54 protein-coding genes and 1 tRNA gene (2 of these 55 cut by a window edge) are annotated in these 57,671 nt (G+C 49.7%); 22 read left to right on the top strand and 33 right to left on the bottom strand.

The window, feature by feature from the left end; translation table 11 throughout:
• The 3 genes from lsrB to lsrG form a co-directional block, all read left to right on the top strand.
• Positions 1-643 carry the 3' portion of an autoinducer 2 ABC transporter substrate-binding protein LsrB gene (lsrB, locus tag U868_RS0116250; protein WP_015422696.1) on the top strand. The gene continues 374 nt to the left of window position 1, outside the view, so only the last 643 of its 1,017 coding nucleotides appear in the window; its start codon lies off the left edge, out of view; its stop codon occupies positions 641-643.
• A gap of 66 nt (positions 644-709) precedes the next feature.
• Positions 710-1,591 carry a 3-hydroxy-5-phosphonooxypentane-2,4-dione thiolase gene (lsrF, locus tag U868_RS0116245; RefSeq protein WP_025154211.1) on the top strand — a complete coding sequence of 294 codons (882 nt, stop codon included), beginning with the start codon at positions 710-712 and terminating at the stop codon, positions 1,589-1,591.
• A gap of 3 nt (positions 1,592-1,594) precedes the next feature.
• A complete protein-coding gene (gene lsrG, locus U868_RS0116240) occupies positions 1,595-1,894 on the top strand; it encodes a (4S)-4-hydroxy-5-phosphonooxypentane-2,3-dione isomerase (RefSeq protein WP_025154210.1) in 300 nt (99 codons plus the stop codon).
• Between the two features lie 186 nt (positions 1,895-2,080).
• Here the strand turns inward: lsrG and U868_RS0116235 are convergent, their stop codons facing one another.
• Entirely contained in the window at positions 2,081-2,371 is a 291-nt protein-coding gene (locus U868_RS0116235; RefSeq protein ID WP_025154209.1) for a hypothetical protein, read from the bottom strand.
• An 8-nt stretch (positions 2,372-2,379) separates the two neighbouring features.
• Positions 2,380-4,623 (bottom strand): colicin-like bacteriocin tRNase domain-containing protein, encoded by a 2,244-nt coding sequence (locus tag U868_RS26000; protein WP_275886626.1) that lies wholly within the window; start codon positions 4,621-4,623, stop codon positions 2,380-2,382.
• A 507-nt stretch (positions 4,624-5,130) separates the two neighbouring features.
• Here U868_RS26000 and U868_RS0116220 point away from each other — a divergent pair.
• Complete coding sequence (locus U868_RS0116220) at positions 5,131-5,985, top strand: hypothetical protein (protein ID WP_025154206.1); 855 nt, start codon at positions 5,131-5,133, stop codon at positions 5,983-5,985.
• A 21-nt stretch (positions 5,986-6,006) separates the two neighbouring features.
• Here U868_RS0116220 and U868_RS0116215 read toward each other — a convergent pair whose 3' ends face one another.
• The 7 genes from U868_RS0116215 to zwf all read right to left on the bottom strand — a co-directional run bounded on the left by U868_RS0116215 (position 6,007) and on the right by zwf (position 12,584).
• Positions 6,007-6,621, bottom strand: coding sequence for a sulfite oxidase heme-binding subunit YedZ (locus U868_RS0116215; RefSeq protein WP_029991235.1), 615 nt, complete (start codon positions 6,619-6,621; stop codon positions 6,007-6,009).
• Positions 6,621-7,625 (bottom strand): protein-methionine-sulfoxide reductase catalytic subunit MsrP, encoded by a 1,005-nt coding sequence (msrP, locus tag U868_RS0116210; RefSeq protein WP_025154204.1) that lies wholly within the window; start codon positions 7,623-7,625, stop codon positions 6,621-6,623. Before msrP ends, U868_RS0116215 begins: the two co-directional genes overlap by 1 nt.
• A gap of 96 nt (positions 7,626-7,721) precedes the next feature.
• A complete protein-coding gene (locus tag U868_RS0116205; protein WP_036411984.1) occupies positions 7,722-9,098 on the bottom strand; it encodes an ATP-binding protein in 1,377 nt (458 codons plus the stop codon).
• Positions 9,095-9,763 (bottom strand): heavy metal response regulator transcription factor, encoded by a 669-nt coding sequence (locus U868_RS0116200; RefSeq protein WP_025154202.1) that lies wholly within the window; start codon positions 9,761-9,763, stop codon positions 9,095-9,097. Before U868_RS0116200 ends, U868_RS0116205 begins: the two co-directional genes overlap by 4 nt.
• A 113-nt stretch (positions 9,764-9,876) precedes the next feature.
• Positions 9,877-10,209: a multidrug/spermidine efflux SMR transporter subunit MdtI gene (mdtI, locus tag U868_RS0116195; protein ID WP_004237484.1), complete on the bottom strand. Its 333-nt coding sequence runs from the start codon at positions 10,207-10,209 to the stop codon at positions 9,877-9,879.
• A gap of 1 nt (position 10,210) precedes the next feature.
• Positions 10,211-10,600: a multidrug/spermidine efflux SMR transporter subunit MdtJ gene (gene mdtJ, locus U868_RS0116190; protein WP_025154201.1), complete on the bottom strand. Its 390-nt coding sequence runs from the start codon at positions 10,598-10,600 to the stop codon at positions 10,211-10,213.
• Positions 10,601-11,108: 508 nt separating this feature from the next.
• Complete coding sequence (gene zwf / locus U868_RS0116185; RefSeq protein ID WP_025154200.1) at positions 11,109-12,584, bottom strand: glucose-6-phosphate dehydrogenase; 1,476 nt, start codon at positions 12,582-12,584, stop codon at positions 11,109-11,111.
• Between the two features lie 330 nt (positions 12,585-12,914).
• Here zwf and U868_RS0116180 point away from each other — a divergent pair, with 330 nt between their 5' ends.
• Complete coding sequence (locus U868_RS0116180) at positions 12,915-13,763, top strand: MurR/RpiR family transcriptional regulator (protein WP_025154199.1); 849 nt, start codon at positions 12,915-12,917, stop codon at positions 13,761-13,763.
• A 252-nt stretch (positions 13,764-14,015) separates the two neighbouring features.
• Positions 14,016-15,458 carry a pyruvate kinase gene (pyk, locus tag U868_RS0116170; RefSeq protein WP_025154198.1) on the top strand — a complete coding sequence of 481 codons (1,443 nt, stop codon included), beginning with the start codon at positions 14,016-14,018 and terminating at the stop codon, positions 15,456-15,458.
• 109 nt (positions 15,459-15,567) lie between these two features.
• Here pyk and U868_RS0116165 read toward each other — a convergent pair whose 3' ends face one another.
• The 4 genes from U868_RS0116165 to znuA all read right to left on the bottom strand — a co-directional run bounded on the left by U868_RS0116165 (position 15,568) and on the right by znuA (position 23,504).
• A complete protein-coding gene (locus U868_RS0116165; RefSeq protein ID WP_240182732.1) occupies positions 15,568-19,503 on the bottom strand; it encodes a hypothetical protein in 3,936 nt (1,311 codons plus the stop codon).
• Between the two features lie 554 nt (positions 19,504-20,057).
• A complete protein-coding gene (lpxM, locus tag U868_RS0116160) occupies positions 20,058-21,038 on the bottom strand; it encodes a lauroyl-Kdo(2)-lipid IV(A) myristoyltransferase (protein ID WP_025154196.1) in 981 nt (326 codons plus the stop codon).
• Positions 21,039-21,196: 158 nt separating this feature from the next.
• A complete protein-coding gene (gene mepM, locus U868_RS0116155) occupies positions 21,197-22,567 on the bottom strand; it encodes a murein DD-endopeptidase MepM (RefSeq protein ID WP_025154195.1) in 1,371 nt (456 codons plus the stop codon).
• Positions 22,568-22,589: 22 nt separating this feature from the next.
• Positions 22,590-23,504 (bottom strand): zinc ABC transporter substrate-binding protein ZnuA, encoded by a 915-nt coding sequence (gene znuA, locus U868_RS0116150; protein ID WP_025154194.1) that lies wholly within the window; start codon positions 23,502-23,504, stop codon positions 22,590-22,592.
• A gap of 76 nt (positions 23,505-23,580) precedes the next feature.
• Between znuA and znuC the strand changes: the two genes are divergently transcribed.
• The gene (gene znuC / locus U868_RS0116145) at positions 23,581-24,390 is read left to right on the top strand and encodes a zinc ABC transporter ATP-binding protein ZnuC (RefSeq protein ID WP_025154193.1); all 810 of its coding nucleotides are present in this window, start codon (positions 23,581-23,583) and stop codon (positions 24,388-24,390) included.
• Positions 24,383-25,168, top strand: coding sequence for a zinc ABC transporter permease subunit ZnuB (gene znuB / locus U868_RS0116140; RefSeq protein ID WP_025154192.1), 786 nt, complete (start codon positions 24,383-24,385; stop codon positions 25,166-25,168). Before znuC ends, znuB begins: the two co-directional genes overlap by 8 nt.
• A gap of 63 nt (positions 25,169-25,231) precedes the next feature.
• Here the strand turns inward: znuB and U868_RS0116135 are convergent, their stop codons facing one another.
• The 7 genes from U868_RS0116135 to aspS all read right to left on the bottom strand — a co-directional run bounded on the left by U868_RS0116135 (position 25,232) and on the right by aspS (position 31,579).
• Positions 25,232-25,984: a glutamine amidotransferase-related protein gene (locus tag U868_RS0116135; protein WP_025154191.1), complete on the bottom strand. Its 753-nt coding sequence runs from the start codon at positions 25,982-25,984 to the stop codon at positions 25,232-25,234.
• Positions 25,985-26,180: 196 nt separating this feature from the next.
• On the bottom strand, positions 26,181-27,191 hold the full coding sequence (ruvB, locus tag U868_RS0116130; protein ID WP_004237292.1) for a Holliday junction branch migration DNA helicase RuvB: 1,011 nt from the start codon (positions 27,189-27,191) through the stop codon (positions 26,181-26,183).
• A gap of 37 nt (positions 27,192-27,228) precedes the next feature.
• Entirely contained in the window at positions 27,229-27,843 is a 615-nt protein-coding gene (gene ruvA / locus U868_RS0116125; RefSeq protein ID WP_025154190.1) for a Holliday junction branch migration protein RuvA, read from the bottom strand.
• A 99-nt stretch (positions 27,844-27,942) separates the two neighbouring features.
• Positions 27,943-28,467 (bottom strand): crossover junction endodeoxyribonuclease RuvC, encoded by a 525-nt coding sequence (gene ruvC / locus U868_RS0116120; protein WP_025154189.1) that lies wholly within the window; start codon positions 28,465-28,467, stop codon positions 27,943-27,945.
• Between the two features lie 89 nt (positions 28,468-28,556).
• Entirely contained in the window at positions 28,557-29,300 is a 744-nt protein-coding gene (locus tag U868_RS0116115) for a YebC/PmpR family DNA-binding transcriptional regulator (RefSeq protein WP_025154188.1), read from the bottom strand.
• 51 nt (positions 29,301-29,351) lie between these two features.
• On the bottom strand, positions 29,352-29,804 hold the full coding sequence (gene nudB, locus U868_RS0116110; RefSeq protein ID WP_025154187.1) for a dihydroneopterin triphosphate diphosphatase: 453 nt from the start codon (positions 29,802-29,804) through the stop codon (positions 29,352-29,354).
• Between the two features lie 5 nt (positions 29,805-29,809).
• Positions 29,810-31,579 carry an aspartate--tRNA ligase gene (aspS, locus tag U868_RS0116105; protein ID WP_025154186.1) on the bottom strand — a complete coding sequence of 590 codons (1,770 nt, stop codon included), beginning with the start codon at positions 31,577-31,579 and terminating at the stop codon, positions 29,810-29,812.
• Between the two features lie 257 nt (positions 31,580-31,836).
• Between aspS and U868_RS0116100 the strand changes: the two genes are divergently transcribed.
• From U868_RS0116100 to cmoB, 3 genes are all read left to right on the top strand, one after another.
• Positions 31,837-32,235 (top strand): MAPEG family protein, encoded by a 399-nt coding sequence (locus tag U868_RS0116100; RefSeq protein WP_025154185.1) that lies wholly within the window; start codon positions 31,837-31,839, stop codon positions 32,233-32,235.
• A gap of 84 nt (positions 32,236-32,319) precedes the next feature.
• Positions 32,320-33,084, top strand: a complete 765-nt coding sequence (gene cmoA, locus U868_RS0116095) for a carboxy-S-adenosyl-L-methionine synthase CmoA (RefSeq protein WP_025154184.1) — start codon at positions 32,320-32,322, stop codon at positions 33,082-33,084.
• Positions 33,077-34,051, top strand: coding sequence for a tRNA 5-methoxyuridine(34)/uridine 5-oxyacetic acid(34) synthase CmoB (cmoB, locus tag U868_RS0116090; RefSeq protein ID WP_025154183.1), 975 nt, complete (start codon positions 33,077-33,079; stop codon positions 34,049-34,051). The genes cmoA and cmoB overlap by 8 nt, the downstream gene beginning before the upstream one ends.
• 55 nt (positions 34,052-34,106) lie before the next feature.
• On the opposite strand, the gene cutC is transcribed toward cmoB, so the two are convergent.
• Positions 34,107-34,859, bottom strand: a complete 753-nt coding sequence (gene cutC, locus U868_RS0116085) for a copper homeostasis protein CutC (protein ID WP_025154182.1) — start codon at positions 34,857-34,859, stop codon at positions 34,107-34,109.
• A gap of 161 nt (positions 34,860-35,020) precedes the next feature.
• Positions 35,021-35,575 (bottom strand): VOC family protein, encoded by a 555-nt coding sequence (locus tag U868_RS0116080; protein WP_025154181.1) that lies wholly within the window; start codon positions 35,573-35,575, stop codon positions 35,021-35,023.
• Between the two features lie 168 nt (positions 35,576-35,743).
• Between U868_RS0116080 and argS the strand changes: the two genes are divergently transcribed.
• Positions 35,744-37,474 carry an arginine--tRNA ligase gene (gene argS, locus U868_RS0116075; RefSeq protein ID WP_025154180.1) on the top strand — a complete coding sequence of 577 codons (1,731 nt, stop codon included), beginning with the start codon at positions 35,744-35,746 and terminating at the stop codon, positions 37,472-37,474.
• 73 nt (positions 37,475-37,547) lie between these two features.
• Here argS and U868_RS0116070 read toward each other — a convergent pair whose 3' ends face one another.
• Positions 37,548-38,423: a leucine-rich repeat domain-containing protein gene (locus U868_RS0116070; protein ID WP_025154179.1), complete on the bottom strand. Its 876-nt coding sequence runs from the start codon at positions 38,421-38,423 to the stop codon at positions 37,548-37,550.
• A gap of 166 nt (positions 38,424-38,589) precedes the next feature.
• Here U868_RS0116070 and U868_RS24145 point away from each other — a divergent pair, with 166 nt between their 5' ends.
• Positions 38,590-39,309, top strand: a complete 720-nt coding sequence (locus tag U868_RS24145) for a hypothetical protein (protein ID WP_025154178.1) — start codon at positions 38,590-38,592, stop codon at positions 39,307-39,309.
• 58 nt (positions 39,310-39,367) lie between these two features.
• On the opposite strand, the gene murJ is transcribed toward U868_RS24145, so the two are convergent.
• Both murJ and rimJ read right to left on the bottom strand, forming a co-directional pair.
• Complete coding sequence (gene murJ, locus U868_RS0116060) at positions 39,368-40,903, bottom strand: murein biosynthesis integral membrane protein MurJ (RefSeq protein ID WP_025154177.1); 1,536 nt, start codon at positions 40,901-40,903, stop codon at positions 39,368-39,370.
• A 74-nt stretch (positions 40,904-40,977) separates the two neighbouring features.
• On the bottom strand, positions 40,978-41,562 hold the full coding sequence (rimJ, locus tag U868_RS0116055; protein ID WP_025154176.1) for a ribosomal protein S5-alanine N-acetyltransferase: 585 nt from the start codon (positions 41,560-41,562) through the stop codon (positions 40,978-40,980).
• Positions 41,563-41,729: 167 nt separating this feature from the next.
• Between rimJ and mdtH the strand changes: the two genes are divergently transcribed.
• The 3 genes from mdtH to U868_RS0116040 all read left to right on the top strand — a co-directional run bounded on the left by mdtH (position 41,730) and on the right by U868_RS0116040 (position 45,237).
• The gene (mdtH, locus tag U868_RS0116050) at positions 41,730-42,929 is read left to right on the top strand and encodes a multidrug efflux MFS transporter MdtH (protein ID WP_025154175.1); all 1,200 of its coding nucleotides are present in this window, start codon (positions 41,730-41,732) and stop codon (positions 42,927-42,929) included.
• Between the two features lie 64 nt (positions 42,930-42,993).
• Positions 42,994-43,551, top strand: coding sequence for a lipoprotein (locus U868_RS0116045; protein ID WP_025154174.1), 558 nt, complete (start codon positions 42,994-42,996; stop codon positions 43,549-43,551).
• A 372-nt stretch (positions 43,552-43,923) separates the two neighbouring features.
• Entirely contained in the window at positions 43,924-45,237 is a 1,314-nt protein-coding gene (locus U868_RS0116040; RefSeq protein ID WP_025154173.1) for a CitMHS family transporter, read from the top strand.
• A gap of 64 nt (positions 45,238-45,301) precedes the next feature.
• On the opposite strand, the gene U868_RS0116035 is transcribed toward U868_RS0116040, so the two are convergent.
• Together U868_RS0116035 and ghrA are read right to left on the bottom strand one after the other, a co-directional pair.
• A complete protein-coding gene (locus U868_RS0116035; RefSeq protein ID WP_025154172.1) occupies positions 45,302-45,862 on the bottom strand; it encodes a TorD/DmsD family molecular chaperone in 561 nt (186 codons plus the stop codon).
• A gap of 63 nt (positions 45,863-45,925) precedes the next feature.
• Positions 45,926-46,867, bottom strand: coding sequence for a glyoxylate/hydroxypyruvate reductase GhrA (gene ghrA / locus U868_RS0116030; protein WP_025154171.1), 942 nt, complete (start codon positions 46,865-46,867; stop codon positions 45,926-45,928).
• A 336-nt stretch (positions 46,868-47,203) separates the two neighbouring features.
• On the opposite strand from ghrA, the gene U868_RS0116020 reads away from it, so the two are divergent.
• The 3 genes from U868_RS0116020 (at position 47,204) to U868_RS0116010 (ending at position 49,814) form a co-directional block, all read left to right on the top strand.
• Positions 47,204-47,293: transfer RNA gene (locus U868_RS0116020), tRNA-Ser, on the top strand.
• A gap of 268 nt (positions 47,294-47,561) precedes the next feature.
• Positions 47,562-49,286, top strand: a complete 1,725-nt coding sequence (gene dauA, locus U868_RS0116015) for a C4-dicarboxylic acid transporter DauA (protein ID WP_025154169.1) — start codon at positions 47,562-47,564, stop codon at positions 49,284-49,286.
• A gap of 78 nt (positions 49,287-49,364) precedes the next feature.
• Positions 49,365-49,814 carry a methyltransferase family protein gene (locus U868_RS0116010; protein ID WP_025154168.1) on the top strand — a complete coding sequence of 150 codons (450 nt, stop codon included), beginning with the start codon at positions 49,365-49,367 and terminating at the stop codon, positions 49,812-49,814.
• 7 nt (positions 49,815-49,821) lie between these two features.
• Here the strand turns inward: U868_RS0116010 and U868_RS0116005 are convergent, their stop codons facing one another.
• The 6 genes from U868_RS0116005 to hemA form a co-directional block, all read right to left on the bottom strand.
• Positions 49,822-50,724: a TIGR01212 family radical SAM protein gene (locus U868_RS0116005; protein WP_025154167.1), complete on the bottom strand. Its 903-nt coding sequence runs from the start codon at positions 50,722-50,724 to the stop codon at positions 49,822-49,824.
• 6 nt (positions 50,725-50,730) lie between these two features.
• A complete protein-coding gene (kdsA, locus tag U868_RS0116000; RefSeq protein ID WP_004237321.1) occupies positions 50,731-51,582 on the bottom strand; it encodes a 3-deoxy-8-phosphooctulonate synthase in 852 nt (283 codons plus the stop codon).
• Between the two features lie 66 nt (positions 51,583-51,648).
• Positions 51,649-52,455: an invasion regulator SirB1 gene (gene sirB1 / locus U868_RS0115995; protein ID WP_025154166.1), complete on the bottom strand. Its 807-nt coding sequence runs from the start codon at positions 52,453-52,455 to the stop codon at positions 51,649-51,651.
• Positions 52,452-53,288 (bottom strand): peptide chain release factor N(5)-glutamine methyltransferase, encoded by an 837-nt coding sequence (gene prmC / locus U868_RS0115990; RefSeq protein WP_025154165.1) that lies wholly within the window; start codon positions 53,286-53,288, stop codon positions 52,452-52,454. The genes sirB1 and prmC overlap by 4 nt, the downstream gene beginning before the upstream one ends.
• Entirely contained in the window at positions 53,288-54,370 is a 1,083-nt protein-coding gene (gene prfA / locus U868_RS0115985; protein ID WP_025154164.1) for a peptide chain release factor 1, read from the bottom strand. Before prfA ends, prmC begins: the two co-directional genes overlap by 1 nt.
• Positions 54,371-54,405: 35 nt before the next feature.
• Positions 54,406-55,668: a glutamyl-tRNA reductase gene (gene hemA / locus U868_RS0115980; protein WP_025154163.1), complete on the bottom strand. Its 1,263-nt coding sequence runs from the start codon at positions 55,666-55,668 to the stop codon at positions 54,406-54,408.
• A gap of 280 nt (positions 55,669-55,948) precedes the next feature.
• Between hemA and lolB the strand changes: the two genes are divergently transcribed.
• The 3 genes from lolB to prs form a co-directional block, all read left to right on the top strand.
• Entirely contained in the window at positions 55,949-56,578 is a 630-nt protein-coding gene (gene lolB / locus U868_RS0115975) for a lipoprotein insertase outer membrane protein LolB (RefSeq protein ID WP_025154162.1), read from the top strand.
• Complete coding sequence (ispE, locus tag U868_RS0115970; RefSeq protein WP_025154161.1) at positions 56,563-57,438, top strand: 4-(cytidine 5'-diphospho)-2-C-methyl-D-erythritol kinase; 876 nt, start codon at positions 56,563-56,565, stop codon at positions 57,436-57,438. Before lolB ends, ispE begins: the two co-directional genes overlap by 16 nt.
• A gap of 76 nt (positions 57,439-57,514) precedes the next feature.
• On the top strand, positions 57,515-57,671 hold the beginning of the coding sequence (gene prs / locus U868_RS0115965; protein WP_004239474.1) for a ribose-phosphate diphosphokinase. 791 nt of this gene lie beyond the right edge of the window; only the first 157 of its 948 coding nucleotides appear in the window; it begins with the start codon at positions 57,515-57,517; its stop codon lies off the right edge, out of view.

Here is a 57,671-nt window from a genome sequence, read left to right as displayed (position 1 = left end):
TATCGACCAGGGCACACCGAAACAGCTCGGCGGCATCCTGGTGGATATGGCAGCGGATCAGGTGAAGAAAGAGAAAGCTAAAGTCGCCTTCTTCTATTCCAGCCCGACCGTCACTGACCAGAACCAGTGGGTCAAAGAAGCGAAAGCAAAAATTGAAGCCGAGCATCCGGGCTGGGAAGTCGTTACCACCCAGTATGGTTATAACGATGCCACCAAATCCTTACAGACTGCCGAAGGTATTCTTAATGCCTGGAGTGACCTGGATGTGATTATCGCGCCGGATGCCAACGCCCTGCCGGCTGCGGCTCAGGCCAAAGAGAATCTGAAACGCAACGATGTGGCGGTTGTCGGGTTCAGTACCCCGAACGTGATGCGCCCGTATGTGGAGCGCGGCACCGTTAACCAGTTCGCGTTATGGGATGTGGTCAAACAGGGCGAGATTTCTGTCGCCGTGGCTGATGCACTGATGAAGAAAGGCGAGCTGAATGTCGGCGATAAGATCACTGTCGCCGGTGTCGGTGAAGTTGAAGTCTCCCCGAACAGTGTTCAGGGCTATGACTACGAAGCAAAAGGCAACGGGATTGTGGTACTGCCTGAGCGCGTGATCTTCACCAAAGAGAACATTAACAACTATGATTTCTGATGTAGTTGCTGATTTAACCAAATGACGCGGACACCCTCCGCGTCAGTTTAACCAGGGGAGAATTCCATGGCTGATTTAGATGATATCCGTGACGGCAAAGACTTCGGGCTTAATACGCCGCAAAAAAACACCCTTTATACCCTCAAAGGCTGCGGTTCGCTGGACTGGGGGATGCAATCGCGTCTGGCCCGTATTTTTAATCCGCAGGACAATAAAACGGTCATGCTGGCTTTTGACCACGGCTATTTCCAGGGGCCGACCACCGGCCTTGAGCGGATTGACATTAATATCGCCCCGCTCTTTGAACATACCGATGTCCTGATGTGTACGCGCGGAATACTGCGCGCACAGGTGCCGGTCGCGACCAACAAACCGGTGGTGCTGCGGGCATCCGGCGCTAACTCCATCCTGACCGAACTCTCCAACGAAGCGGTTGCGGTAGCAATGGATGATGCGGTTCGCCTGAATGTGGCGGCGGTTGCGGCCCAGGTCTATATCGGTACCGAACATGAACATCAGTCCATCAAAAACATCATCAGTATGGTGGATGCGGGCATGCGTGTCGGTATGCCGGTAATGGCAGTGACCGGGGTGGGTAAAGATATGGCGCGTGATCAGCGTTATTTTTCGCTCGCCAGCCGTATTGCTGCGGAAATGGGTGCCAATATCATCAAAACCTACTTTGTTGAGGAAGGTTTTGAGCGTATCACCGCCGGTTGTCCGGTGCCGATTGTTATTGCGGGCGGTAAAAAACTGCCGGAAAACGAAGCACTCGATATGTGTTTCCGCGCTATTGACCAGGGCGCATCCGGGGTGGATATGGGCCGGAATATCTTCCAGTCCGAAGACCCGGTTGCCATGATGAAAGCGATCCGTGCCGTTGTGCATGGCGGTGAAAGTGCAGCACAGGCTTATCAGCTGTTCCTGAGCGAAAAGAACAAGGGGTAAATTTTGAACGTAACATTAGTGGAAATTAATGTGAAACCCGGCAAAGTGGACGAGTTTATTGCCGTTTTCCGTGAAAACCATCTGGGATCAGTAAAAGAGCCCGGTAACCTGCGTTTTGATGTGTTACAGGATCCGGAAGTGGAAACCCGCTTTTATATCTATGAAGCCTATGCCGATGATGCGGCCGTGGCGGCACATAAGAAAACCGCGCACTATTTACAGTGTGTGGAAAAGCTGGAAGACCTGATGACCGGCCCGCGTAAGAAAACAGTCTTTATCGGGCTGATGCCGGAAGTGAAATAAGCATATCTTGTTTGATCTGTTAAGTGACCGCATAATGGCGGTCACTTTTTTGTATTGATTATTCATTATTTCATTATTATGGATGATTATTTATCTTATTTTCTTTTATCTTCTCCGGAAAATCGGATTAATAAAATATAATACGCATGCTCACAATTGCATTCAAAAATAATACATATATGTTTTTTAATCTATCTCATATTTCCCTTCTGACATAAAACCAGGCTTGACCCATTTGGGTCCTTTCATATAAAGGCCGCCTTTCTCTCCTCCGCACATTATTTTTTCTTCATTCAGAAGTCTGTGTGTTTCGCGGAGAATCATAATATTACACGACTCATATTTATCCGGCCCATTATGACGATAAAAAAAACGGTCTATTGCCGGGTAAATAAGACCGCTTTCACGTCTGGCAACCAGAAACAGGATGACATCTTCCATCGATTCATTTTTTACCATTTCATTGTAATCAATCACCTTACACCTCAATCATCATATGTTGAAAATAGCGCCTCTGCTGTATACAGTAATGTATCATCCGAGCTCAATTGATAATCTTCCAATGTAGCCGTATGTGTATTATTCCAAACCTCCCCTCCATTCTCAGGTCGTACTCCGTCTTTTATGCCCAGATTCCGGTAACGCTCCAGCTCACGGATTTCATGAGTATAAAACCGTTTATCTGTATCAGTCTCCGGAAGCATTCCGGTAAGAATATATTCCAGCCGTTCAAGCATAATGTCATTATCAGCACTACTTCCAAAACGGCTGATGTGTAATCTTACCTTGTCTACGCCCTCACGGTCTATTACCGCAATCCGCCAGTCAAGTACTTCAATCGGTCCGCCAGCCCGCTCAGTATGGTAGTCACGTCCGCTGAATTTACCTTTGGCATTGGTTTCACCATAAGGGCTGCTGAGCATAATATATACAGGTTTCAGCCCGCTGCCATCAGGGAATACCAGAATAAAATCCGTGAAGGATATATCATCCGGCAACGGGAAACCGGTATTCATCGGTGTTACAGGTATTTCCGCCGATGTTCCTGTATGGAAAGGAAATTTCAGCTCAGGAATGGATATTCCCCCCGGAAATCCGGGCGGTATTGGCGGATTAACGGGGTTGATCAGAATAGTCGCGGAAGATGGCAGAGACGCTTTATATACACCGGTAATACTATCTTTTACTGCGTTAATAACCGGAATTTTTCCGCGATGATACCGGCGAACATCAAAAACGACCACCAATTTTTCGGTATTTTTGTCACGAATCCATAGGCCACGACAATTTCTTTCGGCAAAACCATCCGATATTCTTATATTACCGGCAGGAACGACTACCGCCATTTGCCCTGCAATACTGGTCGTCCGCATTATTACGGCGGAATGATACTCCGCAGCACTATCCTCTGAATCATTCCTGTCCGGTTTTTTGCCCGTCAGATAATCATGGAATAAAGGCTTCTCTTCATTTTGTTGCGGGATAATTCCGCTGCCTTTCACAGAAATCTGAAGTTGCCCAGTTTTATTTCCGTCAATCAGAAAAGTATCCTGGTTTTCAGTCAGTGATATCAGTCTCTTTTCGAAATAACGGATGCGGTGCAACCAGTCCGGCCCGGCAACAATCATTGCCAAATGGCGTTCAGCCCTGTTCTTTTGTATCTCTGCCCGTATAAAATTACGTTCTGCGATTTTATGCCGGTTGATAACATCAAAATGTCTGTCAATATCCTGCTGAATTTGCTCTGCATATTTTCTTTCCAAATATCCGGAATGCGAAGCTGCTCTCCGATAATATGCCAGCTTTTTCATATAAGTTCCCAGGTCAATTCCCCGGTGGTTTTTGCGATCCGATATGGCTTTTCTTCGTAATTCCGTGGTGTTATTCAGTTCAGTTTCTGCTGATTGATATGCTATCCGTGCCGCTTCAACCGGAAATTGTTCCTGCCAGAGTCGGATGGTATTTTCAGATTCAATATCTTCAAATAATGGTAATTGTGACAGGAACAGATAAACAGGTTCATGTTCACCAGAAAAATCAATAATGGCGTGGTGTGTCTTAATCTCCGGACTTGCCGGAATAAAATGTTTCACCGGAGGGGTAAGATTAACCTGTTCCGGTTTGACAATAATACTTTTTTCATTATTTATAACCGTTATTCGAACAGGGGATGCATCCGGAATTATATTGACATCATACACGCCGGGAATATCCGTTTTCTCTGCTTTAATAACTGGAATTATTTTATCTTTTACCGGTGTAATTACTGTAGTATGCTTCCCTTCCTGCTCATTGATGGCCAGGGATACAATAACGTCTGCCGGTACCGATTTTTCCCCTGCGAAAATTTCTGATGAAGTACCGGTGACAAGAGTTGCCGGTAGTGTGGTCAGAATGTAAGGATCATCATCACCCTCTCCATAGCTATTATCATGATAGTATATAACCAAAGGCTCTTTTGCGATTGATGACGGCATTAATATTCCGGCAATTCCCAGTACCCTGCCCGCAATCGGAAGAACAGTTTCTAATGCCAGTAATAAATAGGTTTTTATTGGTGCAACAATAGCGGAGATATTACGCATATCAAGAATAAATTTCAGGGTATTTTGCTGCGGATACATTAATACTGCAAGACCAGCGTGTGCCGTATGCAAATAAGGCTCATCCGTATACAGAGTATCTTCTCCCGTTGACTCCGTATCCGGATAATCTGAATTTACTGTTATTTCTCCTAAATCAATTGAGTTCCCCGGGAATGGGTAAATATCCGGGGAATACGATATCGGAGGAAAATCAGAGAATGGGTCTCCTCCGGTTCTTCTGCCACCGAACCTGCCGGAGTCATAATGATAAATATCTCCGTATGGTGTATGACTTATTCCCCAGTCATGCTCAAATTCAGAAAATTTCAGATAATCTTGTTTTTCGTAATAAATGTGGCTTATTTTATCAATACCCCGTTTTTTCTCATCATTCCTTTTTCCTTTCTTAATTCACTTATGTTCCTTCGGAACATGTCGGTTCTGATGAGTTTATGAAGTAATTTCTCTACTGTAATTTTGTTAAAAAAACAGGGATCTGTTAATTCTGAAAGCGCTTCTTTTTACTTAATTTCATGGGGATAATTTTTATAACGGATAAAACTGATTTTTTGACTGGCCGGTTGCCTGAACGGAATAACTCCCTTACCATCGAAATAAATGAATCTAAATTTATAGCTTTCCGGAGAAATCGTGAAAAAACGCACAGTAACCTGTTCAGTTCTGCCTTTGGCGCTGTTTTCCGCTGTTTTCGCTCTGCCGTCTTATGCCGCAGAGCCTGACTGTCAGCCGATGTCTGAACAGACCCGGCTTAATCATATGAGAATGACAGGAATGCCTTACCTGAACGGGCCGGTGAAATCGGTCACCATGACGACCGTAAAACCACCGCAGGACAGCCCGCAGATATTTTCAGCCAGCCATATGACACTGACTCCCTGCGGACAGATCAGCAGTTATTCTTTCACCCGGAAAAGTGAGGAATACGGCATGATTTTCGATCTGAACGTCACCGCCTCGGAAAACGATAATGCCATCAATATGGAATACCGTTTTTCCGCCGATTACGCCGGTAAGAAAAAAACGCGCCCGACCATCACCCGTATTTCGATGATCAAAGATGAGCAGCAGGTTATCACCGCTTACCGGACTGAAAATTTTATTGAAGGTAACAGTACCATACTGACTGAAAATGGCACAACGGAGTACCGGGAAGGCAATATCAGCAGCGTACTGATAAACAGTGAAGTTCTTGCAAAAACCTACAGTATGAACTTTGATTATGATAAACATGGCCGGCTGGCCCGCATTTACACCACACCACTCCCGTTCTCCGACTACACATTTACTTATAACGAACAGGGCGGATTACTCGTCGGATCAGAAAAAACACAATCGTCCGGAATCATAACAGGTAATGATGTTCAGTGTGCGCAATGGGATGCTTATCAGAACTGCATAACCGGGTTGTGGCGCAGACACAGTAATACAGGGCTTACCGGAGATGCCGTTTACCATACCACTTATGAATATTACGGCGGAAAATAGCCGCAGATTACATTAATGGTATTACCCGGTTTTATCGGGTAATACCTGTTCTTTACTTCGCTGCTGCCGGCGATGACAATATGCCAGAATAACCAATATCAGGTAAATGGCCGGTTCCGGTGTATCTGTCTTCGCAGCCAGAATATAGTGCGTAATCACAATGAACAGCAGCGGATACAGCAGATTATGGATCCGTTTCCACCACCGGCCTGATAAACTGCGTATCCGGTCAGACGATGTCACCGCCATCAGGCACAGAATTAACCAGCCTGCCGCACCGAGATTAAGATAAAACCGGGACACTATCTCACTGAAAAAGAGCGCCGTATTTTCTGCACCTATTTCAAGAAAAAAATAACTGGCCAGATGCAGCGTTGCCCAGAAAAAACACCATAATCCGAGTAATTTTCTCGCCTGATATAAATTGTTCAGCTTAAAATAAAAAGCGATCACCGGTATCACTGCGATAATAATAACTAAACGAAGTGCCGTAATACCGGTGAAATGCTGAATATCTTTTGCCGGATCCGCCCCCAGCGCCCCGTAATTGACAGCATAAATAAGCCATACCAGCGGTAATCCTGCCGTCAGATGAAAAAAGAGATTAATAAACGGGTAGCGGAATAATTTCATCATCAGAAATATCTCCGCAGATCCATCCCTTTATATAATTCCGCCACGTCTTCTGCATAACCGTTAAACAGTAATGTCGGTTGCCGTGTTGTCCGGCCTAATCCTCCCGAGCCGATAAACCGTTCTGTGGCCTGTGACCAGCGCGGATGATCAACCTGCGGGTTTACATTGGCATAAAAACCATATTCACGGGGTGCTGAAAGATTCCATGTGGTCGGCGGCTCAGATTCTGTCAGACGAATTTTAACAATGGATTTTATGCCTTTAAAACCATATTTCCACGGAACCACCAGCCGGACAGGCGCGCCATTTTGTTTCGGCAGTTCCTTGCCGTAAACACCTGTCGCCATCAGTGTCAGCGGGTGAAGCGCTTCATCCAGGCGTAATCCTTCAATATACGGATACTGAAGCCCGCCCCCGGTAAAACGGCTCTTTTGACCCGGCATTTGTTCCGGGGCGTATACCGTTTCAAAAGCGACATATTTCGCTTTGCTGTTCGGTTCCGCTGATAATAATAAATCTCTCAGAGGAAAACCGACCCACGGAATAACCATTGACCATGCTTCCACACAGCGCATTCGGTAAATACGCTCTTCGGCCTGAAATTTATGGCGGATCTCATCGGCATTTAATACCAGAGGCCGGTTAACCTCCCCTTCAACCGTCAGTGTCCATTCATCCGTTTTCAGGGTATGTGCATTTTCAGCCGGGTCCGATTTATTCAGGCCGAATTCATAAAAATTATTGTAACCGGTCACCTTATCCTCCGGCGTTAATGCCAGAGCGGACTGATACTTTTCAGGTTTTGTATAACTGAGGTCTTTTAAGATTGTCTCCGGAACGCCGGGCTTATCATCGCCGGAAAACCACGAAAACAGACCGGCGCTGGCTGAGGTGCTGACCATTAATCCGGCCGTACCGGCACCTAATAATTTAAGCAGATTCCTGCGTTTCATCATAAAAACAGATTCCGGCGTAATCTCAGACGATCGTATTATTTTTTTCATGATGAGTCCCTGTATTCAGCAATCACGGTGATGGCATTCCGGAACTGTTATACCGCATAATCTGAATTTAAAGCTGACAGGACGATGACAAATTTGTCATGAAGGGAGCTGGGTATCCGGAAAAATTAAGGTTACCCTGTTATATGACCCGGTACGTTCAAATCTGACCTCACCTGAATGCAATTTTGTTATTGCCTGAACAATCGATAAACCCAACCCGCTTCCTTCTGACGTTCTCGCATTATCCCCGCGCCAGAAACGGGTAAAGACCTGTTCACTGTTTGCCACAACATCACCTTTATTCATCACAGAAATGACGGTGCTGCCATGATTATTTTCTGCACAGGCAATAACCTCCGTATTTTCATATGAATATTTAACCGCGTTTGACACAACATTGACCATAATCTGCATCAGCAATACTCTGTCTGCTGACACCGTCACATCCGGTATTTTATTCACTAACCGGATATTTCTCTCATCGGCATAAAATGCCAGTAATTCATAAATATCCTCAACCAGCTCAGAAACAACGATGGTCTCCCGCTTCAGATTAATATTTTTATTCTCTGCCCTGGCGATAAACAGAATGTTTTGTATTATTTTTGCCAGTTTATCCAGTTCTTCTGTATTACTGGCGATAATCGCTTCATACTCATCCGCAGTGCGCGTTTTTTGTAATGTGATTTCATTCTGAATTTTAATGGCATTAATGGGTGTTCTTAATTCATGCGCTAAATCATCCGCAAGTTGTGTCAGCCGGACAAAATCATTTTTCAGCCGTGAGCGCATGATATTCAGTGAATCGCCCAGGCTTTTCAGTTCATCCGGTAACCGGCTGATATCCACCGTCTGTCCCAGAGCGTGCAGATCTGTTTTCGCTGTAATCCGGCTGAGACGTGCAATATCCTGCAATCCCCGGCGGATAAGCCATATACTGAAGACGGCCATCAGGAGAATAGCAATAACGGAAACAATCAGACTCTGCTGTAAATATCCGCGTAAAACACTGCTGCGATCAACCGAACGCTTTGCCAGCGTGACATATAATCTCCCTTCGGGAGCCTGAATCTCAAAATTAACCACAGAAACCGGCATGTTATCATCCGTATTCTGGTATGAGATTGAAGGCGTTTCCTGATTATCCGGATAATTAAGTTTGTCCCGGGTATTCAGGGTTATTTCCGGGTTGGTATCCACAATAACGTGATTATCAGCATCTGCTATCTTAATAACGTCCTGCCGCATATCCATCATCCGCCGGAAATAAACAGGCAACGATTTAATATCAATACCACTGACAATCAGTTTAGCCAGCTGGTCGGCCCGGTTAATCAGAATGTCATCATCTTTTGAGGCAAGTTCATTTTTCAGCGAGTGATAAAGGATCAGTGTGACAAAACCTGCGTTTGCCACCATCAGCAACATAAATAATGATACAATTTTAAATCTCAGCGAGTGTATTTTCATCATTCCGATCCGTTCAGGCGGTATCCCGTTCCCCGGACAGTTTCAATTAATTTATGATCATGCCCGTCATCTATTTTTTTTCTGAGCCGCCGGACAGCCACATCAACAACATTGGTATCACTCTCAAAATTCATACCCCATACCTCACCGGCAATCAGTGTTCTGGGCAGGATCTCTCCGGAATGCAGCGCAAAAAAAAGTAACAGTGAATATTCCTGACGTGTCAGCGATATTTTCACGCCTCCCCGCTGTACATCATGACGGGTAAGATCAATGCTGAGATCGGCGATATTAATCACTTTGGAATCAGGCTGAGACGTACGCAGCTGATTACGGACTCTTGCCAGTAATTCGGAGAATGAAAACGGTTTAACCAGATAATCATTCGCGCCCAGTTCCAGTCCTTTTACCCGGTCGGCAACCGCATCCCGGGCTGTCAGACAAATAACCGGTACCATTTTGGCGGTTCTCAATACTCTCAGCACTTCCCAGCCATCCATACCGGGCAACATAATATCAAGAATAACCAGCCGGTAATTGTTCTCCAGAGCAAGATACAACCCGTCTCTGCCATCTGCCGTGATATCAACAATAAATCCGGCTTCCTCTAATCCCTTTTTAACCCAGCTGCCGGTCTTTTCATGATCTTCAATCAGTAATATTTTCATTTTTATAATCCGGAATTTTACCTGATTCATTCTGTATCAGTGTATTTTAATTCCGGACATAAAAAAACAGCAGACAACCCCGGGTTGTCTGCTGTTTTTCTGTAACGCAATGATCAGGCAAACTTAATCATCACCATACCCAGCAGAAGCAGAATAATCCCGCTCCAGCCTTTGTAATTGAGGCGCTGGTTAAACAGTATCCAGCCTGCGGCAACCGTTGCCACGATACCGAATGCTCCCCACAATGCATATGCAACGGAAAGCTCGATACCGCGGACCGCGAGTGCCAGACAGCTGAACGCCCCTAATACCGCCAGCAGCGATAAAATACCCAGCCACAGACGTTTAAAGCCGTTTGACATTTTCAGCAGGATATTCGCCAGAATCTCCAGTACCACGGCCAGCAGTAAAAATGCACCGTGCCACCATTCAAATGTCGATAACATATTACGCCCCTTTCAGCATCTCATTCAGTGGCGCACGAACCGGTTTGGCAGCAGGCTGCTTTTTCTGGACTTTTTTGGTGCCGTATTTAATCAGGGTAATACCCGCGATTAACAGTGCCAGACCGCCCAGTTTCAGCGGTGACAGCGATTCATGGAACCACATCACGCTGAAGGCGGTAATAATCAGGATCCCGATCCCTTCCCACAGCGCATAAGCCACCCCGAGGGCCACTTTCTTCACTGCCATGGATAATAAAATATAAGAAGAGGCAATCATGATATACATCACAATCATCCCCGCACTGCCGCCGGAGACACTCGCGTATTTCATCGACAATGTACCGATCACCTCGGTAATAATGGCTAAGCCTAAAAACATCCAGTAAATCATAGTTATTTCTCCTGATGGACAACGCATACAGGTTTACGCCGCAGAACAGAAAGTCTGCGTGACCGTGTGCGTTTATCGCGAAACGAAAACGTTAAATGTAACGATGTGACCAAAAACGCAGGCGCGTTTGGTTCGTCAGACGAAAAGAGAAATAGCTATAACTCGCCGTACCAGTAGTGTTCGCTTGATACGATAGCGGAAAGGAAAAGTACATGGGTAGAACGTCGGATTTTAATCCTGCTGCTACTGTCGCTTTGCATGATGTCTTATTCTTTTGTCTGTCCCCGGGCAGGGTGACAACAATGAAAGAATCCTCCGGTTATTAATATTCATATTATTTTTAGCACAAGTAACACAGTTCAGCAATGGCGCAGTGAATTATTTTTCTGTAAATAATTTTATTTTTTAGACAGTTATAAAAAATGACCACCTTCTTATTCAGAAGATGATCATAATTACGCAAATATTGAACCGGTTAACTACCTTTACTGATACCGCAGGTGGATAATTATTCCACTTCGTTCCAGGCATGGCCGTCACGGGCCATCATGGCGATAGAGGCTATCGGCCCCCAGCTGCCTGCCTGATACGGTTTCGGCGGTTCATTATCCATTGCCCAGGCGTGCATAATAGAATCCACCCATTTCCAGGCTTCCTCCACTTCATCACGGCGGACAAACAGTGCCTGAATACCGCGCATGGCTTCCAGCAGCAGACGTTCATAGGCATCCGCAATATGTGTCTGGTTAAAGGTTTCCGAGAAACTCAGATCCAGCTTGGTGGTTTGCAGACGGTGTTTATGATCCAGCCCCGGTGCTTTGTTCAGCACTTCAATATCAATCCCTTCGTCCGGCTGCAGACGGATAGTCAGTTTATTCGGCGGCAGATGCTGATAGGTTTCATTGAAGATATTCAGGGACGGCTGTTTGAAATAGACCACCACTTCCGAACATTTCGACGGCATCCGTTTCCCGGTACGCAGATAGAACGGCACACCGGACCAGCGCCAGTCGTCGATATCCGCACGGATAGCAACGAAAGTTTCTGTCTGGCTGACAGTATTTGCGCCCTCTTCATCCAGATAACCCGGCACTTTTTCGCCGTGAACAAACCCGGCGGTATATTGCCCGCGTACGGTTTTTTCACGGACATTCGTGATATCAATGGTCCGCAGTGAACGCAGAACCTTCACTTTCTCATCACGGATTCGGTCACTGGTCAGGTCATCCGGCGGTGACATGGCAATCATGGTCAGGATTTGCAGCAGATGACTCTGCACCATATCCCGCATCTGCCCGGCTTTATCGAAATAGCCCCAGCGCCCTTCAATTCCCACTTCTTCCGCCACCGTGATCTGGACATGATCGATGGTACGGTTATCCCAGTTATTCACAAACAGAGAGTTGGCAAAACGCAACGCCAGCAGGTTCAGTACCGTTTCTTTGCCGAGATAATGGTCGATACGATAAATCTGGCTCTCTTTAAAGTATTTCGCCACCTCGGTATTGATCGCCTGTGATGAGGCCAGATCATTACCCAGTGGTTTTTCCATCACCACACGGCTCGGTTCTTTATTCAGGTGCGCTTCGCCCAGCCCTTTGCACATGGCGCTGAAAGTTCCCGGCGGCATGGCGAAATAGTAAACGGCAGTATTTTTGTTTTCCGCAATAATATTGGCGAGACTTTTGAAATGCGAGGTCTCATTCACATCGAGATTACAAAACAGCAGACGGGCACTGAATCGTTCCCAGAGCACCGGATCCAGTTGCTCGTTAAGGAACGTATTGAATGCATCCTCAACAAATTTCTGATACTCCTCACGGGACCAGTCCGCACGGCCTGCCCCGATAATCCGCGTATCCGGATGAATATTACCGGCTTTTTCCAGCTGATATAAAGACGGGAGTAACTTGCGGCGTGCGAGGTCGCCTTTGGTACCGAAAATGACTAAATCACAGGCGGGAACCGTTGCTGTCAGCGCCATAGAAAACCTCTCCTCGTGGCTGTGGAATTGTAATTTTGTTACAGAGATAACGAATAATGTACTCGTTTGCGCCCGGCCAGTAAACATAAATGCGGGTTACCGCACATTCTGACAGGTCTCTGTCGCCGCTCTTTCTGTGTGCTGTTTTGTAATTTAATTACTTTTTTGATGCAAACTTACTAAAATGAAAATCAGACACAGTTCAAACTTTCAAAAAAAAGCCGGATCCGGCGGGATTTCCCCTCTCCTTTACCCGGGCTTACGTAGTATATTTTCAAAAAATGCGGGTGGCCGGTGTGTCACACAGATCAATATAAAAGGCACAGTGGCATGAATATTTTAGACCGTCTCCGTAACAGTCTGGATTACCTGAGTAAATCGGAAAAAAAAGTTGCAGAGACGATCCTCGGCGCCCCGCAGATAGCCATTCATTCCAGTATCGCCACACTCGCCAAAATGGCGGATGTCAGCGAGCCGACTGTTAACCGGTTCTGCCGCCGTCTGGACACCAAAGGTTTTCCTGATTTCAAACTGCTGCTGGCACAAAGCCTGGCAAACGGCACCCCGTATGTCAGCCGCAATGTGGATGAAAATGATTCCGTCGAGGCCTACACCGGCAAAATCTTTGAATCTGCCATGGCCGGCCTGGACGCGGTCAGAAGCACCCTCGATATGCTGACCATTAACCGCGCTGTGGATTGCCTGACACAAGCCCGGAAAATCGCCTTTTTCGGCCTGGGGGCTTCTGCGGCGGTCGCCCATGATGCAATGAATAAATTCTTCCGTTTCAATATCCCGGTGATTTATTCCGACGATGTGGTGATGCAGCGCATGAGTTGTATCAACAGCAGCGAAGGTGATGTGGTGGTCTTAATTTCCCACACCGGCCGGACAAAAAACCTGGTTGAAATCGCCCGTATCGCGCGTGAAAATGACGCCACCGTGCTCGCCATCACTTCGGAGAACTCCCCGCTCGCGGCGGAAGCCACTCTCACCCTCATTCTTAATGTACCGGAAGACACCGATATTTATATGCCGATGATCTCCCGCCTCGCCCAGCTGACCATTATTGATGTCCTCGCCACCGGTTTCACCCTGCGCCGCGGCCCCAAATTCCGCGATAATCTGCGCCGGGTCAAAGAAGCGCTCAAAGATTCCCGAATCGATAAACTCCGTTGATTTTTAACCATTTGTGTCAATTTGACACATTTCCTGCTGCCGGGTGTAATGATCATCACGAATTAGTCATATAACGGATGGTAGGATAACGTCTGACTCACTGTTTTGCGTTTGCTGACTCGATTTTTATTTTAAATACGCGATAATCAGACAGGAGTGAATCGATTTTACACTGTCCCGGCGGAAACGATTTTCCGGCGGGGAGTTTTTTATCAACACCATTTCACCTTATTCAGGTCAACGGAGTAATTTATGTCAATACGCCTCAGAAGAACGAAAATCGTAACGACCCTGGGCCCCGCCACCGATCGCGATAACAACCTTGAAAAAATCATCCGTGCCGGCGCTAATGTGGTTCGTATGAACTTTTCTCACGGCAGCCCGGACGATCACGTTGAACGTGCGAATAAAGTCCGTGAAATCGCTGCCCGCCTCGGCGTGCAGGTGGCTATTCTGGGTGATCTCCAGGGGCCGAAAATCCGTGTCTCCACCTTTAAAGACAATAAAGTTCTGCTGAATGTCGGCGATAAATTTATTCTGGATGCAGAACTGGGTAAAGGCGAAGGCACCAATGAGCACGTCGGGATCGACTATAAAAAGCTGCCGGAAGATGTGGTGACGGATGACATTCTGTTACTCGATGATGGCCGTGTGCAGCTGAAAGTGCTGGATGTCAAAGGCACAAAAATCATGACCGAAGTGACTGTCGGTGGTTTGCTTTCTAATAATAAAGGTATCAACAAACTCGGCGGCGGATTATCTGCCGATGCGCTGACAGAAAAAGATAAAGAAGATATCAAAACCGCAGCCCGTATTAATGTTGATTACCTTGCGGTCTCCTTCCCGCGCAGTGCGGAAGATCTGCACTATGCCCGCCGTCTCGCCCGTGACGCCGGTTGTGAAGCGATGATTGTCTCCAAAGTCGAACGCGCCGAAGCGGTCGCCACTGACCAGGTGATGGATGAAATCATTCTCGCATCCGATGTGGTGATGGTTGCACGTGGTGATCTCGGTGTGGAAATCGGTGATCCGGAGCTGGTCGGCGTCCAGAAAAAGCTGATTCGTCGTAGTCGTCAACTGAATCGTGTCGTGATCACAGCAACCCAGATGATGGAATCCATGATCACTAACCCGATGCCGACCCGTGCGGAAGTGATGGACGTGGCAAACGCCGTGCTCGACGGCACCGATGCCGTAATGCTCTCTGCGGAAACCGCTGCCGGTCAGTATCCGGCGGAAACCGTGGAAGCGATGGCGCGGGTTTGCCTGGGCGCGGAAAAAATGCCGAATGTGAATATCTCCAAACACCGTCTGGATATGACCTTCGACAATCCGGAAGAAGCAATCGCGATGTCCACCATGTACGCCGCCAACCACCTCAACGGCGTAAAAGCGATTATTGCCATGACTGAATCCGGCCGTACCGCGCGTATGATGTCCCGCATCAGCTCCGGCCTGCCGATTTTCGCCATGTCCCGTCATGAAAAAACCCTGAACCAGTGCTCACTGTACCGTGGTGTCACCCCGGTATTCTGCAGCACCCACACCGACGGCCTGGCTGCAGTCACCGAAGCAATCAGCCGCCTGAAAGAAAAAGGCTATCTGTGCACCGGCGACCTGGTGATGGTCACCCAGGGCGACCAGATGGGCCTGGTCGGCAGCACCAATACCAGCCGTATTCTTGAAGTGAAATAATTTGCTTCAGATAAAACTGAAACCGCCTGTCTGATGATGGGCGTTTTTTTATGTCTTGTATTGTGATTTACGCTATCCAATGGTTTAATTTTGGTATGGGCACGAAATACTAAATTTCCTTTGAAACATCCAAGACAAAAATATCGATAAGACCACGTAGCTCATAAGACAATTCAGATTCAATTTTTATTTTCAACTCAGTTGCTGTTTTGATCCCATGATGTATTTTTCCTGCTATTTTCTCATTTTTACCAAACCAGAGAACTAAAAAAATACCTTGTTGTTCTGCTGCCGGGTGAATTGAATAACTTTCATACAATTGTTTTTCGGCAGCCGTGTATAATTCCCGATGCCACTGCCCTTTTACTTCTGTAACCAGCAACCGTTTTCTTCCATTTACAATTCCGGATGCTGTAAAGTCACTTCGGTTATGTGATTTTAATTGATGCTCCAGTGTTACAGCTATATTTTTATGTTCAAGCTTCAAACTAAGCCTCTCAGCAATAATCTCTGTTGATTTTACTTCATCTAAACGTACTCCATTTTCATAAAAACGATCTGCTGAATTAAATTCACCACCATCAATTGATTTTTGAAAATTAGTTAATTCCTGTAGCACTACCTTTCTGATCCCCTCTACACTAATAACTTCATTTTTATCTAAGTAGCTCACCACTTCTTTAGCAGATGGCGGTTTAAAATCGAGTAGTGATTTTTTTCTGCGTTGAGAAGCTAGTATACTTTGTAGATCACTCCGGGAATTTAGAAACCGTTTATCATTAAGTAATCTCATTAGTACAGGTATAGCATTATCTGGACTATCAGAATTAATATCCCATATTAATTCTGTTAAAAACCGATATGCTGTTTCTGCTTTAGAGCTATGTGTTCCCCATGAGTCTGGTAATTCTACAATCGGCCATTGCTCATAGAATGCGTCTAATATTTTTTCAATTTTATCAGATGTTAATTTAGGCCATCCCTGAAACTCACTTTGGTTTATTCGTCCAATTTTATGATGCAATAGCAGTAAATTATCTTTATCTTCCGTGAAAAATCCCCAGTGGGATTCATGCGTTTTTTCAATAAAACAAAACTCTCTGAGTATCCAAAAATACAACGCTGACTTTACCTGTTCATCTGTTGATGTTTTTATCCATTTTTGCTCCGAATCATACACATTCTGTCTAATTATTTCTTTTAATTGGTCTCTGCAGCCATGATTAACTGCTATTTCAAAAATCCTGCCTGCTAAATTTATTGAAATACCTTTGAATTCCAAAAGCCATTTTATTGACAATTCACCTTGTAATTCAGAAAAGACATCATGATATTGAATAATTTCAACATTAGTATGCTCATATTCTTCAGATAACTGTGGTTCTATATAATTACAAACAAACTCAATTTTTGATTTATAATCAATAAATAAGATATCTGAGACCTTTTTTTTTAATTTTCTGTACTCTTCTTTTGATACAGTCTTATAGCAAAAATTAAAAGTAGTCTGTAATGCAGATAATATATTTTCAGGAACACTATCAAGATTCCCCTGATTACGGAAAATCACTAAACAAGCTGAAAACCATATTAATTCTAATGAGGATCGTTTTGACGCACACCTTAATTTAGCAATTTCTTGCAAAGTAGGCGTAACAGATGAAATATAATCAATACAGTTCGTTAATGCCTGTGTGATTAATTTTTCATCACCAACCTCTTCTTTTATTTTTTCAGGATAAAACAAAATTAATTCAGAAAATCTTTCCAGACACCCCAAATGCTGGCCACTAGCAACCAATGGTAGATTATTATTAATAAACTCAATACCTCGTCTATTTATTTCATTCTTTCTTTTCTCATACTTCTTTCTTTTTCTTCTAAATTTAATATTGAGTTTAAAATCATCCATCTTACCAGACTTAAATATCCTATTAAAACATGCCCAATGACGCATAAATTCTGGTTTAGCCAATGCTTGCAGCCTCAGCATATGTCGAATAGATTTAACTTCTTTTAAATCATCATTTTTATATAGTGGATGACTAACAATAAAGCCCCTCCATAATTCCGAATTATTAATATTAAATGCCATTGATAATATAAACAAAATATCATCTTTTAAGATAATTAGTCCGGAATGAGATTGAAATCCCGAACTAAAATAGTGAGCTCTTAAATCCCATATTTCTTTTTGATCAGTAATCTCAGAAAAAACATGTATAAATATACCCTGTCTTAACGCCGTATCTGTCTGTAAAACATGTACAGCTTTACTATCTTTAGCCAGGATGCGTTCATGATAATGAAGATTTTTCACCCAATTCCAGATTTGTATCGGGTCATAAGGAGCCGGAATTAATTCAAAGTAACGATCCATTATCATACCGATAATTTTACTTATTCCATTGCGACAATCACAATCGTATGATTTACTCCCACAGACACAAGCTAGTTTAGCTGTTAATTCATTAAGCAAGATCTCAAGAAAATCAGCAGGGAAAAGTGAAATTAAATGCCTAATAAAGTAACGCTTCCCTAACTCACCGTTATATCTTGTTTTATGATCCGGGTAAAGATGAGCGCATACTCTTAAATATCCACAAATATTTTTAAAGCCTACTTCATAAACACCTATTTTTTCTATTATAGTTGATATTATAGATAATGATATATTACTGGATTCAAAAATTAAAACACCAAAAATATCAAATAAGTTATAGTCTTTAGTGTTAACCAAACAATCTAATGCTGACATTCTTGTATATTTAGTTTCACTATCATTCACTACGATCTGTGTTAGCTCTGTTACCAAATCAGCAGCCAACGGTGAACCTACTAATAAATCAAGAAGTAAGTCATGTAAATGCCCATCTTTGTGATTAAGTACAATAGATTTAACTTCATCCAGAATATCTGGTGTAAAAAAATCTGAAACGCTAAACCGACGAAAATAATCACCTCTTCGGAAATAAGGATCAATATCTTCAAGCTGCTTTAATTTGTGAATAAGCTGTCTTTTGGAAGAACTTTCAAGCTGAGAAGGATCTCCGTTAGCCAGAACAGCATAGGCATCAAGAGCGATAATAGCTTCCTGAATTGATTTATTTCCCAGCGTGGCCATCCATCCAAGAAGTCCTCTGAGTTCATCTCTTGATACACCATTGGGAGCAATCAAAGATAAACATTCTGATAACTCCAAGGGGTCTTCCAGCGTAGCTATTCTGTTGACTAAGTAACTGGCAGCGCAATATTCAGCAACAATCTTATGAACAGGTCGGTGTTGATTTTCATCAGCACCCGGCATAAATAATCTGGTTGATAGAACCTTGTGTACATTATCGTCATCAACCAGTGATAATAATGCAGGATACAAACGATTTTCTGTTGCTTCAGATGTATTGACACCTTCAGCTCCGGATAATAGTAATTTAGTAAAAACCTCTGATGATAATGATATTTTTTTTGATATCTGAAGAGTATTTGAGATTTTTAAAATGTTACTATTCGCCTCTTTCGCTAATCGTTCAACCGCCATACTAAAGATAGATTTTTTGTCTGTAAAGTGCTTATTACTTTCAAAATAAGCATCAGAAAATAATTTCAAAAATTGAGGGTTCGGTAATAGCACCCCCAGATTAAAACGATAAATTTCTTCCTGAAATAAACCAAAATCAGCACTACCTGTATAATTTTCAAAAAGTTGTCGTTGTTCATCTGAACTAAACTCATTAAGACGAACAATCTCGGGGGTTGAACCTAAAAATTGCTCAAAAGCAGTTGTCGAAGCTTGCTCCCATTCACTGGAACGACTCGACATAATCACTAACGTAGGTTTTAGCTTGTAAACAGCGCCCAATAATCTATAAATTCCTGATTTTTCAATTGTCGCAATTTCATCAACTGCATCAACTACCAAAGGACCATTGTCAGCACTGGTAGCATCATTATACATTAATACTGATGCACTCAATGGACGAACACTGAGCTTACGCGCCAAACTCGCCATCAATTCTGTTTTACCAGCACCCGGCTCTGCCAGCACAACTATATACCGAAAATTTTCCAGTAACTCACGCTCAGTGAATACATGGTCACTATTCTGTGCAATTAGTGTACGTTCAAGGTAAAAATATTTATTCATAGTTGCAATGTAATAAGCATGTCATCTACTTAAATACCGGCTTATCTTTATTACCGGTCCCTATCAATTCTTCGATATTACCATAGTTATTCCGAAAAAAAGGCGAGTTGATATCCACTATATGAAACCATGTAGTTAATACTGTTAGGGAATAATGACTATGCCATATGCAATGCATTGAAATATAACTGATTGTAAACATTATCGTTATATATCACCCGAATTTTTCAAATGTAGTGAGGTGCGTAACATATATTCGAATAGGTAAATACCGGGCATACTTTGCCATTGAGTCCGGCCTGTTTGTCAGGAAACCGGCGGGTGGAGCAATATTGTATTACTCTGGGTTACAGGCTGACAATTAACACACTGAAAACGATGAGGAAATGCAAATAAACTATCCGGAATTATATTAAAAATCACCAATGTGATTAGGAACAAAGAATTGCCCCGTCTCAGGGCAATTCTTTGTGTTTATAGATTTTATACGGCTCTTCTTCGCCGTCTTTGCGGGTTTTCAGCAGTTTCAGAATCCAGGTGTATTGTTCGATATTCGGGCGTACCAGCGCTTCCACTTCTTCGTTCATGCGGCGGGCGATATACGGGTCATCTTTGCCGTCAATATCATCCATCGGCAGGCGGACGTGGATATGGAACTGGTGATTTTTATGATCGTACACCGGAAACAGCGGGACAATTGCCGCTTTGCAGACTTTCATCAGCCGCCCGATAGCAGGCAGTGTGGCCTTATAGGTGCTGAAGAACGGAACAAATTCACTGTGCTCTTCACCGTGATCCTGATCCGGCAGATAGTAGCCGCTGTAACCATTACGCACACTGGCAATAAACGGTTTGATACCGGCTTCGCGGGAATGCAGACGGCCGCCGAAGTGAACACGTGCTTTATTCCACAGGTAATCCGCCACCGGGTTTTTCTGATGATGGAACATACCCGCCACTTTGTTGCCCTGTGCGGCAAACAGCATAGCCGGTAAATCAATCGCCCAGCCGTGCGGCACCATAAAGATGATATTGCGCCCTTCTGCCTGTAATGTGTCAATAATGTCCTGTCCGTGAACCTGCGTGCGGGAAATCACCCGCTGCGGATTGCGCAGACACAATTCCGCCAGCATCACAAAGGCATGCGGTGCGCTGGCAAACATCTCATCCGTGATCCTTTCCCGCTCCGCTTTCGGCATATCCGGGAAACAGTAATACAGATTGATCAGTGCCCGGCGGCGTCCGCCTTTGGCAAAACGTCCGGCAATCCGGCCGATACCGGCCAGCATCGGATCCCGTAATTTAACCGGCAGGTAGCTCAGACCCGCCAGTGCGCCTGCCGCGACCCACATACCCCAGTATTTCGGGTGCAGGTAGTAGCGGTGAAATGTCGGGATATAGCCCGCTTTGCTGTCTGTATCGTTTTCTTTATACACAGAGGGATACCCGTATTAAATTAAGCTTATTTATCATGATATTATAAATACCGTGATCTATTATTATTGATTATCTGAACTCAGAAGTACATTAAAATTCCGCATTCTGAAAATGCACCGGACGGGCTTTTTCATACCCGTCCGGCGAAATGAGAGGATTAATCAAGTGTCAGCTGAGGACGATATTGTTTGACCAGCGCCAGGTAACCGGTACGATCTTTGCCGGTCAGCCCGCCGGAACTCGGCAGTTTTGCTGTCAGCGGGTTCACCGCCTGTTGCCCGTTCCAGACTTCAAAGTGCAGATGCGGCCCGGTAGAGCGCCCGGTATTACCGGATAACCCGACTTTATCACCGCGTTTGACTTTCTGGCCCGGTTTAACCAGCAGTTTGCGCATGTGCATATAACGGGTGGTGAACTGACGACCGTGACGGATAGCCACGAAATTGCCCGCCGCACCACTGAATTTAGCCACAACCACTTCCCCGTCACCGACTGCCAGAACCGGTGTGCCGACCGGCATAGCGAAATCGACCCCTTTATGCGGGGCAACACGCCCGGTGACCGGGTTTACACGGCGCGGGTTAAAGTGTGAGGAAACACGGAATTGTCTGGTGGTCGGGAAACGCAGGAAACCGCGCTCCAGCCCGTCGCCTTTGGCATCATAAAAACGGCCGTCTTCAGCGCGGAATGCATAATAGTCACGCCCGTTAGTATGCAGACGCACCGCCAGCATCTGGCTCTGTTCCTGTTTGCCGTCCAGCATTTCACGGGAGGTCAGTACAGTGAAGCGATCGCCGTTTTTCACCTTGCGGACATCCACCTGCCACTGTAACGCCTTGGAAATATCACGTACTTCGCTGCGGGTCAGTCCCGCTTTTGATGCACTGGCATTCAGGCTGCCGCTGACTTTGCCGGTCAGGCGTTTTGTCTGCCATTCCCCTTCGCGCATCTCTTTGGTTTCTTTGAATCCGTTGCCGCTGCGGGCATAGGTGCGGGTTTCACGGCGGTTAACCGCCCAGCTCAGAGATTTCAGTTCGCCATCGTCATTCAGTTCCCAGGAAAGGGTCTGTCCGATTTGCAGATTACGCAATTCTTTGAACTGGTTAGATAATAAGGCCACATCAGAGGAGTCTATCCCGTACTGTGTCAGGATAGCAGACAGGCTGTCACCGCTGGCAACAGTGTATTCACGTGAGGTCGGGATAACGGTATCAGTCGGGGAGGCGTCATCAAGATCATCAGATTCTTTGGCGAGACCTTCATCCGGCAGCTGATCGCTGCTGTCAGTGATAATATCGTCGGTATCCGCGTCCGTGCCGGTTCCCGCCTGTATGGCAAAAGTGTCCGCAGGCGGTGCAAAATCAGTTTCAGTATATTGTTCGTTATCAGCATTCCGCTCATGATATACAGCAAACGGGTGCCAGACAGCGACACCCAGTGTTGCGGCAGTTAACATTCCCAGCATCATGCGATGCGCTTTGGGTAACTGGTTGTATACCAGAACGGCGGATTTTGCCAGTTGCTGCAATTGCACGCGTTCTGTTCCTTATTTATTGCTCCAGGCAGGATGCGTACTGTGCTGATAACCGTGACAGGAAGTTGGTATAACCGTCCCGATCCACTGCAATTCCGCTGCCCAGCGGGTCAAGGACGCCCATCTTCGCGTTCGTCCCTTTGGCCACCGCTTTAATGACTGCCGGCCTGAACTGCGGCTCAGAAAACACACACAAGGCGTTTTGCTCAGCCAGCTTTAATTTGATGTTGTTGAGTGTCTGCGCACCCGGCTGAATTTCAGGGTTGACCGTAAAATGCCCGGAAGGCGAAAGGTCAAAGCGTTTTTCAAAATAACCATAGGCGTCATGAAAAACAAAATAACCGCGTGTTTTCACCGGTGCCAGCTGCTGAGCAATATTCTTCTCAGTTTCAGTAAGTTGTCCATTGAATTTACGCAGGTTTACGTCCAGCACAGATTTTTTATCCGGATAACTCACCAAAAGTTTATTATACACTGCCTGAGCGGTCTGCCGGGCAATATCCGGCGACATCCACAGGTGCATATTGTACTCACCGTGATGATGATGACCGTCTTCATCGTGATCATCATCTTCATCGTTTTTCAGCAGAAAAGGTTTAACAGACTCAAGTTCGCTGATAACGATCTGTTTTTGTTCCGGAACAGCTGAAAGCGGCTTTTGCAGGAAGGTTTCCAGCTCCGGCCCGACCCAGACAACCAAATCCGCTGAACGGATTTTTTTCAGATCAGACGGTTTGAGTGCATAATCATGCGGTGAAGCACCATCCGGCAGTAAAATCTGTGTGTCCGTGACGCCATCTGCAACCGCAGCGGCGATTAACCCGACAGGACGTACCGATGTTAACACATCTGCGCTGGCGGTTTGTGCGGTCAGACTCAAAAATGTGGCAATAAACGCTGTTTTTATTCCGTGCCGTGACTGGTGCTGCATAATGGAAACTCCGTGACATGAATGTTGAAATGTTATATTATAACGTTTCATTCATTCTGCAAGATAATAATTTGCCATGTCAACACTTATCGCGGTAAATGATGTTTCAGTCGCTTTTGGTGCCAATACGGTACTGGAGGACATTTCATTTACATTATCCCCCGGAAAAATTATCACCCTTCTCGGGCCGAACGGTGCAGGAAAATCCACCATTGTCCGTGTGGTTCTCGGCCTTACCGGGCCAACGTCCGGCACCGTCACCCGCACGCCCGGGCTGACTGTCGGCTATGTCCCGCAGAAACTCTATCTTGACCCGACAATGCCGCTGACGGTTGCCCGTTTTCTTCGCCTGAAGCGCGGCGTCAGCAAAGGCGAATGCCTCGCGGCACTTGAGCGCGTCAATGCCGCCCACCTGACCGGAAAACCAATGCAACGGCTGTCCGGCGGCGAGATGCAGCGTGTGTTACTGGCCCGTGCCCTGCTCGCCCGGCCGCAGTTGCTGGTGCTTGATGAGCCGACTCAGGGTGTGGATGTCAACGGCCAGGTCGCACTGTATGACCTGATTACCCGGCTGCGCGATGAACTGAACTGCGCGGTGCTGATGGTTTCTCACGATCTGCATCTGGTGATGGCAAAAACCGATACCGTGCTGTGTATCAACCGGCATATCTGCTGTTCCGGTGAGCCGGATGTGGTGGCAGCCCATCCGGAGTTTACCGCCATGTTCGGAACCCGTGCCGCCACACAGATCGGCGTGTACCGTCATCATCACAACCACAGCCATGAAAACGACAGTGCAGTGTTATCCCCTTCTGCGCCCTGCTGCGGGAATCACGCCCCGGCAGATGGCTCTGTAAAATCCGCCCCGGAGTGCCGCCATGATTGAATTACTGCTACCGGGCTGGCTCGCCGGGATGTTACTGGCGATCGCTGCCGGACCGCTCGGTTCTTTTGTGGTCTGGCGGCGGATGTCCTATTTTGGTGATACGCTGGCGCATGCGTCGCTGCTCGGGGTCGCTTTTGGTCTGCTGCTGAATGTCAGTCCGTTTTATGCCGTGATTGCCGTAACACTGATTCTGGCGATGCTGCTGGTCTGGCTGGAGCGCCGTCCGCAACTGGCGGTGGATACCCTGCTGGGGATTATGGCGCACAGTGCGTTGTCTCTCGGTCTGGTGGTGGTCAGTCTGATGTCGAATGTGCGGGTGGATCTGATGGCTTACCTGTTCGGTGATCTGCTGTCAGTGACCTATGAAGATTTGCTGCCGATTGCTGTGGGTGTGACTATCGTGACCGGTTTGCTGATGTGGCAGTGGCGCAATCTGCTCTCTCTGACTATCAGCCCGGAGCTGGCGTTTGTTGATGGTATCAATCCCGGCAGACTGCGGATGATGCTGATGCTGGTCACCGCACTGACCATCGGCCTCGCCATGAAGTTTGTCGGTGCGCTGATTATCACGTCACTGCTGATTATTCCTGCCGCCGCTGCCCGCCGTTTTGCACGGACACCGGAGCAGATGGCTGCGGGTGCGGTTATCACCGGAATGATTTCCATCACCGGCGGGTTAGCCTTCTCCGCTTTTTATGACACCCCTGCGGGACCGTCCGTGGTGCTTTGTGCCGCCTGCTGCTTTATTCTCAGCCTGCTGGTGAAACCACATAATTAATTGTATATACAGCAAAAAGCCCTGTTTTTTTCAGGGCTTTTTACTTTCTGCTAAACTGCATTATTACGCTGTTTCTGATTTTGTCCGCACTTTCGGTTTCACCGGATTCACACTCAGCACCAGTTTGTCGAGAAATGTGATCAGTTTTTCATTCATCTCACTGTAACTGTGTCTGCGGATCGCACTTGGTGTATCAACAAAACGGAATCCGGAGGCCGATTTAAGATCATTTTCGCCGTTGAGGATCAGATACTCCACCACATCACGGGTCAGTTCCATATGACACTGGAAGCCGTAAACGCGTTTGGTGTATTCAATAATCTGACGCGGGCAACCGGCACTGAAAGCGATAATCTGCGCACCTTCGGTTAATCCCGGCATATCGTAATGCCAGTGGCCCACACCCAGCGAATCGCCGAAATGAGAAAACAGCTGGCTGCGTTTTCCGGCGTTGGTCATGTGGATGGTGAATTTACCGAACTCTTTCTCCGGTGATTGTGTATACGGCGCGCCTAATGCTTCACCGATAAGCTGTGCGCCAAGGCAGACCCCGATGACAACTTTATTTGAATTGATGGCGTTGGCGATAAACGCCTGCTCTTTTTCGGAATCAAAATAAGCGCACTGTGCAGTGGTGGTTTCCGGGTTTTGCGGCCCGCCCATGACAATCAGAAAATCAATTCCGCTGATGCTGTCAGGTAACTTGTCACCTTCATACAGACGGGTGAACGTGACATCGTAATTGTTCTTCCTTGCCCAATACTCGTAAGCGCCCGGTGCTTCAAAATAGTCATGAATGATAAAATGAACACGCATAGTCAGTTCCTTTTCCCTTTAACGAAATCCTCTTTTACATTACAGGGTTCAGGCAATGCATACCAATTTTTAAATATCGAAAAACAACCAATTACAGGGAAATCCTCCCGGATTATTTCCCAAAAATCCATTTAATTATCACATGCGCAAAAGGGTAAACATATTATGTTTACCCTCAGGTCTGAGGACCGGGTTTTTAATCGTTTCCGCTGTGATCAATACCAAAGTGGCGATAGGCATGTGCGGTGGCAAGGCGCCCGCGCGGGGTCCGCTGAATAAAACCCTGCTGGATTAAGAAAGGCTCGATGACATCCTCAATGGTTTCCCGCTCTTCGCCGATAGCCGCCGCCAGGTTATCCAGCCCGACCGGGCCGCCCATAAATTTATCAATAATGGTGACCAGTAACTTGCGATCCAGGTAATCAAACCCGGCGGAATCCACATTCAGCATATCCAGAGCCTGACCGGCAATCAGCCCGTCAATACCGCCGTCACCTTTCACCTGGGCAAAATCCCGCACACGGCGCAGCAGGCGGTTGGTGATACGTGGTGTGCCGCGTGAACGCATGGCAATCTGGCGGGCACCGTCATCCGAAATATCCAGCCCCATATAACGGGCACTGCGGCTGACAATATGCTGCAAATCGTCCGTATTATAAAATTCCAGCCGCTGCACGATCCCGAAACGGTCACGCAGTGGTGATGTCAGGGAACCGGCGCGGGTGGTGGCACCGATCAGGGTAAACGGCGGCAGGTCGATTTTAATGGAGCGGGCAGCCGGCCCTTCCCCGATCATGATATCCAGCTGGTAATCTTCCATCGCCGGATAGAGAATTTCTTCCACCACCGGGGACAGGCGGTGGATTTCATCGATAAACAGCACATCGTGGGGTTCGAGATTGGTCAGCATCGCCGCCAGATCACCGGCTTTTTCCAGCACCGGGCCGGAGGTGGTGCGCAGATTGACACCCATTTCATTGGCGACAATATTCGCCAGTGTGGTTTTTCCGAGTCCCGGCGGGCCGAAAATCAGCAGATGATCGAGGGCATCCCCGCGCTGACGGGCAGCCTCGATAAAGATTTCCATCTGCGAACAGACCTGCGGCTGACCCACATATTCCGCCAGTAATTTCGGCCGGATAGCGCGATCCACCACCTCATCATCCGGCAGCGTTTCCGCCGTAATCAGTCTGTCAGCTTCAATCATGACCTGTCACCCCGTTGTGTCATCATCGTTTTTATTATTACAGCGCGGCGCGCAGTGCTTCGCGGATCAGTGTTTCGCTGTCTGAACCGGCTGTGGAGACTTTCGCTATCATGCGGCTGGCTTCCTGCGGTTTATAGCCGAGGGAAATCAGTGCCTCAATGGCTTCGGATTCCGCATCTGCCCGGCTGTTGCCCGCCTGCTGACTGGCCGGAAGCGACATTTCCGTATCACGGAACAGGTCACCGTTGAGCCCTTTGAAACGGTCTTTCATTTCCACCACCAGACGTTCGGCGGTTTTCTTGCCGACACCCGGCAGTTTAATTAACTGCGCAACAGCACCCTGCTCAACCGCCGCCACAAACTGCTGTGCAGACATACCGGAGAGGATCGCCAGTGCCAGTTTCGGCCCGACGCCGTTCACTTTGATTAATTCACGGAACAGCGCGCGTTCCTGCTTATCATTAAAACCGTACAGTAACTGTGCATCTTCCCGCACAATAAACTGCGTGAACAGAATAGCTTCCTGACCGGCATCCGGCAGTTCATAGAAACAGGTCATCGGCATATGGACTTCATAGCCCACACCGTTGGTTTCCAGTAATACGACAGGCGGCTGTTTTTCCAGCACAATACCTCTTAAGCGACCGATCACGCGCGTCTCCTTTATGAATGCGGCAGAGCCTGTTTATAGCATAAAAAAAGCTGGACGTATATCCAGCCATCAGAAAATCACGGGTATCTGCGACACCGGTTACTCTTTCAGCCGTCCGCGTGCCATCACCAGACGCGGCTGGCCCATCTGCACCAGATTCTGGTTAAAATGACAGTGGGTGATCGCAATCGCCAGTGCATCTGCCGCATCCGCCTGCGGTGCAGCTGACAGTTTCAGTATTGAGCGCACCATATGCTGAACCTGGGCTTTTTCCGCCGCCCCGGTGCCGGTGACCGTTTGTTTCACCTGGCGCGCCGCATATTCAAATACCGGCAGATTATTATTCACCGCCGCCAGAATCGCCACACCACGGGCCTGTCCCAGCTTCAGGGCAGAATCAGCATTTTTGGCCATAAAAACCTGTTCGATAGCAAAATAATCCGGCTGATACTGGGTGATGATTTCACTGACACCGGCGTAAATTTTGCCCAGACGGGACGGGAGATCATCCACCTGTGTGCGGATACAGCCGCTGCCGATATACAGCAGACGCCGTCCCTGCTGGCGGATAACACCATATCCGGTCACCCGCGAGCCGGGGTCAATACCGAGAATAATTGCCATAGGAGGACCGTATTGTCACAACAGGAAAAAAGCACGAAAACAGAGGGATGCGCACAGCAGCGCATCCTCTGCGGAGTGAGTGACGGAAATTACAGCAGTGCTGCAACTTCGTCTGAGATATCGCCGTTGTGGTAGACTTCCTGCACATCGTCAGAGTCTTCCAGCATATCGATAAGGCGCATCAGTTTTGGTGCGGTTTCCGCATCCAGATCCGCTTTGGTGGACGGGATCATCGATACTTCGGCAGATTCAGCGTTGAAACCGGCTGCATCCATCGCGTCTTTGACATCACCCAGAATTTCCCAGGCGGTGTAAACGTCGATAGCGCCGTCGTCAAAGGTTTCAACATCATCAGCACCGGCTTCCAGCGCCGCATCCATCACCGCATCTTCATCCAGACCCGGTGCATAGGAAATGATACCTTTGCGGGTAAACAGATAAGCGACTGAACCATCAGTTCCCAGGTTGCCGCCGGTTTTGGTGAACGCATGGCGCACATCCGAAACCGTACGTTTACGGTTATCCGTCAGGCACTCCACCATCACAGCAGTACCGCCCGGGCCGTAGCCTTCGTATACGATGGATTCCATGTTATCGTTTTCATCATTACCCGCCCCGCGTGCAATCGCACGGTTCAGGGTATCGCGGGTCATGTTGTTTGATAACGCTTTATCCACTGCCGCACGCAGACGTGGGTTAGATGCAGGATCAGGACCACCAATGCGCGACGCCGTGACTAATTCACGAATGATTTTCGTGAAAATTTTACCGCGCTTCGCATCTTGCGCGGCCTTGCGGTGTTTGGTGTTGGCCCATTTACTATGACCTGCCATTCTCTAATCTCCAGATTAAGTCTTACGACGTTCATTCATTTAAATCCGCTGTCACTGCGGAAGAACACACTGACGAACGAATTCTTCAATTGCTTCCCCGTTACTGGGTGAGATAGTTTTCACGGCGGCATCCGCTGCCGGCAACCATTCATACGCCAGATGCTCCGTTAAGGGAACCGCCTTCGGCGCGGGTAAGCATAACACAAACCAGTGTTCCGTATTGTGCGTCACGTCCGGTGCATACCGGTGACGGAAATGCGGAAAAATGGTATAGCGGACGGTGCGCTGACAATCCGTCAGCCGCAGTCCTTCCGCAAGGATATCAATACCGGTTTCTTCTTTTACTTCCCGCAATGCGGCATCACGGGGAGTCTCTCCCGGTTCCAGACTGCCGGTGACGGACTGCCAGAAAGCAGGATCGTCACGGCGCTGTAACATCAGAACACGCCCCGTTTCCTGCTCACAGATAACCACCAGCACAGATTCAGGGCGTTTAAAAGCCATCAGATTCAGTCACTCTCTTTCTGAGTTACTGTGATCGCCAGCTCTTTCAGGGCATCATCATTCGCAAAGCTCGGTGCGTCTGTCATCAGACAGGCGGCAGCCGTGGTTTTCGGGAACGCGATAACATCACGGATGTTTTCTGTACCGGTCAGCAGCATCACCAGACGGTCGAGACCAAAGGCCAGACCCGCATGCGGTGGTGTGCCGTATTGTAACGCATCGAGCAGGAAGCCGAATTTGCGGCGCTGTTCTTCCGGGGTGATCCCGAGGATGCCGAATACGGTCTGCTGCATTTCGTTACGGTGGATACGGACAGAGCCGCCGCCCACTTCGTAGCCGTTGATAACCATATCGTAGGCATTGGCGATCGCCTCTTCCGGCGCGTTTTTCAGCGCTTCCGGTGACATATCGCGCGGTGAGGTGAACGGATGGTGCATCGCGGTCAGGCCGCCTTCGCCGTCATCCTCAAACATCGGGAAGTCGATCACCCACAGCGGACGCCAGCTGTTCAGGTCAGTCAGATTCAGGTCACGGCCGGTTTTCAGACGCAGCGCGCCCATTGCATCGGTTACGGTGCCTTTCGCGCCCGCGCCGAAGAAAATGATGTCGCCGGTCTGCGCATCGGTACGTTCCAGAATCGCTTCAACGGTTTCTGCGGTCAGGAATTTGGCGACCGGAGACTGAACACCCTCAATACCCGCAGAACGATCGTTCACTTTCATCCACGCCAAGCCTTTCGCGCCGTAGATACCGACAAATTTGCCGTATTCATCAATCTGTTTGCGGGTCATTTCCGCGCCGCCGGTAACACACAGTGCCACAACACGGCCTTTCGGATCATTTGCCGCATCAGCAAACACAGAGAACTCAGAATTTTTCACCAGATCGGCGATATCCGTCAGTTCCAGCGGGTTACGTAAATCCGGCTTATCAGAACCGAAGCGGCGCATCGCTTCCGCAAATGTCATCACCGGGAAATCGCCCAGTTCAACATTGATGATTTCATTCCACAGTGAGCGGATCATGCGTTCCATGGTCGCACGGACCTGATCGGCGGTCATGAAGGAGGTTTCCACATCGATCTGGGTGAATTCCGGCTGACGGTCAGCACGTAAATCTTCATCACGGAAACATTTGACAATCTGATAGTAACGGTCAAAACCGGACATCATCAGAAGCTGTTTGAACAGCTGCGGAGACTGCGGCAGTGCGTAGAATTTGCCTTTGTGGACACGACTCGGCACCAGGTAGTCACGGGCACCTTCCGGTGTGGCTTTGGTCAGCATCGGGGTTTCGATATCGAGGAACCCTTCGGTATCCATAAAGCGGCGGACAAACCCGGTGATGCGCGCACGGGTTTTCAGACGGTTCGCCATTTCGCTGCGGCGCAGGTCGAGATAGCGGTATTTCAGACGCATCTCTTCGGTGTTTTCGTGGTTGCTGTCGAGCGGTAACGGCTCAGAGCGGTTAAAAATGGTCAGGCCATCTGCATGCACTTCCACACTGCCGGTCGCCATCTCTTTATTAATTTGATTTTCAGGTCGCGCGCGGACAGTTCCGGTAATCTGAATACAGAATTCATTCCGTAATTCAGAGGCTTTGGCAAATGCTTCTTTTTGGTCGGGATCGAAGAAAACCTGAACGATGCCTTCACGGTCACGCATATCGATAAAAATCAAACCCCCGAGATCACGACGACGGTTTACCCAACCACTAAGGGTTACTTTTTGATCGATGTGAGCACTGTTAAGCTGCCCACAATAATTAGTACGCATACGATATCCTTTTGTCCGCTATTGTGCGTTTCTGCAAAATTTTGGCATGGTTCTTTATGAAGAAATGTCAAAAAGGCGATCATTATAGTGGAAAATTCCTGATGAGATAAGAGCAAACCGCACATCTGCCGCAGAGAATTTAGCCACTAATTGATAATTTTCAAATAATTCAGTATGCATTAATATTAAAGATTGTGTTACCTGCTGCTTTGAGGTTTATCATTGTTTTGCTGTTTCAATTGGCCATGGAGTAAAAAATGGTTAGTTCCCTTTATATTGTACTGGGTGCGCTGTTAATCATTAAACTATCACTCGATGTGATTAAACTGCGGACACTTTACCGCGTTGCTTATGGTGACGGCGGTTTTTATGAGTTACAAACGGCGATTCGTGTGCAGGGCAATGCGGTTGAGTATATCCCCGTTGCACTCCTGCTGTTACTGGTGATGGAGCAGAACGGCGCCCAGGTGTGGATGCTGCATGTCTGCGGGGTTATTCTGATTGCCGGGCGGCTGTTTCACTCTTACGGATTAAAACACCGGGAGAACCGCTGGCGGCGTACCGGAATGGCGGCCACCTTCACTGCCATGATCCTGATGGTGCTGGCGAATATATGGTATCTGCCGTGGCAGCAGATTTTTTCACCGTACATGTAACTGCTCACGCCGGGACATAACACTTTCTGCGCCGGGCCACCTCTGTTAGAATGCGCGCATCTTTTTGTATTGCAGATCTGTGTTATGTCCAAACAAATTCCGAATCCGCCGCAGGATACTCTGTTCGCGGCACCGATTGCCCGTCTTGGTGACTGGACGTTTGATGAGAAAGTCGCGGATGTGTTTCCCGATATGATCAAACGCTCAATTCCGGGCTACTCCAATATTATTGCTATGATCGGCATGCTGGCCGGTCGTTTTGTCACGCCGGGCAGTCAGGTTTATGACCTCGGCTGTTCCCGCGCCGCCGCCACCCTGTCTATCCGCCCGAATATCGCGGATAAGCCCGGCTGCCGGATTATCGCTGTGGATAATTCCGCGCCGATGGTGGAACACGCCCGCCGTCATGTGGAAAGTTATAAATCTCCGGTGCCGGTTGAGGTCACCGAAGGCGATATCCGTCATATCACGATTGAGAATGCCTCCATGGTGGTTCTTAATTTTACCCTGCAATTCCTGGCACCGGATGACCGCGCCGCACTGCTGAAAAAAATCTATCAGGGTCTGCTGCCGGGCGGTGTGCTGGTGTTATCGGAAAAATTCAGTTTTGAGGATGCGCAGATCGGCGATTTACTGTTCAGCATGCACCACGATTTCAAACGCGCCAACGGCTACAGTGAGCTGGAAATCAGTCAGAAACGCACCATGCTGGAAGATGTCATGCTGACGGACAGTGTGGAAACCCACAAATCACGTCTGAAAACGGCCGGGTTTGAACATTGCGAAGTCTGGTTCCAGTGCTTTAATTTCGGGTCATTACTGGCGGTAAAAGAGAATAACCATGATTGATTTCGGCAATTTTTATCAGTTAATTGCAAAAAATGAGCGTCTGAGCCACTGGCTGGAAACACTGCCCGCGCAGATTGCAAAATGGAATAAAGAATCCCTGCACGGCTACTATCCGGGCTGGGTGAAGACCATTGAAAATCTGCCGGACATGACCCCGGACTTTCTCGATCTGAAAACCGGGGTTACCGCACAGCGTACGCAGCCGCTGACGGACGGGGAAACCCGCCGTATTAACAACATTCTGCGCAACCTGATGCCGTGGCGTAAAGGCCCGTTCTCACTCTACGGCGTGGAGATTGATACCGAGTGGCGCTCCGATCTGAAGTGGGATCGCGTTCTGCCGCATCTGTCTCCGCTTGCCGGGCGCACCATTCTGGATGTCGGCTGCGGCAGCGGTTATCACATGTGGCGCATGGCCGGTGAAGGCGCGGAACTGGTGGTCGGTATCGATCCGACCCAGCTTTTCCTCTGCCAGTTTGAAGCCGTGCGCAAGCTGCTCGGCAATGACCAGCGCGTGCACCTGCTGCCGCTCGGTATTCAGGAGCTGCCTGCACTTCAGGCGTTTGATACCGTGTTCTCCATGGGAGTGCTTTATCACCGCCGCTCCCCGCTCGACCACCTCTGGCAGCTGAAAGATCAGCTGGTGTCCGGCGGCGAACTGGTACTGGAAAGTATTGTTGTCGAAGGTGATGAACATCAGTGCCTGATCCCGGGCGAACGCTACGCGCAGATGAGTAACGTTTACTTTATTCCGTCAGCAAAAATGCTGGCTGTCTGGCTGGAAAAATGCGGATTCACCAATATCCGGATTGCGGATGAGTCTGTCACCACCACGGATGAGCAGCGCCGTACGGAGTGGATGATTAATGAATCTCTCGCCGATTTCCTCAATCCTGATGATCCGTCACTGACAGTTGAAGGCTATCCGGCACCGCGCCGTGCGGTTCTGATTGCCGAAAAGCCATAACCCTGCATACAGATACATCCGTATCGGTTTTGATACGGATGTACTGACCATCATATCAGTGCACTACCATACTGTGCAGATCCAGAACTCCTTTCATAGCCTCGACGGTATCGCCGTCCACACAGGTATGGGAAAACTCATCGGCTTCACTGTCACTGCTCATCGCGACCCCGACTTTGCGGTAACGCATGGTGGACGGCTTGGTTTTGGAGGCTGAGCTGTGTACTTCCTGAAGGCCGATATCCAGGAATTTCTGAATATTTGCCAGCCGCACACCGGCACCGGCCATAATCACCGGCCCCCTGCTGGCTTCCTGTAACTCTTTAAGCAGCGGCAGCCCCAGTTCCGCACTCAGCTGCTGGCCGGACGTCAGAATACGGCTCACCCCCAGATCAGTCAGTTGCTGTAATGCCAGCGCCGGGCTGGCGCACATATCAAAGGCCCTGTGGAAAGTGACCGCCATATCGCCTGACAGTTTGCACAGCATCTTCATCCTGGGCAGATCAACATGCCCGTCTTCATCCAGAATACCGGTGACCACCCCGGGAAACCCCAGGTCACGGATTTTGGCGATATCATTCTTCATGACCGCAAATTCCGAGGCTGTATAGCAAAAGTCACCGCTGCGCGGACGGAGGATCGGGTGAACCGGGATCCGCAGCCGGTCGATAGTCTGTTTCAGCATGCCCCAGCTCGGGGTCAGCCCGCCCTCTGACGGCGCGGCACACAGTTCAATCCGGTCAGCGCCGGCTTTTTCCGCAGTGAGGGCACATTCCACGCTGTAACAACAAATTTCCAGTTTCGCCATTGATTAGCCTCATCACTTAATTTCGCAGGTAAATATATCTTGTAAACGATTCAGTCATCCTGATATACACTATTACATGTAATTTAGATTAATGAATTGTTAAATATCACAAGATGCGAAATATCCGGCCTGTTCGCACAGGGAAATGTCAGAATTGCAGGTTACCGCTCACTTTCGACAATTTCCTGCAAGGTGAACGGATGAAACTTAATCGTGATATTTTCCCGGCTGACAGCCAGTGTCGGGTTCGGCAGCCGCTCCTGTCCGCCGCGCGGATGGCTGGCTTTTGTGGTCACCCCGTCCGGTAACGGTGACGGCAGCAGTGCGGCAACCCGCTCAGTCAGGGTCAGCGGGTCGCCCAGTAATACCAGTTCGATATGTTCCCAGCCCTGGTGTGCATACTGTTTGCCTTTCGGGAACGGCAGTTCCAGCACCGGAATCTGCCAGTGCAGCAGTGCCAGCGGTTCATGCAGTAAAAACAGATAAATCGGGCGGCCGTTAATCTGATTCTCCGATAACACAGTACCGCATTCGCGGAATCCGGCCAGCCACTGTTCCGCCAGTGCCGTATCGTGAGCCCGCAGTGAGATGTGATCCGCCTGATACTGCGTGAGATCGAGCTGCAAATCCGCCGCAAACTGCTGTATTTTTCCGGCAAACACCGGCAGCTCTGCCATCAGACCGGTAAGGGATGCTGTCTGTGTGCTTTTTTTCATTATGATCCCCTGTGAGAATTCATCCGCAAAGGCGCAGATAGTAGCATGAGACCCTGTTTTTGTGGTATAAAACCAGCCAAATTTCACGTCAACATCCCGTCCGGACGAGCCCGCTCCTCCGCCGCTGTTTCCGGGGTGTCATTTTGTTCTTTAAATTAAGGTAAACCGGTGAATATTCAGGCAATTCTTTCAGATAAGATCCAACAGGCTCTTATCAGCGCAGGGGCACCACTTGATTGTGATGCTATCGTTAAGCAGTCCGCCAAAGCGCAGTTTGGTGATTACCAGGCCAATGGTGTGATGGCTGCCGCGAAAAAAATGGGTATGCCGCCCCGACAGCTCGCTGAGAAAGTGATTGAACTGCTGGATCTTGACGGAATTGCGGAAAAAACGGAAATCGCCGGTCCCGGTTTTATCAATATTTTCCTCTCCCCTGACTGGCTGACCGCTCAGCTGGAAACCGCGCTGGCTGACGACAAGCTGGGCCTGACTCCGGTTGAGCCGATGACCATTGCCATCGACTACTCCGCCCCGAACGTGGCCAAACAGATGCACGTTGGTCACCTGCGTTCCACCATCATCGGTGATGCGGCAGCACGTACCCAGGAGTATCTGGGTCATCACGTTATCCGCTGTAACCACGTTGGTGACTGGGGTACACAGTTCGGTATGCTTATCGCGTATCTCGAAAAAATGCAGAATGAAGATGCCGGGGATATGGCACTGGCCGACCTGGAAGCATTCTACCGCGAAGCGAAAAAGCATTACGATGAAGATGAAGTGTTTGCTGAGCGCGCGCGCGGCTATGTGGTCAAATTACAGGGCGGTGATGAATACTGCCGCACCATGTGGCGCAAGCTGGTGGATATCACCATGCAGCAGAACCAGGAAACCTATAACCGTCTGAACGTCACCCTGACCGAAGATGATGTCATGGGTGAAAGCCTGTACAACGACATGCTGCCGGGCATTGTCAGCGACCTGATGAACCGCGGTATTGCCGAAGAGAGCGAAGGCGCAATCGTCGTTTATCTTGATGAATTCAAAAATAAAGAAGGCGAACCGATGGGGGTTATTATCCGCAAGAAAGATGGCGGATATCTCTACACCACCACCGATATCGCCTGTGCGAAATACCGCCATGACGTGCTGCACGCTGACCGCGTTCTCTACTACATTGACTCCCGTCAGCATCAGCATCTGATGCAGGCGTGGACGATTGTCCGCAAAGCCGGTTATATCCCGGAGAGCATGACACTGGAACATCACATGTTCGGTATGATGCTCGGCAAAGACGGCAAACCGTTCAAAACCCGCGCAGGCGGCACTATCCGCCTGTCCGATCTGCTGGATGAAGCCGTTGAACGCGCGGAGAAACTGATCCGTGAGAAAAACAGCGATATGCCGGAAGATGAGCTGAAACAGCTGGCGGAAGTGGTCGGTATCGGCGCCGTGAAATACGCGGATCTGTCAAAAAGCCGTACCACTGACTATATCTTCGACTGGGACAACATGCTGGCCTTTGAAGGTAACACCGCACCGTATATGCAGTATGCCTATACCCGTGTGGCATCCGTCTTCAAACGTGCGGATATTGATGCAGGCAGTCTGACACAACCTATTATTCTGACGGACGACCGCGAACGCCAGCTGGCAGCGCGTCTGTTGCAGTTTGAAGAAACTATCACCGCTGTTGCCCGTGAAGGTCTGCCGCATATGATGTGCAGCTACCTGTATGATCTGGCGGGTCTGTTCTCCGGTTTCTACGAGCATTGCCCGATTCTGGCAGCGGAAAGCGAAGAACTGCGCCAGAGCCGTCTGAAGCTGGCACTGCTGACACAGAAAACCCTGAAAGCCGGTCTGGATACCCTGGGTATCGGTACTGTCGAAAAAATGTAATCCCGCCGTTACCGGTGGTTATTTCCGCAAAAAAGGAACCCTCCGGTTCCTTTTTTATTGCCTTCTGACTCTGTTACAACAAGACCCGGCACCCTGCTGCCTGTAATTTTTCTGCCACCGGCGGAATGACGGAGAAATTATTCCAGCGCAGATCCAGTTTGCGCAGCTGTGTTAATGCCGCCAGGCTGTCCGGCAGCGTACTCAGCTGATTCGCACGTAAATCCAGATATAACAGGGATGATAATTCACCGGTATTTTCCGGCAAGGTTTTCAGGGCATTGAAACGCAGATTCAGTGTATTGAGTTGTTGCAACCGGCTTATTTCCGGCGAAATAAACGCTACCCGGTTATTATTCAGATCAAGAATTTCCAGCGATTTCACGGCCGCAATCTCATCCGGAACAGCGGTTATTTTATTATTCATCAGATGCATTTCGCGGGTATTTTTCAGCCCGCAGACAGCGGCAGACAGCTCCGTTATCCGGTTATTATAAAGGCGGATTTCTTCCATCTTTTCCATTTCAGAAAACCATGCCGGTATTGCCGTCAGGTGATTATCCGTTGCATTAAAATAACGCAGATTTTTCAGCCCGGAAAATGACGACGGTAATCTGCTGTACCCGTTTTCACTGAGGTAAAGATAGTACAGCTGATGCAGTTCACCGATTTCCGGCGCAACACCGGCAATACGGTTATGCCCCAGATCCAGCATTTCACAGGCAGTCAGCTGTGCAATAGCCGGCGGGATATAAGCCAGCTGATTACAGGAAAGGTTCAGTACCCGTAATGACATACAGTGACGCAGTGCAGCCGGATATTCCGTGAGCTGATTGTTATAGGCACTGATAACCTGCCGGGTATACGGCGGCGTGATAAATGCATCAATTGACGTATATCCGCCATTATCCAGGTTCAGTTCAGTATCAGAAACAGTGTGTTGGTGCAGCATAAACATGCTCCGGTGTCAGGCATTAACAGTCAGTATTGTTATCATAATAGCACTGTTATCCGTTGTCCTGCCTGACATCCTTTCCGGTGGTACTGTTATTCTGTTTTGATATCCCTGATATGAAATAACCGGTGCTATGCTCCCCCGGTAAATAACAGGAGGGATTATGGCAGAGAATAAAATCTGTTTTTCTGATGTGAAAATGGCAGGGAATATGGAAATGATCACCGCTGCGGATAAATCCGTATATGGTTTTACCGGTGATAATGAGACAGAGAACAGCGAATTATTAACCGCACTATTTCAGCTGCGTTATTTTTCCAACAATATTATTTATCATCAGCAACGGGAAAATGATATTCACCTGATATTCAGGAGTTGCACAGAATACACCCCGGCTGTACGGAATCTGAGCACGGATAACTATATTATTCCTGCCGGTGATATAACCGGACGTTTCCGGCCGTTTGTTCATGATCATCCGGTGGTATTTCTTGATCCGCCGGCTGATGATACGCCTTCCGCCATAACCGGTACCGGGTTAAATACTGTTTTGCCGCTGTTGCCGCAATCCGGGAATACATCAGATCCGGGATTTTCCTCAATGACGGTATTAATTCAGCGTATTATCGCCGGATACGGTGAATTTACCACCACGGAAAAACCGGAAGACGTTAACGGTATCGTGTATATCACAATGCCGGAACATCACCTGAATATCCCGTGGCATGAACATTGTGTTTCACTGCTGAAAGCGACATTTCCGCAGACAGTTTTTTATCTTGCAACGCAGTCTCCGGTGATATTGTCGCAACTGAATGACGGTGAAGCATACCGTTTATTGCGGGACAACGACAATATTATCCGCACACAGAAATACCGCTGATTTACGGAAATACAAAAACGGGGCTGTTATCAGCCCCGTCAGATTATATGAAAACAACTTATAAACTGCGCTGTGCAAAATCCCGCAGGCGGAAACCAAGTGCATACAGTGCGGCAAAATAGGCACCGGCACCGGCAATTACCACACCCATCAGGCGCAGCATGCGCATCAGCATGTTACCCTGTGACCATTCCGGCATCAGATACATCATACCCACCAGTACTGCCGCCATAAACAGCATTGCGATCACCAGTTTAAGGAAGAATTTCCCCCAGCCCGGCAGCGGTGTGAAGATATTCTGTTTACGCAGCTGCCAGTAGAGGAGCGAAGCGTTGAAACAGGCCGCGATACCAATCGACAGTGCCAGACCGGCATGTTTAAACGGCCCGATAAAGGCCAGGTTCATCAGCTGTGTCAGGATCAGGGTGGCAATCGCGATTTTAACCGGCGTCTTGATGTTCTGACGGGAGTAGAATCCCGGCGCCAGCACTTTAATCACAATCATCCCCATCAGACCGACGCAGTAGGCGATCAGCGCCTGTTGTGTCATCAGGGCATCAAAGGCGGTGAAATTTTTGTACTGGAACAGGCTGACTGTCAGTGCTTCCGCCAGAATAGCCAGTGCCACCGCACACGGCAGAGCCAGCAGGAAGCAGAGACGCAATCCCCAGTCCATCAGCTTGCGGTATTCGGAGGTATCCCCTTTGGAGAAACTTTTTGCCAGTGACGGCAGCAGGATCGTCCCCAGCGCAACCCCGAGCACACCGGACGGCAGTTCCATCAGACGGTCAGCGTAATACATCCAGGAAACCGAGCCGGACACCAGGAATGAGGCAAAAATCGTGTTGATAATCAGTGAAATCTGACTGACCGATACCCCGAGGATCGCCGGTCCCATCAGTTTCATCACCCGCCAGACCCCGCTGTTACGGAAAGAAACTCTCGGCAGCACCAGCATACCGATTTTTTTCAGGTGCGGCAGCTGATAGGCAATCTGTAATACCCCGCCCGCCAGCACGGCCCATGCCAGCGCCATAATCGGCGGATTAAAATACGGCGCGGCAAACAGTGCAAAGCCGATCATACTGACATTCAGCAGTGTCGGTGCAAACGCCGGGACGGAGAAACGGTTCCAGGTATTGAGGATCCCCCCCGCCAATGAGGCGATGGAGATCAGAAAAATATACGGAAAGGTGACTTTCAGCAGATTGGCGGTCAGCGTGAATTTATCCGGGTCATCGGTAAAACCCGGTGCGGTGACATAGATAATCCACGGTGCAGCCAGCATCCCGAGTACGGTGACCACCGCCAGAATCAGTGTCAGCATCCCGGAGACATAGGCGATAAAGGTGCGGGTGGCTTCCTCGCCCTGCTGGGTTTTGTATTCCGATAAAATCGGTACAAAGGCCTGGGAGAATGCCCCTTCGGCAAAAATACGCCGCAGCAGGTTCGGCAGTTTAAAGGCGACAAAGAAGGCATCGGCCGCCATCGATGCCCCGAAAATCCGGGCGATGATGGCATCACGGATAAAACCGAGTACACGCGAGAACATCGTCATTGAGCTGACGGCGGCGAGAGATTTTAATAAGTTCATGCTGAATGTGCTGGTCAGATAACAAAGGCGGAAATAGTATCACGATAATGCGGGCGGAACAGAAAAACCCGCTGTTATCGTGGCTTAACCCAGTCCGGGGCGGTCAGTGCGGTCAGAACATGGTCACGCCACCGGCCGTTAATCATCAGATACTCTTTTGCGTAACCCTCTTTTTCAAACCCGAGCCGGGCGAGGAGTTGTCCGCTGCGCTGATTATGCGGCATATAGTTTGCCATAATGCGGTGCATCCCCTGCTGACGCTGCATATAGCGCAGTGTCGGCTCCAGGGCTTCCTGCATATAATGCTGCCCCTGCCATTTTTCTCCCAGTGAATAGCCGAGAAAACAGGCATAAAACACGCCGCGGATGACATTACTGTAGTTCGCTACCCCCATCACCTCATTTTCAGCCGGATCCAGCAGCAGAAAATGGAACGCGGTACCCTGCCGGTGCATATCCGTCATCAGCTGTAAGCGGGATGACCAGCCGGAGGGATGATAGTGGCTGCGGTCGCGGAGAGGCTCCCAGGGTTTCAGAAATGCTTCGTTTTCACAGTAATATTCACTGATGCGGTACGCATCCCGCTCGTGTGCAAGCCGGACAACCATTCTGTCCGTGTTAAAACGCAGCTGCGGCGTATTCGCGCGGTAGCCGAACAACATAATTCCTCTCTCAGAAGGCCGTAGTCAGAGTGTGCTTAACCACGTTCCGTCGATAAAAAAATATCATCCTGAATTCTCTGTTATCAGACGCTGAATAAGCAGAGAATAGAAGGTGTAATCATCTCCCTTTTTTCTATTCCTTTCAATATTTAATGTGGTGCTGAATGTCACTTGTCAGACAAGCCCGGACGCTGGGTAAGTACTGGTTGCTGGTGGATAACCTGCTGGTTGTTCTCGGCTTCTTTGTGGTCTTCCCGCTGATCTCCATCCGTTTTGTTGAACAACTCGGCTGGGCGGGGATTGTGGTCGGGTTTGCCCTGGGGCTTCGCCAGCTTGTCCAGCAGGGGCTGGGGATATTCGGCGGTGCGATTGCTGACCGCTTCGGCGCCAAACCGATGATCGTCATCGGCATGTTTCTCCGCGCAGGCGGTTTTGCCCTGATGGCAATGGCGGATGAGCCGTGGATCCTCTGGCTTTCCTGTATTCTCTCGGCTGTCGGCGGCACCCTGTTTGATCCGCCGCGCACCGCGCTGGTGATCAAACTGACCCGCCCGTATGAACGCGGCCGTTTCTATTCCCTGCTGCTGATGCAGGACAGCGCCGGGGCGGTACTCGGGGCACTGCTCGGCAGCTGGCTGCTGATTTATGATTTTCATCTGGTCTGCTGGGTGGGCGCGGCAATCTTTATTATTACTGCCCTGTGCAATGCGTGGCTGCTGCCCGCTTACCGCATTTCCACCACCCGTACCCCGATAAAAGAAGGGCTGACCCGCGTACTGCGCGACAAACGGTTCTCCCGCTATGTACTGACACTGACCGGTTACTTTATCCTCTCCGTGCAGGTGATGCTGATGTTCCCGATTATCGTCAACGAACTGGCGGGCACACCGGCGGCGGTAAAATGGATGTATGCCATCGAAGCGGCGTTATCACTGACTCTGCTCTATCCGCTGGCACGCTGGAGTGAAAAACACTTCCGGCTGGAAACCCGCCTGATGGCCGGGTTATTCCTGATGAGCCTGAGTATGTTCCCGGTCGCCCTGACGCATTCACTGCATGTATTATTCGCGATTATCTGTTTGTTCTATTTAGGTTCGGTAATTGCCGAACCGGCACGGGAAACCCTCAGTGCGTCACTGGCGGATCCGCGCGCACGCGGCAGTTACATGGGATTCAGCCGTCTCGGGCTGGCATTCGGCGGCGCCATCGGTTATACCGGCGGCGGCTGGCTGTATGATTTGGGTAAAGAAATGCAATTACCTGAACTTCCCTGGTTTTTACTCGGTACAATCGGGCTGATTACACTGATAGCACTTTACCGCCAGTTTAACCCGAAGAAGATAAGCCCTGCCGTATTAAATTGATCCGGATATTTTGGATTTGCCGCAGCACAGGTTAGTATCGGGTGGTATACAACAGGAGATACCGATGAGATTATTCCTTTTTACTGCGGCACTGGTCGCAGCAACGGTTTTAACAGGCTGTGATAAATTAACCGAAATCAGTGTCAGTGAAGAGACCATTAACAGTGCGGTGGCAGAGAATATCCGTCTGAACAAACAGATTGGTATGGATGGTGTGGCAGATGCGGATTTTACCCTGGAAAAACTGCTCACCGAAATCGGGCGTGAAGAGCCGGGCAAAGTAAAACTGACGGCAATCGGCTCGCTGAAGCTGGTTTCGCTGTTCGGATCCCGGGATTTTACCATTTCAATGACGCTCAGTGCCGCACCGTATTTTGACGCCGCCACCGGGTCAATCTATATGCGGGATATTGAAATCACCAATTACACGCTGGACCCGGACAAATGGGACACCCTGATTTCCGCACTTATCCCTTATCTCAACCACACACTGAGCACCTTTTTCAATATGACCCCGGTGTATGTGCTGAATGGCGATAATACCGCCGAGGCAGCAGCGAAGAAATTTGCCAAGGGCATTGAAATCCGTCCGGGCCGGATAGTCATTCCGTTAACCGACTAATTTCGATTAAATTTTTTAATTGTGACAGTAAATTATTAACCCGCTAAATTATGATACCGTTTCTTAACTATTCCGCAGGAAACGGTATCACCTTCCCGTTTCGTAAAAGAATATGACGAAAATTCAAGGCATACGAAAATATACCTGGTTATCCCATTCCGACATGTCCGCAGTATATTTCCGGTAAAACGAGACGGAATACTGTTTTTTCTTCTGCCGCAGATAAAATTAATTTGTGATTGACCGCTTTTTTCTGACTCTGCCGGATCTCTTTTTAATGACATATTTCACAATTCATAAACATTTTTAACACCATCATCATCCCTTTCAGTAACATCAGAAAATAACCACTTCCCGGATAAGGATCATCTGATGCTGACACTGATCGGACTGCTGATCATCATTTCTATTGTCGTTCTGCTGATGACAGGAAAAACCAGCCCTGTAATTGCCATGTCTGTTATTCCCCTGCTCGGCGCGTTGCTGGCAGGCTACTCTCTGCCTGAAATCACGGTATTTTTTGATTACGGTATCAAAAAAGTCGCCAGTGTCGCGGTGATGTTCCTGTTCGCCATTCTGTTTTTCAGCATTATGAAAGATCTGCATATCTTCAATCCGTTTATCCGCCTGATGATCGGCCTGACGCGGGGAAATGTGGTGATTGTGGCGATGGTCACCGCTCTGGTGGCAGCCGTGGTGCATCTCGACGGTTCCGGAGCGGCAACGTTTCTGATTATCATCCCGGCGTTTCTGCCAATCTACCGGCGACTGGGCATGAGCCCGTATCTGATGCTGCTGCTGATGTGCATGAGTATGGGGGTGATGAATATGGTGCCATGGGGCGGACCGCTTGGCCGTGCATCTGCCGTGACAGGGATCCCCGCATCTGAACTGTGGCAGCCGCTGATCCCGGTGCAAATTACCGGCATTATCGCATCCGTACTGGTCGCCGCACTGTTTGGTCTGCGGGAAAAACGCCGTATCGCCCGTGCGGCACAATACGGCACCACGCCGTATCAACAGGATTCGCTTCTTGAACTGTATGATGAGGCGGATAACGAACACGGTACGGAAAAACCACAGCGCTTTCTGATTAATATCTCGCTGATCCTGCTGGCGATCCTCAGCCTGGCGCTGGGCTGGCTCGCGGCACCGTATATCTTTATGCTGGCCCTTTCCGCCGCTCTTATCATCAATTACCCGAAACCGAAAGATCAGGTGGCCGTGATTAACCACCATGCCCCGCAGGCGTTATCTATGGCTGCGATTATCCTTTCCGCCGGGGTATTCCTGGGGATTATGGATAAAGGCGGTATGCTGGAGTCGGTCGCGAAAGATCTGCTGCTGATTATTCCGGGACGGATGGCGGAACAGTTCCACATTATTATCGGGATGATTGGTGTACCGCTGGATATCTTTACCAGTACCGATGCTTATTACTTTGCCCTGCTGCCGATTGTCCGTGACGTGGTGGCATCCGCCGGTATTCCGCCTGCAGATGTGGTCTATGCCATGGCTATCGGTAACAACGCCGGCACCTTTGTCAGCCCGTTCTCACCGGCTGTCTGGCTGGCGGTGGGGATTGCCGGGGTGGATATGGGACGGCATCTGCGCTACTCCTTCTTCTGGATCTGGCTGTTCAGCTTTATCACCCTGGCGGCAGGCTGGTTCCTCGGGCTGTTCTGACCCGGAGACAAAAAGCCCGGTCATCTGACCGGGCCTGAAAAACAACATGTGACGTTGTCACATATCAATCATCATTTTCGTCTTCTTCTGCATCTTCTGTCAGCTCTTCATACAGGGCGGACAGTGCTTCACGGGTCAGGATAGCCAGCGTGCGGTAAAAGCCGTGCTGTGCATGAGATTCGACTTTCCCGAGAAATGCATCACTCCACGGCAGCAGATAGTCCGCAAACAGCGCCGTCTGCGCACTGACTTCATCTTCCTGTGCCTGATCTTCCAGCCAGGATGCTGCCAGCAGCAGAGACCCGAAACTGTCTGTTACCGCATCAGTCAGCGGCATCCCGCGCTCACTGAAAAACTGACGAACGTCACTTTCCGGCTCACCGGTATAGTCCGACCGGTGCTGAGCCACCGCCCCGTCAGCAAACAGCTGCTGATAATCCGCTGCCAGTTCTGCGGTGTCACAATGCTCAGCCAGCCGTGTCAGCAGCGCATCCTGCTCCAGCGGCCAGTGGGCTTTCAGCTGCCCCTGCTTAATCATCGTCAGAACGGGTGCCAGTACGGGATCAGCCGGAGCACGGTTAAACAGCGTTCCGAGCAGGCGGCAGACCAGTGAAAATTCATTCATACTTCAAATCCTTATTAACTGAGTTGCCGCTATTGTCCGGATTGTCCTTATTGCTGTAAAGAATTAATACCCCAGTTCCATATTCACCACGCCCTGCGGTGCTTCGCCCCGCTCAATCCGCTCAATATTGGCGACAATGGCTTTCATTGCCTCTGACGGAATGGTAAATGCGGCAATGTGCGGCGTAACATCCACCCGCGGATGAGTCCAGAACGGGTGCATTTCCGGCAGCGGTTCGGTGGCGAACACATCCAGGCTGGCACCGGCAATCTGTCCGTCATCGATGGCTTCCAGTAAATCGTTATCCACCAGATGCGAGCCGCGCGCCAGGTTGATCAGATAAGAACTTTGCGGCAGCTTACTGAACAGCGACTGGTTGAGGATCCCTCTGGTCTGCGGTGTGTCAGGCAGCAGGTTGATCAGCAGGCGGCTGTGGCTTAAGAATTCATCCAGCTGGTCATTGCCGCAGAAGCTTGTCACGCCCGGGATCTGTTTTGGTGTCCGGCTCCAGCCATGGACTTTAAACCCGAACTCCGCCAGCCTCTCCGCCACGGAACGCCCGAGAATACCGGTTCCCAGCACGCCGATTTCAAACTCATCAAACGTAAACGCCGGTTGCGCTTTCCAGATACGCTGTTCCTGCTGGCGTTTATAGATATCCATTTTGCGGAAGTACCACAGCGCCTTGGCAACGGCGTATTCCTGCATCTGCGCCCCCATCCCGGTATCTTCAAGGCGGATCACCGGCACCCCGGCAGGCAGTGTGCCCGGGTTTGCCTGCTCCTGCTTCAGGATGGCATCCACCCCGGCTCCCAGTGCAAAGACCGCTTTCATGGTGGTTCGCCCGGCCAGACACTCACGCGGCGGTAACCACACCAGGGCATAATCCGCCGGCTGGTTATCACCCGGAACCCATTTGCGGATATCCGCCTGCGGCAGATGTTTTTTCATGCCGTTGATCCACAGCTCAGAATCAAAAAAAGGATGGTAGAAAATAATATTCATGCGGCGCTCCTCTGTTTTTTTACCAGCCTGATAGGATTACGCAAAGAATTCAAGCCCCGGAGAGATTTTCGTAACGTTAAAATGTTGTTATTGTTAACTGACCTGCATATTTTTCCGGCAGATGATTTCCCGCCGGAAAAAAATCAGCGGTCATTTTTCAGGCGGCCGGTGCGCTGTTTTCAGCGGATTTGCTATGTTAATCACCAATATGCTGTTTTTTTGGTTAAACAAACGAAAAAACACATTTTTTTTCATGCCGTGTATTGACGGGTTACGTCGCTTCCCCTATAGTAGCGCCCCGTTGCAGCGAGATATCAACGCAACGAACAGTACCCCGGTGAGATGTCCGAGTGGCTGAAGGAGCACGCCTGGAAAGTGTGTATGCGCGAAAGTGCATCGAGGGTTCGAATCCCTCTCTCACCGCCATCTTAAGAGAAGAGCCTGCTGAGCAATCAGCAGGCTTTTTTCGTTTCTGTCCTTTCTTTTTTTATGCTGCTATCCGGTCAGGCGGCAGAATAACCTGTTTTATTAACCCTTAACTGCTTCATATTTTTGATTTTATTTCAATATCCGCTATTGTATACAGTGTCATTTGATGTATCTCAGCTAAATCTCTCCCTGTTTTGCGTAGACTAATGTGCTTTGGCGTCTCCCTATTTTTTTCATATGACTCAGAGGTGACAGTTGTCCGGAAATGAAAATTTCAACATTTAAAGGATTATCTCTTTTTTCTGCATTAATTGACTCGTGCTGGAAACAGCCTTACTCCGTCTCCCGTCTGATAAAAGATACCATCGCAGGTATCACCGTCGGAATTATCGCTATCCCGCTGGCGATGGCACTGGCTATCGGCAGTGGTGTGGCTCCGCAATACGGCCTGTATACGGCCGCTATCGCCGGTATTGTGATTGCAGTGACCGGCGGTTCCCGTTTCAGTGTCTCCGGGCCGACCGCCGCGTTTGTGGTGATCCTCTACCCCGTTTCCCAGCAGTTCGGGCTGGGCGGATTACTGATAGCCACCCTGATGTCCGGGATTATCCTGCTGGCAATGGGTCTGGCGCGCTTCGGTAAACTCATTGAATATATTCCGATTTCTGTGGTGCTCGGCTTCACCTCGGGGATTGCGATCACTATCGCCACCATGCAGGTGAAAGACTTTTTCGGTCTGACCATGGCGCATGTGCCGGAAAACTATGTGGATAAAGTGATTGCCCTTGTCAGAGCGATGCCGACCATTAATCTCTCCGATACCCTGATTGGCGTGACCACTCTGCTGGTGCTTATCTACTGGCCGAAACTGAAACTGCGCCTGCCGGGACACCTTCCCGCTGTGATTGCCGGGATGCTGGTGATGCTGGTGCTGTCACTGTTCGGTATGGAAGCGGCCACCATCGGCTCCCGCTTCAGTTATACCCTGGCGGATGGCACACAGGGCGCGGGGATCCCGCCGATTCTGCCGCAATTTATCCTGCCGTGGAATTTACCGACCCCGGACGGCAAAGAGTTTGAGTTCAGCTGGGCCACCATTACCGCTCTGATGCCGGCGGCTTTTTCGATGGCAATGCTCGGCGCGATTGAATCCCTGCTCTGTGCGGTAGTGCTCGACGGGATGACCGGCAAAAAACATAACTCCAACGGCGAATTGCTGGGTCAGGGGCTGGGTAATATCACCGCACCGTTCTTCGGCGGTATCACGGCCACGGCCGCGATTGCCCGCTCTGCCGCTAACGTGCGTGCCGGGGCCACATCACCGGTCTCTGCTATTATTCACTCCCTGCTGGTGCTGCTGACTTTGCTGATCCTGGCACCGCTGCTCTCGTATCTGCCGCTGGCGGCAATGTCTGCCCTGCTGCTGATGGTGGCATGGAATATGAGTGAAGCGGCTAAAGTGATTGAGCTTATCCGCCGCGCGCCAAAAGACGATATTATCGTGCTGCTGCTGTGCCTGAGCCTGACAGTGCTGTTTGATATGGTGATTGCCATCAGTGTCGGGATTGTGCTGGCCTCACTGCTGTTTATGCGTCGTATTGCCAATATGACGCGCCTGAGTGAGTCTTCCTTTACGGATCACGACAAAGGGCTGCTGGTGGTGCGTATTAACGGTCCTCTGTTCTTTGCCGCTGCTGAGCGGATTTTTGATGATCTGAAAATCAAAAGTGCCGGATATCACACCATTGTGATGCAATGGGATGCGGTGCCGGTGCTGGATGCGGGCGGATTAAAAGCCTTCCGCCGTTTTATTGACGAAGCCGGTGTGGATACACACATTGTGGTTACTGATATTCCGTTCCAGCCGCTGAAAACCCTGGCGCGGGCACGGATTGTGCCGGTTGAGAATAAAATCAGCTTTTACCCGTCAGTCAGTAAGGCACTGATTGAACTGGGGCTGATGGATGGTGTGACATCGGAGGCACGATAACCTCTGTAATCAGGCTATAATGAACAGAGCGGCGGGCGTAATGTCCGCCGTTGCTTTATCTGTCACCGGAGAAAAATTATGGCTGCGTTCCGTCTTCCCTTCTTTAACTGGCTGATTATCAATGGTATTGCAGCTGCCTGGCTGTATGCCAAAGATGCACTGGTGATCCAGTTCAGCGGCTGGAGCGGTATTTTAGCCATATTGGTCGGGCTGGAAAGTCTCGGCTGGATTGGTGCGTCACTGTTATACTTCCGCCGCCATAACACCACACCGAATCCGCTCGGCGAGGCCACTCATCTCATCACCGGCGGGCCGTTCCGGTTGTCACGCAATCCGGTCTATCTTGCACTGACCACCGCCTGTATCGGGTTTGCCCTGCTGACCGGCTCTTATTACTTTCTCACCGGCGGCCTGATTTTCTGGCTGATCACCGATCTGTTCAGCATCCCGCAGGAAGAAAAGTTCCTTGCCGCAAAATTTAAACAGGAATGGACGGCCTATTGTCAGCAGACACGGCGCTGGCTGTAATTCCCGATCAGACTGCGCTGCCCTGGCCGCCGTTTGCCAGCAGATACTGCCACAGGCCATTCATGCCGAGCCAGCGGTTACTGCACCAGTCCGGAGCCAGTAACGTCGGACGCCGTGCACTGGCGCAGATACGGTGATAAATGACATCCGGCGGTGTGTGGCGGATCATCTCTCCGGCAGTGGCGACATACTCTTCGAGGGAAATGGTGGGCAGGCGCCCCGCCCGCCAGGCTTTTGCCATGGTACTGCCTTCCACAATATGCAGCGGATGCAGTTTGATGCCTTCAACGCCGGTGTCCAGCACGCGCTCAAGTGTGATGAGATTATCGGCTGCGGTTTCTCCCGGCAGGCCGGTGATCAGGTGGCAACACACTTTCAGCCCGCGCTCACGGGCGGCCCGGGTGGTGGCCTGATAACAAGCGAAATCATGACCGCGGTTGATGCGTTTCAGGGTTTTATCATGAGCGGTCTGTAATCCCAGCTCCAGCCATACCTCATAGCCCTGCTGCTGATAGCTTTGCAGCAGATCCAATACTGCCTCCGGCACACAATCCGGCCGCGTACCGACACATAATCCCACCACATCGGCCTGTGTCAGGGCGGATTCATACATCTCACGCAGCAGTTCAACTTCCGCGTAGGTACTGGTATAGGCCTGGAAATAGGCAAGATAGCGTTTGGCGCGGGTGATTTTGCCGGACTGCTGATTCAGCTGATCCTCAATGGAATCATACTGTGCATTTTCATCCGCAAAAGAAGCCACATTACAGAAGGTACAACCGCCGCGCCCGAGGGTGCCGTCGCGGTTAGGGCAGCTGAAGCCGCCGTGGAGGGTGATTTTATGGATTTTTTCGCCATAACGGCGCTGAAGATCAGCGCCGAACATGTTAACGACTGTGTGAAGCTGCATCGGAAATTATTCGGTATCCAGCTCAGGGAAGCTTTTCACCAGATCGTCGATGGCTTTGACCTGCTGCAGGAACGGCTCCAGTTTTGCCAGCGGCAGCGCGGAAGGACCGTCACAACGGGCATTATCCGGGTCCGGATGTGCTTCCAGGAACAGACCTGCCAGGCCGACTGCCATCCCGGCACGGGCCAGTTCAGCCACCTGACCACGGCGGCCGCCGGATGCGGCACCAAACGGGTCACGGCATTGCAGGGAGTGTGTGACATCGAAAATCACCGGGCAACCGCCGGAGGCTTTTTCCATCACTTTAAAGCCCAGCATATCCACAACTAGGTTGTCATAACCGAAGTTTGCACCGCGATCACATAAGATGATCTGGTCATTGCCGCCTTCACGGAATTTTTCCGCGATATTACCCACCTGCCCCGGACTGATAAACTGCGGTTTTTTGATGTTAATGACCGCACCGGTTTTCGCCATCGCTTCCACCAGATCAGTCTGACGCGCCAGGAAAGCCGGTAACTGGATCACATCCACCACGTCCGCCACCGGCTGTGCCTGCCAGGATTCGTGAACGTCGGTAATAATTTTCACACCGAAGGTTTTTTTCAGCTCTTCAAAAATCTTCATCCCTTCTTCAAGGCCCGGACCACGGTAAGAGTTGATGGAAGAGCGGTTTGCCTTGTCAAAAGAGGCTTTGAAGACGTACGGAATATTCAGCTTCTGCGTGACAGTCACGTAATGTTCGCAGATTTTCATCGCCAGATCGCGGGATTCAAGAACGTTCATGCCGCCGAACAGAACAAACGGCAGCGCGTTGCCGACACGAATATCCCCGATAGATACGACTTTCTGTTGCATGGTATAACCTTTTGGCAGAGGCAATTAGATTGCGTTTATGAAAATATGTAAAACGATATCCGTTTATCAGTGCAGAACGATATGCTGCTGTTCGTAAGTGTGGATCTGCATTTTTATCATTTCCGATACCGGATCCTGCGGACATTGCTCAATAAAATAGTTCAGATCAGAAACCGCAATATGGCTGCAGTCCAGCTGGGCATAAATCAGCCCGCGATCACGGATTTCATACGGGTCATCCGGATCAAATAATAAAATGGTTTCGCTGACTTTCAGTGCCTGCTCCATTTTTTTCTCTTCCATCAGTGCGACTTTAATACTGTCGAGGTATTTGCGCACCACATGGCTGTTTTCGGCTTCTTCGAGATCGTCCCCGGTCAGATGATGAGCAGGGCTGACCGTGCCTTTAATCCAGACATCCAGCGTGTGCTGATCCAGCAGATCGCCGTTAATCGGATTAATAAACAGGGTTTCGTCATCGAGATCTGCCCGCAGAATCAGCTGGGTCGGGAAAACCACCGGCACAACAGGCAAACCGATGGCCTGTGCAATATGCAGGAACAGGATGCCGAGTGATACCGGCGAGCCGCGCTGAGTGCGCAGCACCATATCCAGCCACAGGGTATCAGACAGCGAATAAACACCGCTGGCACCACCGAACTGCCATTTATGGTAAAAAAGCGTGATCAGGGTCTGTAAACAGGTATGTTCACCGGAATTCGGCGGGAGGCGTTTACGGGTCTGACGGATAAGTTCATTGATGTGTGTCTCTGCCTTTTCCCGGTCAAAATCCGGGCGGACAGTTTTTAACACTAACATGATGCCGCTCAGTAACGGCGCACCATTGAATTCAAAATCGGCAATGCTTTTCATTTCTCTTCCCGTTGACCTAAAGTAACCCGATCATTTCCGCCATAATCGCGGCGGGTTTCCACCCGGTAAAATCCGTTTTCCCGGAACAGTTCGCGGACAGCGTCTCCCTGCCGCCAGCCATGTTCCACAATCAGCCACCCGCCGGGTATCAGATAATGTGCGGACTGCGCAGCGATTTCCGCCAGATCGGCCAGACCGTTCTGCGGGGCGACCAGCGCACTGCGCGGCTCGAAACGGACATCCCCCTGCACCAGATGCTCATCATTCTCATCAATGTATGGCGGGTTACTCACTATCATAGCAAATTGATGAATCGGCAGTGAAGCAAACCAGCGACTTTCTTTAAAGGTTGTATTCGTCAGCCCCAGACGGGCGGCATTGCGCTGCGCCAGCGCCACCGCATCCGGCTGAATATCCGCGCCGGTCACGTGACAGTCCGGCCGTTCAGAGGCCAGAGCCAGCGCAATAGCACCGGTACCGGTACCGAGATCCAGAATATCGCAGGATGCGGCCGGTAACAATTCCAGCGCTGCTTCCACCAGACATTCGGTATCCGGACGCGGAATAAGCGTGGCGGGAGACACTTCCAGCGGCAGTGACCAGAACTCACGCACACCGGTGATATACGCCACCGGCTCGCCCTGCTCCCGGCGGACAAGCAGTGCCTCAAGACGCTGCTGTTCATCCCCGCCGAGCGGGGTTTCATCAAAGGCAATAATGTAGCTGCGGGTGCGGCCGGTGACAAACGTCAGCAGGATCTCCGCATCCCGTTTCGGGCTGTCGCTGTGACTTAAACGGCTGACGGCCTCTGCCAGCCAGGTCCGGAACGTCATCAGTCCTGCTCAGACAGCGCGGCGAGCTGATCTGCCTGATATTCGTTCACCAGCGGCTGGATCAGTGCATCCAGCTTACCTTCCATCACTTCATCCAGACGGTACAGCGTCAGGTTGATACGGTGATCCGTCACCCGTCCCTGCGGGAAGTTATAAGTGCGGATTCGATCCGAACGGTCACCGGAACCCAGCAGATTGCGGCGCTCAGAGGCTTCCGCCTCATGACGGCGGGACTCTTCCGCCGCTTTGATACGCGCAGCCAGTACCGAGAGTGCTTTGGCTTTGTTTTTGTGCTGCGAACGCTCGTCCTGACACTCCACCACAATTCCGGTCGGGATATGGGTGATACGGATAGCGGAATCCGTGGTGTTAACGTGCTGACCACCGGCCCCGGATGAACGGAAGGTATCAATGCGCAGATCCGCCGGGTTGATATCCGGCAGTTCCGCTTCCGGTACTTCTGCCAGCACCGCGACAGTACAGGCGGAGGTGTGAATACGGCCCTGGGATTCGGTTTCCGGCACACGCTGCACACGGTGGCCGCCGGATTCAAATTTCAGGTTACCGTAGGCATTCTCACCGGTGACTCTGAAAATAATTTCTTTATATCCGCCGTGCTCGCCGTCGTTACTGTTCATGATCTCAATCCGCCAGCGGCGTGATTCCGCATAACGGCTGTACATACGGAACAGATCACCGGCAAACAGCGCCGCTTCATCACCGCCGGTACCCGCACGGACTTCCAGGAAGCAGTTGCGTTCATCATCCGGATCTTTCGGCAGTAATAAGACTTGTAATTCCTGTTCTAAGGTTTCATTCCGCAGTTTTGCGTCTTTCAGCTCTTCCTGTGCCATTTCCTTCATTTCAGGATCATCAAGAAGCATTTGCGCGGTGTCGATATCATCCTGAATGGTCTGCCAGGCTTCAAAACATTTCGCAACGTCAGTCAGCTGCGCATATTCTTTCGACAAGGCACGGAATTTATTCTGATCAGCGATAACATCGGCGTCCGCAAGGTGCGCCTGAATTTCTTCATAACGTTCTTTCAATGCTTCCAGTTTTGAGACAATAGAAGGCTTCATTCGTAGTCTGCTACCTTAAAAATATATAGAGGAAGTTAATGATGCTCCAGCCCGAGGCTGTCGCGTAACAGTGTCAGACGACCGGTATCACCGTCACCGGCGGCCTGCTGAAGTGATTTGGTTGGTGCGTGGATCAGGCGGTTGGTCAGCTGCTGAGACATCTGGTTGATAACCTCTTCCGGGTCATGCCCCTGCTGAATCAGTGCCACGGCTTTTGCAGCCATGGCGGCGCGGATCTCTTCGGCCTGTTCACGGTATTCGCGGATCGTATTGACCGCACTCTGGGCGCGCAGCCATTCCATAAAGTGCCCGCTTTCCTGCACCACAATGGATTCCGCCTGTTGTGCCGCCACCTGGCGCTGCGCCAGATTGTGTTCAATAATCGCCTCAAGATCATCCACAGTATAGAGATAGACGTTACTGAGTTTTTCCACATCGGCTTCGATATCACGGGGAACCGCAATATCCACCAGCAGCATCGGGCGGTTGCGGCGCGCTTTAAGCGCGCGTTCCACCATACCTTTACCGATAATCGGCAACGGGCTGGCCGTGGAGCTGATAACAATATCCGCCTCCGCCAGCCGGCTGTCGATTTCCGGCAGTGTGATCACCTCTGCATTGACTTCCTGCGCCAGCACACGGGCCCGCTCACGGGTTCGGTTGGCGATCATCATGTGTTTTACGCCGTGCTCGTTCAGGTGACGGGCCACCAGTTCGATGGTTTCCCCCGCCCCGACCAGCAGGATATTCAGTCTGGATAAGGATTCGAAAATCTGGCGTGCCAGGGTACAGGCAGCAAATGCCACCGATACTGCGTTGGCACCGATATCGGTTTCAGTACGTACCCGCTTGGCAACCGAAAAGGATTTCTGGAACAGGCGTTCCAGTTCACGGGAGAGTGAACGGTGTGTCTGCGACTGCGCAAAAGCTTTTTTGACCTGCCCCAGGATCTGCGGCTCGCCGAGCACCAGAGAATCCAGCCCGCTGGCCACCCGCATCAGGTGACTGACCGCATCATTATCCTGATGCCAGTAAAGACTGGACATCAGTTCCTGCGGGTTGATGTTGTGATAGCGGCACAGCCAGTCGATCAGCTGATCGCGCTGATCGTTCTGTTCATCCACACTGAGATAGATTTCTGTCCGGTTGCAGGTAGACAGCACAACGCCGCCGCTCACGGACGGTTGTTCGAGCAGATTGGATAATGCCGCTTCCATACTGTCCGGTGAGAAAGTCACTTTCTCACGTAAGGCAACAGGTGCGGTTTTATGGTTAATGCCGAGAGCTAATAAAGTCATATCCTGCAATACAGACCGGGGTAAGTGTGTAAAATACCGGTTAAGTATACCGGAAATCAACACCCTTACTAAGGATAACTGCATGCATTTTAGCAGCCGATCCCGCGCAATTAAAGCGTTAAACGGGAAACCGTGATAATAAGCACGTAATGCGGTGCGCAACAGGCCGTGTCAGCCGGACGGATAATTGCGTAAATCAGCGTAAGAGAGGTAGGAAACAGCCACTGAAACAGGCACAATACTGTCATTGCTTTTATCAGTTGTTAAAGGAAATTACAACGTGGCCTCTATTCAATTACCGCGCTTTATCCGGCTTCTGCCTCTGTGCAGCCTGATACTTGCCGCCTGTACTCTGCCCGACAATACAGAGAAAGGCGATGTTTCCGCCACCTCTGCCGGCTGGAAAGCACAGACAGAACAGATAAATCAGTTACAGCGTTATCAGACGCGCGGCTCGTTTGCCTACATCGGCACCACCCAGAAAACCTATGCCCGTTTCTTCTGGCAGCAGTACTCCCCGGACAGCTACAAACTGCTGCTCACCAACCCGGTCGGCAGCACCGAGCTGGAACTGATTGTCAAAGACGGACAAACCCAGCTTACCGATAATAAAGGTCAGAAATATTACAGTGATGATCCGGACAGCATGATTTACCAGCTGACCGGTATGACTATTCCGATGGAAAACCTGCGTCAGTGGATTGTCGGCCTGCCGGGAGATGCGCAGTCCTATGCCATCAGCAATCAGTATCACCTGAAAGCCCTGAGCTGGGCTCAGGGCATGGAAAAGTGGAAAGTCACTTATCAGTCCTATGATGAAAAAGTCTCCCCGCAACTGCCGAACCGCCTGGATATCGAACAGGGTGATAACCGCATCAAGCTGAAAATGGATTCATGGACACTCAACTGACATCACTGACCTGGCCGTCCCCCGCCAAGCTGAACCTGTTCTTGTATATTACAGGCCGCCGCGCGGACGGCTATCATACGCTGCAAACCCTGTTTCAGTTTCTGGATTATGGTGACAGTGTCACAATTACGCCGCGCACTGACAGTGAAATTCGTCTGCTGACCCCGCTTGACGGCGTACCGGATGAGCAAAATCTGGTGATCCGCGCCGCCCGTTTGTTACAACACTATGCCGGGGAACATCAGCTGACAGCGGATTTACCCGGTGCGGATATTGCCGTTGAAAAAATTCTGCCGATGGGCGGCGGTATCGGCGGCGGTTCCTCCAATGCCGCCACAGTGCTTATCGCCCTTAACTATCACTGGCAGTTACAGTTACCCGACGATACGCTTGCAGAGCTGGGTGTGACCCTCGGTGCGGATGTCCCGGTCTTTGTCCGGGGCCACGCGGCAATTGCTGAAGGAATAGGCGAAATTCTGCACCCGGCGTCTCCGCCGGAACACTGGTATCTGGTTGCACACCCGGGAATTTCGGTTCCGACACCGCTTATCTTCACAGATCCGCAATTAATTCGCGATACCCCGATCCGCTCTCTGCCCGCATTATTACAGGCTCCGTACGCAAATGACTGTGAACCGATTGCAAGAAAACGTTTTCGTGAGGTTGATGAACTTCTTTCCTGGCTGCTACAATATACTCCGTCACGCCTGACCGGTACGGGTGCATGTGTGTTCGGAGAGTTCGAAAACCAGGCAGCCGCCCGACAGGTGTTAATTAACGCGCCGGCGTGGGTGAAGGGCTTTGTGGCACGTGGTGTCAACATTTCGCCGCTTCATCAGTTCCGCGCTGGTCTACTGTAATTGCCCCTGATTTCGTCCCCGGACGCTTTCAGGTTCACAATTCAATCTCTCTGGACGCATGCCTGAGGTTTTTCTCGTGCCTGATATGAAGCTTTTTGCTGGTAACGCCATCCCGGAACTAGCACAACGTGTTGCCAACCGCCTGTACACTAACCTCGGAGACGCTGCGATCGGTCGTTTCAGCGACGGTGAAGTCAGTGTTCAAATCAATGAAAACGTGCGTGGTGGTGATG

This window comes from Morganella morganii H1r, assembly GCF_000633515.1.
GTDB classification, from domain to species: domain Bacteria; phylum Pseudomonadota; class Gammaproteobacteria; order Enterobacterales; family Enterobacteriaceae; genus Morganella; species Morganella morganii_B.
This window is presented reverse-complemented; position numbering and strand designations above follow the sequence as displayed.

What these genes read in the sequence shown, in the direction of transcription:
- msrP (WP_025154204.1), bottom strand. Translation starts at nt 7,625, where the DNA reads ATGAAAAAAATAATACGATCGTCTGAGATTACGCCGGAATCTGTTTTT.
- U868_RS0116045 (WP_025154174.1), top strand. Translation starts at nt 42,994, where the DNA reads ATGAGATTATTCCTTTTTACTGCGGCACTGGTCGCAGCAACGGTTTTA.
- znuC (WP_025154193.1), top strand. Translation starts at nt 23,581, where the DNA reads ATGTCAACACTTATCGCGGTAAATGATGTTTCAGTCGCTTTTGGTGCC.
- mdtJ (WP_025154201.1), bottom strand. Translation starts at nt 10,600, where the DNA reads ATGATTTACTGGATGTTTTTAGGCTTAGCCATTATTACCGAGGTGATC.
- znuA (WP_025154194.1), bottom strand. Translation starts at nt 23,504, where the DNA reads ATGCAGCACCAGTCACGGCACGGAATAAAAACAGCGTTTATTGCCACA.
- U868_RS0116180 (WP_025154199.1), top strand. Translation starts at nt 12,915, where the DNA reads ATGAATATTTTAGACCGTCTCCGTAACAGTCTGGATTACCTGAGTAAA.
- lsrF (WP_025154211.1), top strand. Translation starts at nt 710, where the DNA reads ATGGCTGATTTAGATGATATCCGTGACGGCAAAGACTTCGGGCTTAAT.
- cmoB (WP_025154183.1), top strand. Translation starts at nt 33,077, where the DNA reads ATGATTGATTTCGGCAATTTTTATCAGTTAATTGCAAAAAATGAGCGT.
- U868_RS0116080 (WP_025154181.1), bottom strand. Translation starts at nt 35,575, where the DNA reads ATGAAAAAAAGCACACAGACAGCATCCCTTACCGGTCTGATGGCAGAG.
- murJ (WP_025154177.1), bottom strand. Translation starts at nt 40,903, where the DNA reads ATGAACTTATTAAAATCTCTCGCCGCCGTCAGCTCAATGACGATGTTC.
- pyk (WP_025154198.1), top strand. Translation starts at nt 14,016, where the DNA reads ATGTCAATACGCCTCAGAAGAACGAAAATCGTAACGACCCTGGGCCCC.
- cmoA (WP_025154184.1), top strand. Translation starts at nt 32,320, where the DNA reads ATGTCCAAACAAATTCCGAATCCGCCGCAGGATACTCTGTTCGCGGCA.
- cutC (WP_025154182.1), bottom strand. Translation starts at nt 34,859, where the DNA reads ATGGCGAAACTGGAAATTTGTTGTTACAGCGTGGAATGTGCCCTCACT.
- U868_RS0116040 (WP_025154173.1), top strand. Translation starts at nt 43,924, where the DNA reads ATGCTGACACTGATCGGACTGCTGATCATCATTTCTATTGTCGTTCTG.
- zwf (WP_025154200.1), bottom strand. Translation starts at nt 12,584, where the DNA reads ATGGCGCTGACAGCAACGGTTCCCGCCTGTGATTTAGTCATTTTCGGT.
- U868_RS0116100 (WP_025154185.1), top strand. Translation starts at nt 31,837, where the DNA reads ATGGTTAGTTCCCTTTATATTGTACTGGGTGCGCTGTTAATCATTAAA.
- aspS (WP_025154186.1), bottom strand. Translation starts at nt 31,579, where the DNA reads ATGCGTACTAATTATTGTGGGCAGCTTAACAGTGCTCACATCGATCAA.
- znuB (WP_025154192.1), top strand. Translation starts at nt 24,383, where the DNA reads ATGATTGAATTACTGCTACCGGGCTGGCTCGCCGGGATGTTACTGGCG.
- dauA (WP_025154169.1), top strand. Translation starts at nt 47,562, where the DNA reads ATGAAAATTTCAACATTTAAAGGATTATCTCTTTTTTCTGCATTAATT.
- U868_RS0116200 (WP_025154202.1), bottom strand. Translation starts at nt 9,763, where the DNA reads ATGAAAATATTACTGATTGAAGATCATGAAAAGACCGGCAGCTGGGTT.
- prmC (WP_025154165.1), bottom strand. Translation starts at nt 53,288, where the DNA reads ATGACGTTCCGGACCTGGCTGGCAGAGGCCGTCAGCCGTTTAAGTCAC.
- hemA (WP_025154163.1), bottom strand. Translation starts at nt 55,668, where the DNA reads ATGACTTTATTAGCTCTCGGCATTAACCATAAAACCGCACCTGTTGCC.
- prfA (WP_025154164.1), bottom strand. Translation starts at nt 54,370, where the DNA reads ATGAAGCCTTCTATTGTCTCAAAACTGGAAGCATTGAAAGAACGTTAT.
- ruvC (WP_025154189.1), bottom strand. Translation starts at nt 28,467, where the DNA reads ATGGCAATTATTCTCGGTATTGACCCCGGCTCGCGGGTGACCGGATAT.
- ghrA (WP_025154171.1), bottom strand. Translation starts at nt 46,867, where the DNA reads ATGAATATTATTTTCTACCATCCTTTTTTTGATTCTGAGCTGTGGATC.
- ruvB (WP_004237292.1), bottom strand. Translation starts at nt 27,191, where the DNA reads ATGATTGAAGCTGACAGACTGATTACGGCGGAAACGCTGCCGGATGAT.
- kdsA (WP_004237321.1), bottom strand. Translation starts at nt 51,582, where the DNA reads ATGCAACAGAAAGTCGTATCTATCGGGGATATTCGTGTCGGCAACGCG.
- mdtI (WP_004237484.1), bottom strand. Translation starts at nt 10,209, where the DNA reads ATGTTATCGACATTTGAATGGTGGCACGGTGCATTTTTACTGCTGGCC.
- sirB1 (WP_025154166.1), bottom strand. Translation starts at nt 52,455, where the DNA reads ATGAAAAGCATTGCCGATTTTGAATTCAATGGTGCGCCGTTACTGAGC.
- U868_RS0116070 (WP_025154179.1), bottom strand. Translation starts at nt 38,423, where the DNA reads ATGCTGCACCAACACACTGTTTCTGATACTGAACTGAACCTGGATAAT.
- U868_RS0116035 (WP_025154172.1), bottom strand. Translation starts at nt 45,862, where the DNA reads ATGAATGAATTTTCACTGGTCTGCCGCCTGCTCGGAACGCTGTTTAAC.
- U868_RS0116005 (WP_025154167.1), bottom strand. Translation starts at nt 50,724, where the DNA reads ATGCAGCTTCACACAGTCGTTAACATGTTCGGCGCTGATCTTCAGCGC.
- U868_RS0116115 (WP_025154188.1), bottom strand. Translation starts at nt 29,300, where the DNA reads ATGGCAGGTCATAGTAAATGGGCCAACACCAAACACCGCAAGGCCGCG.
- U868_RS24145 (WP_025154178.1), top strand. Translation starts at nt 38,590, where the DNA reads ATGGCAGAGAATAAAATCTGTTTTTCTGATGTGAAAATGGCAGGGAAT.
- mdtH (WP_025154175.1), top strand. Translation starts at nt 41,730, where the DNA reads ATGTCACTTGTCAGACAAGCCCGGACGCTGGGTAAGTACTGGTTGCTG.
- U868_RS0116010 (WP_025154168.1), top strand. Translation starts at nt 49,365, where the DNA reads ATGGCTGCGTTCCGTCTTCCCTTCTTTAACTGGCTGATTATCAATGGT.
- nudB (WP_025154187.1), bottom strand. Translation starts at nt 29,804, where the DNA reads ATGGCTTTTAAACGCCCTGAATCTGTGCTGGTGGTTATCTGTGAGCAG.
- U868_RS0116215 (WP_029991235.1), bottom strand. Translation starts at nt 6,621, where the DNA reads ATGATGAAATTATTCCGCTACCCGTTTATTAATCTCTTTTTTCATCTG.
- ispE (WP_025154161.1), top strand. Translation starts at nt 56,563, where the DNA reads ATGGACACTCAACTGACATCACTGACCTGGCCGTCCCCCGCCAAGCTG.
- U868_RS0116135 (WP_025154191.1), bottom strand. Translation starts at nt 25,984, where the DNA reads ATGCGTGTTCATTTTATCATTCATGACTATTTTGAAGCACCGGGCGCT.
- U868_RS0116205 (WP_036411984.1), bottom strand. Translation starts at nt 9,098, where the DNA reads ATGATGAAAATACACTCGCTGAGATTTAAAATTGTATCATTATTTATG.